Genomic DNA, 57,671 nt, shown 5'->3' on the forward strand with positions numbered 1-57,671 from the left:
CGCAAGGTGAGAGGGGAGCTGTTCACCCCACTGGTTTGACTCGCTGATGATATGTGCCTCTTTCCAGCTTTAACCCCCTGCTGCACGATGCTTTTCATGTCTCAACTCGCAATCTGCTAGAGAAACTGAAGACAACTCATCCGTTGGCTGCATAATCTTCGTAGTTAATGGGGCAGCTGTGTGTCTATATATAGAATTCAGAGTTACTGCTACTTGTTATTGTGCCTCTTTGCTGAAAAACCCTGTTTCGCCCTCCTGGGCGAGTCATTTTTTTACGCCAACAGCAAAGTCACAAAATGAAAGGACGCCCGGCCGTCACGTTCCTGCGCTTCTCGCTCGTGCCGGGACGGGGTTCAGAGGGAGTGGATTCTGAGATTTGAGCCTTTGGGTGTTTTATCCGCGAATGAGCACATGTCTTGCGGTTGATTTTAATACCTGGTCAGGCTCTACTGAAATATCGGCTTCCATTTGCGGTATGGGCATGCAGCGTAAGGTCATAACAATACACAACAACCATTTGCGTTCATTTACGGACTTAAATAAAAACATGCCTCGGTTTATACTTCCTCTGCTGGTTTGTCAGCATCCTGCTTGCGGAAAGGGCTGAGCCCGACAAACGATCTCGATAAATTGAACGATTTCCTTGTGCCTATCTGCAAGCCAGGCCTGTTAACAAGGAGTTCGTTATGATCCAGTCACTCCCGGCGTTGCGTCGCCAGTTTGATTCTGAGCAGAAGCAGTTTCACGAGTTTCCTGCGGATGACCCCCGCTGCCTGCAACCGCTCTCACTTGAGCAGTGTAAGAAGCAGGCCAAGCAACTGTTAAAAGCCCTCAATCAGGGCCAAGCCTGGTCACGAACCGCATCCCACCCCAAGGCCGACAGTCTGCAGGCGGATCAGCTCAAGCTGGCCGATGCTCAACTGATCATAGCCCGTGAGCAGGGCTTTCCATCCTGGCCCAAGCTGAAACACCATGTGGAAGCGAGTGAAATGGCCGCCCGGGCGATCGAGAGTGGCCGCCCGGATCCCTTGGATGGTCAGCTGCGGACACTGCATATCCGCTGTGGCACCGATGTGATGTACAAGCTGGCTGTGGCGGGCTTCCGTGGTGACTTTCTCTGTTTTGCCGATCCCTATATCCAGGGGCCTGTGCCGGCTGAAACGGACCGGCAAAGGTTCATCGACATTCGCAGTAGCTTCATTGCGAACAGCAACTGGCGTCTGAAACCGCAGGCGGTCAAGGATCTGACCGCCGATTATGATGCCCTGGAACAGATCAGGGATTACCAGCGGGTCTGCTTTTGGTTCGAGCACGATGCCTACGATGTCCTGGTCTTTAGCAAAATCCTGCATTTTTTACGGAATCGATCCAAGCGGCCGGAGCAGATGGCATTCATCTGCGTGGACCACTATCCCGGAGTGGCTCGTTTCAACGGGATCGGGCAGCTGCCGGTCGAAACCATGCCGCTGCTGTGGCAGCAGTTTGCTCCCCTCGAGGAGCAGCATATTGAGTTCGGCGGCCAGTGCTGGGAGGCCTATACCGCCGCAACCCCGGAGGCTCTTAGTCGGATCGTCAATCTGCACTCCCCGGCTTTTCCGCAGATCCTGCCCGCCTTGAAACGGCACATCAAGGAGCTGCCCTGGCGTGTCGACGGTCTGTCGCTCTCAGAACGGCTGACACTGCGGATTCTGCACGAGCAGGGCCCCCAGGATGGGGCAAAACTCTTCTATCATTGGTACACCTCCATCTATGAACCCCTGGCGTTCATGGGTGACAGCAGTTACTGGAAGGTGTTGTCACATCTGGTTGAGGCCAGGCGCCCGGCTATCGAGCTGGTGAGGGGCTCTTCCAAACCGATCGACTGGCAGGTCTCACTGACCGGTTTTGGGCGGAACCTGCTGGCTGGTGAGGCGCACTGGCAATCCCACAATGACTATGACGTCTGGTTCGGCGGGGTGCACAATCGTACCCCTGGAGAGCTCTGGTACTGGGATGAAGAGACCGGTCAGGTCATACAGGCGTAGCGCCGGGTGGTAATATTTCTCTGGTAACTGCCTGAAAACTGATTATGCTTCTGTGGAAGGAATAATAATCCGCAGCGCCAGGATGGAGCGCGTTCACAACAAGAGAATAACTATCGATGGAATTGCTCAATGCCACCGGAATGCAAGCTGGCTATACCATGGGGATGCGCCCGGATGGCCGGGAACTGCTTGTGGTGGCGGTAAAAGGAACCTTCAATATTCCTCCGATCCGTCAACAGGTTACTCGGGCAGAGCTACAGAAGCCTCTGGTAGATGCGGACTGCTTTACCGGCGAACCCGGTTATTCGGCGCCGTTGTATGAAGTGGACTATGCGCCGGTCAAATCCATGTGTGATGTGCTGCTTAACGGCAGCGCTTATGCTCCCGGTGGCAAACCCGCTTCACGGGTCGAAGTTACACTCAGAATTGGTCCTATGTATAAATCCTTCGCGGTTACCGGAAACCGATTCTGGGAGGCAGGGAAACTGGCAATCAGTCCAGGTTATCCGGGGCTGTTCGAGCGCATGCCGATCAGTTATGACACGGCGTTCGGCGGCGTCGATAACTTTCATGAAAACGAGCAGAAGCACAGTGCCTGGATGACCAATCCGGTTGGATGCGGCTATCACAAGCAGTTGTCGCGTGAGTTGGTGGATGGTTCACCGATGCCCAATACTGAAGAGTTGAAGCGTCCAGTTACAATGCCCAACGGCACCTATGCACCAATGGCATTCGGCCCGCTTGGACGGGGATGGGATCCGCGTCGCCAGCTCGCTGGCACCTACGATCAGGCGTGGCTCGATAACAATTTCCCTTTTCTTCCGCCCGATTTCCATGAGGCCTATTATCAGGCCGCACCGGCTGATCAGCAGATTCCTTATTTGCAGGGAGGTGAGCGGGTGTTTCTGGAAAATCTCACGCCAGAGGGACAGACCTCGTTCGATCTGCCACAGATCGAAATACCAGCGGTTTTTTTCTATAAAAACGGTGAACAGAGAGATCTTCGGGCGGTTATCGATACCCTGGTCATCGAACCGGATGAAGGGATCTTCACTATAACCTGGCGGGCTACCATTCCACTCAAGAAAAATCTGTTTGAATTAAGTCAGGTACTGCTCGGTAGAAAACCTCGTGGCTGGTGGCGCGCCCGCAAACTGGGTAAAACCTACTACCCGACACTGGCGCATGCCAAGCATGAAAAACCGATTCAGGCAGCGGGGGAAAGTTGATGGGATTGCCGTTGGCCATAACCGCAACAGGCCTGGTTACCGGTGTCGGAATGAGTGCTCCGGCAACCTGTGCCGCAATTCGCTGTGCGATCGATAATTTTCAGGAGACCGGTTTTATGGATCGCGACGGAGAGTGGATTCTCGGTTGCGAAGTGCCGATGGAAAAGCCCTGGCGGGGAAAAACCAAGTTACTGAAAATGGCAGCTGCGGCCATTGGTGAAGTCATACAGGACAATCCCGGTATCAATTTGGTGGAGACACCGCTGCTGCTCTGTCTCGCAGAGCACAGTCGACCAGGCCGGATTATCGATGATGATGCTCAGTTTTTTCTTGATCTTCAGCAGGAGCTGGGGGTTGAGTTCAGTGATCAGTCACTGGTGATTGCTGCTGGCCATGTATCTGCCGCTGTGGCATTAAAGCACGCCCGGGAAATGATCTTTCAGCAGGGGGTGAAACATGTCTTGGTTGCTTCCAGCGACACAATGTTGGTCTCTCCAACGCTTGACCACTACGAAACACAGGAGCGGTTGTTGACCAGTGAGAATTCCAATGGATTCATACCAGGCGAGGCGGGTGCTGCGATGCTGGTTGAGTCTGGAGAAAAACAGACTCAAGCTGTGCTCAACTGTGACGGTCTTGGGTTTGCCGTGGAGACGGCCCATGTTGATTCAGAAGAGCCTTTGAGGGCTGAAGGGTTAACCGCAGCGATTAAGGCTTCCCTGACTGATGCCGGATGCGAAATGGGGGATCTGGATTTTCGAATCACGGATCTTTCCGGTGAGCAGTACTATTTCAAAGAGGCGAGTTTGGCTCTCAGTCGTACTTTGCGTCAACGCAAGGAGGAGTTCGATATCTGGCATCCTGCTGATTGTGTCGGTGAGGTGGGGTCTTCCCAGGGGTTGATAATGTTGGCTGTATTGAAAGCGGCGTGCGAAAAGGACTATACAAAAGGTTATCGAATGTTTGCTCACATGGGGAATGATGATGGTAAAAGGTCTTCACTCGTTCTGACATGGCGCAACGGGAGGGGGTCCTGATGGCGAATGATGTCTACGCAAACGGGCGTGAATTATCATGTAAAAAGGCGGATGGAAAGTCTATCTGCTCATTTCCCGATGTCTGTTTTACGCCGCCGCAAACACCTGCAACACCGCCCGGAGTGCCAATTCCTTACCCGAATACCGGTATGGCTAAGGATACGACCAAAGGCAGCAAGAAGGTTAAGATCAGCGGCAAGGAGATCATTCTCAAAAACAAATCCCACTTCAAACAATCCTATGGCGATGAAGCGGGGTGCGCACCCAAGAAGGGTGTGATAACAAGCAAAAACCGTGGCAAAGTCTACTTCAACGCCTGGTCCATGGATGTGAAATTCGAGGGTAAAAATGTTGTCAGACATTTTGATTTAACAACTCATAATCATGGCTCAGTTCCAGGAAATACGGTCACTTGGCCATACTTGGACACCATGGCCATGTCGAATCCTGATCACCCTTGCGTGGAAGATCAGATGAAGGAGATGGAGGCCTGTAAGGATTACAAGCCGTATGGTGAAGAAGATGCGTGCGACGGAATAGATATGCCGCCGACCCCGCCAGCTTGTCCCGATGGAATGTCGAAAAAGGATTTCAAGAAGTCTCAGCCCTACAAGGACTATAAATCGCTGCGGCACGCTTTTTATGCAGAGGCCGCCCACGACTCTGCCAAACATGATTGTTTGAACGCGCGCCGTTGTCAGCTCGTCCCCTATAAGCCCATCGGTAATCAGCCTGGTTGTTGCGACTCAAAACGTCAGACAGGTCATCATCTGGTGGAGGCGGCGGCGTGTTTCGATACCGGAAGAGGAGGCAGCGGTTCAGATGCTTTTGTCGACTGTGGTACCTATGATCAGGGTAAAGCACCCAGTATTTGTGCTGAAGGTACGGATCATGGAACAGGCACACATGGCCTGATGCATACATTTCAAAGTGATTCAGCGATCGGTTGTGATGCCGGTGAGGTAACTTGCACCAGTGGTAAAAAAGTACAGGTAGACCACAAAACAAACTACAAGGATGCCAGGGATAGTGGCGTGGATGCAGTCGCAGAAGTTTTTCCGGAGGCCAATTGCAGTAAGGCTTGCTTGACGGCACAGATGGACGCTTATCACAAAGAAGAGTGCAAGATGAAAGATAGTACTGAACTTAAAGCTGTAGCCACGACCACATCCCCTGATGTGGAAGCGGGTCGGGCCTACGTACGTAGAAATAAAGCATAGCCGGCTTTAAGTTTTTCAAGATGGGAGAAAACATGTGAGTGAGCCACTCAAGGATACATACACCTTTCTGACAGGCGCGACGAACGACAAAGAGTTCGTTGTTGTGGCATCGGTTGTAGATGAGTTAGGTGATCGCTCGCCAGCTCAGTTATACCTCTGGCTGGGTGATGACTGGTACGATGTGGATACCTATGGCTGGTCTACAGCAGGATTGTGTGTAGTCAAACAGGAGAAACCAACTGTTGTTTGCGTGAGTAATGCTGGTGATGTGGCGACGGCTGCGACTGGTGGCATTCGGGGCGAAGAGCGTATCGGTGAGGGCGGTGAGACACCCAGACAACTTGGGAGAATTCGCAGTGTAAGAGCCATCGATGGTCTGGCCCATGCGGCGGGTATGGGGCGGCAGGTATACCGACGTGAATCAAATGGTGACTGGCGTGCGATTGACAGTGGTGTGCGACGTCAGAAGAAAGATGGCAATGTTGTGGGTTTTGAAGGTATCGATGGTTTCGATAAAAACGATATTTATGCTGCTGGGTGGAACGGTGAGATCTGGCATTATGACGGTCAGGCCTGGCGTCAGATCGATTCACCCACTGACCAGATCTTGTCCAATTTAGTCTGTGGTGGTGACGGTTATGTTTACGCTTGTGGAAGACGGGGACTGTTGCTGTGCGGACGTGGTGACGAGTGGCGCGTTATTCGTCAGGAGTCTACTATCGAGGATATTTGGGGGCTGGCTTGGTTTAACGACAGCCTTTATCTTGCCACCATGCGAGCTGTCTATCGGTTAAGTGATGAGGTTTTGGAGCTGGTTGATTTTGGAGATGATTTACCGGCCACCTGCCATCATCTCGCTACAGGTGATGGCGTGTTGTGTTCCATTGGTGAAAAGGATGTGATGCTGTTCGATGGTCAGCAGTGGGAGCGTTTGGACTAATCCTGATTGTTCATCACTCTCTCCCAAAAACTGCCCCAGAATCCTTTTTGCTCCTCGATGCGATCCAGGCGTCGCTCGATGGCATTCATTCTGTCGTGGATCTCTGTGTCAAGCTGTAACAACTGACCGGCGGTTGCTGTGTCGTGTTGCTGCAAGACCAGCTGTTCCAGATATTGGGCGATGGACAATCCTTCCCGTTCAGCGCTGGCAACGATCGCGGCTTTCACATCATCCGACATCCCTTCCAGGTGCCAGGGATTGTGCGCCTTTTTCTTTACGCTGGGTTTCGCGTTCTGCTGCGCTGTTTGCGCTTTGGGTCTCTGTTTTTTCACCGTCGGCTTCTTCTTCTGTTTGTGTTTCAGGGTGATCGGTTTCTGTGGCAGCGCCGAGTAGTCCCGTTTCGGGCGCTTAGGGGGTTTGCTGGGTATGCTGGAGGAGGAGCTGGTGTTGTCGGGTGTTGTGTCTGTCATGGTCTTGACTGCGCCGCAGAATCGGTGGTGAAAAATTCCATTCGGTTCCCATTCAATGGCGCTGGGTGAGAGAGGCCATTCCGCCGGGGTTGGCTGAAGTTTAGCGGAAACTGGAGCAGGGGGGCTAAAAAATTATCGCAGGGGTGTCAGATATCCAGGTTCAGGATTCTGCTTTGACTGACCGACTGGCACAGTCGTCACCTCCACAGCAGACCTGAGTGGAGAGAATTTGGATGGCTCAGAGGGTCACAGATGGGTGCTGCCAAATGGCTTTGTTTGGCACCGCTTCCGTGTCCGTTGACTCCTCAGGTGACCAGGTTGATCAGGACGGAAACCATCCAGATTCCGGCGATGGCCAGGATCAGTGTGTCAATGGAGAGAATGTCGCGAATTGGCGTTTTCATGGTGTTACCTCTATTACTGCTATCGGTATACCGGTACTGGGTTGTGTCAGAACCTGTGACTTATTGGGATAAAATCGACGCTGTTGGTTCCCTGTTGCAAAACACCCTGGCGAGCTGTCCTTAGGAGTCCGGGTATCGGCCGTCAATTTCAGCATGACGCTTACCCTCTGTATCGGCAAGGTATAGAACTCATTAATCTCTGGCATTGAAAAATATCAATTGAGCGCTCTTTAGAATTGGCTCAGCCTATGTGGCGCAGATTTTGTGGGGCTTGTCACAGTGGGCATAAGAATTTAAAGTGTGGCAGGGAGTTGGCCAGACAGTCGCTGATTACCGCTTGCGGTAGACAGAGGAAAGTCCGGGCTCCGGCGGGCAGGGTGCCAGGTAACGCCTGGGAGGCGAAAGCCTACGGAGAGTGCCACAGAAAATATACCGCCAGCGGCTCTGCTGCTGGTAAGGGTGAAATGGTGCGGTAAGAGCGCACCGCATCCCTGGCAACAGGGGTGGCAGGGTAAACCCCACCCGGAGCAAGACCAAATAGAGGAACAGGCCGGTCTCTGACTGAGCCAAGTGCGCCCCCACTGTTCCTGGGTAGGTTGCTTGAGGTGTGTGGTGACGCACATCCCAGATGAATGGCTGTCCTTGACAGAACCCGGCTTATCGGCCGACTCCCTCCACTTTACACCACAAGCTCCGTTCCTGGGGCCATATTTCTTAAGATTTTACTTTAGGTTTACTGGGCAGGCTTCTGTATTTCCAGCGGATAATTTTTGCTTTCAATCCGCTTTGCTTGGTGTGTGTAAACCACTGACCCTAAACGAATTTTTACACTATTCACCTTGACAGAAGGTGAGAGTGGGTCCTAATATGGAGAAAGGTGGATTAATGTGGGGAAAAAGGGAAAATAACGCCGGCAGAGGGGCAACGATTTGTTTCGAGGGATTTCATCGCTCAATTTGGATACGAAAGGGCGGCTCGCGATACCAACCCGGTATCGGGAGCAGCTCGTGGACGTGTGCGCCTCCGAATTAGTGATAACCGCCGATATGGATCACTGTCTGCTGATCTATCCCAAACCCACATGGCTTGAAATCGAAAAGAAGCTGGTGGCCATGCCGACCTTCGATGCGGCTGCGCGAAATATGCAGCGTCTCTACATCGGTAGTGCTGCCGAATTGGAGATGGATGGTCAGGGTCGGATTCTGCTGCCTCCGGCATTGCGTAAGTTCGCCGCGCTCGACAAGAAGGTCGCACTGGTCGGTCAGATGAATAAATTTGAGTTATGGGATGAAGAGACCTGGAAGTCCAAGCAGGAGGACTGGCTGAAGAGTGTGGATCTGACAGATCTCAATCTACCGCCAGAGTTCAAGTCTCTTTCAATCTGATGGCTCAGGAGCATCTTTCGGTACTGTTGCAGGCTTCTGTTGAGGCGCTGAAGGTTGAACCGATGGGCATTTATATCGATGCCACATTCGGGCGGGGTGGCCATAGCCGGCTGATCCTCGAGGGATTGGGTGAACATGGGCGATTGATCGGGATCGACAGGGATCCTCAGGCCGTGGCTCATGGTGAGCAATTGTTTGCACATGATAACCGCTTTCGAATGGTACAGGAGAACTTTGCCATGCTTGCGGAGGTCGCTGAACAACAGGGTGTCGCGGGACAGGTGAATGGGATCTTGCTCGATCTCGGGGTCTCCTCACCCCAGTTGGATCAGGCGCAGCGCGGCTTCAGTTTCATCCAGGACGGGCCTTTGGATATGCGCATGGACCCAAGCCGTGGGGTGTCGGCGGCCGAGTGGCTGGCGAAAGCTGAGAGCCGGGAGATTGCTCAGGTGCTGAAAACCTATGGTGAGGAGCGTCATGCCAAGCGCATTGCCCGTGCCATTGTCGAGGCAAGGGTGGAGCAGCCGATCGAGACCACAGCTCGGTTGGCGGAGCTGGTGAGCCAGGCCAATCCTTCTTGGGAGAAAGGTAAGCATCCGGCAACCCGGAGTTTTCAGGCGATCCGCATTTTTATTAATGGTGAACTCGACGCATTGAGGCAGACCCTCGATGGTGTCATTGATGTATTGGCCCCGGGGGGCAGGTTGGTAGTGATCAGTTTTCACTCTTTGGAGGACCGCATCGTCAAGCGGTTCATGAGGGATCAGGCCAAAGGCGACCCATTTCCACCGGGTGTGCCGGTGACTGACGATCAGCGGCAACCCAAATTGCGTCTGGTGGGTAAGGCGATAACTCCTGATGAAGCTGAGACCGGCGCCAATCCAAGGGCGCGCAGTGCGGTATTGCGCGTTGCGGAGCGGTGTCTGTGAGCGTTAGCGGAAAAGTGCTCTTTTCACTGCTGGTGCTGGCAGTGCTGATATCGGCAATCGGGGTTGTCTATAGCAAGTATCTCAGCAGAAAACATTTTGTCGCCTTGCAGGAGTTGCAGGCGGAACAGGAGCGCATTGGTGTTGAGTGGGGCAGGTTGCAGCTTGAGGAGAGCACCCTGGCAACTCACTCGGTGGTTGAACGCAAAGCGCGGGACGGTTTGAAGATGCATCTGCCCGACTTTACCGAAATCGTAGTCATTAAACATTGAATATGGCCAACCGGAAGAAAAAAAAGGCACAGCAGGCGGAGATTATCCGGCAACCGAGCTATCGGGCCCGGCGCTTCACTGTGCTTGCTGTGTTGGCCCTGGCCTATGTCTCGCTGATCTGGCAGTCGGTGGATCGGCAGGTCTTCGAGACCGCTTTTCTTCAGGAGCAGGGGGAGCGCCGTTATCTGCGTACCATGAAGGTCAGCGCCAGTCGGGGCATGATCACCGATCGCAACGGTGAGCCGCTGTCGATCAGTACACCGGTCAAGAGTGTGGTGGCCAATCCACGGGTGGTGAAGAGCGACAACCAGACCATCGGTGCGCTCGCTTCAATTCTCGATCTGAATCCGGATCGTCTGCGTCGTCAGCTCTCCAGCGATCGCAGCTTCGTCTATCTGAAGCGCCGCATCAATCCGGATCAGGCTGAAAAGGTCGCAGCGCTTGAGATCAAGGGGCTGGATCTGCAATCGGAGTATCGTCGCTTCTATCCCAGCGGTGAAGTGATGTCGCACATCGTCGGTTTCACCAACATCGACGACCAGGGCCAGGAGGGGATGGAGTTGGCCTATGACCAGTGGCTCAGTGGTACCCCGGGGGCCAAGCGGGTGATCAAGGATGGCAGTGGTCGGGTGGTCAATCAGGTGGAGAATATCCAGAGCCCCGCTCCAGGTAAGGATCTGACCCTGAGTATCGATCGCAGACTGCAGTTCCTCGCCTATCGGGAACTCAAGGCGGCGGTGGCCAAACATCGCGCCCGATCCGGTTCTGTGGTGATCCTCGATGCGCAGAATGGTGAGATTCTGGCGATGGTCAACAGCCCCGCCTACAATCCCAATGACCTGCAGGATCGACGTTCAAGCAAGCTGCGCAATCGCTCGGTGACCGATGTCTTCGAACCAGGCTCCACCATTAAGCCTTTTGCGGTGGCTGCGGCGATGGAGCAGGGCAAGTTCAGGCCGACCACACCGATCGATGTCTCGCCCGGTTATATGAAGGTGGGTCGCTATCTGGTGCGGGATCATCGTAACTACGGCATGATCGATGTGGCCACGGTGCTGCGTAAATCAAGTAACGTGGGCGCCAGCAAGATTGCCCTGTCGATGCCGCCGGAAAACCTCTGGCAGCTCTATACCAAGCTGGGATTCGGTTCCAGTCCGGAGTCGCTTTTTCCGGGAGAGTCGAGTGGTCGTTTGCCCCATTTTTCCGATTGGTCTTCGTTTGAGCAGGCCACCCTCTCATTTGGTTATGGTCTCTCGGTCACCCCGTTGCAGCTGGCCCGGGCCTATTCGGTGCTGGCCAATGATGGGGAGCGCTTGCCGGTCTCTCTGCTGAAGCAGGATCAGCAACCTGTCGGTGAGCGGGTATTGCGCCAGAGCACCGCAAGAAGTGTGGTTGCGATGCTTGAATCGGTTGTCAGTCGTGACGGATCGGCCCCCCTGGCGGCGGTGCCCGGCTACCGGGTTGCCGGTAAAACCGGGACCGCCAAGAAATCGGTCGCCGGTGGTTATGCTGAAGATAAGTATCTCTCCCTGTTCGTCGGTATGGCTCCGGCCACCCGGCCACGCCTGGTGATGGCGGTGTTCATCGACGAACCCGGCGGCGAGGAGTATTACGGAGGTGCGGTTGCCGGTCCGGTCTTCTCCAAGGTAATGAGCGGTGCTCTGCGGTTGATGAATATCCCGCCGGACAAGCCCTGGCATGACGATAAGCTGATGGCCCGACTCGGAGAGCAGGAATGATGACGGCCAGAGAGATTACTGAGACGCACTGGCTCACCACATTGCTGGCTGGTCTGGCGGATCTGCCGTCGGAGCAGGATCGGCAGATCGGCGGTCTCTGTCTGGACAGTCGCCAACTGGTCGAGGGGGATCTGTTCCTGGCTTGCGCCGGAACCCGCCAGCATGGTCTGGCGTATGCCGAGCAGGCGATCGCCCAGGGTGCTGAAGCGATTGTTTGGGAGCCGGATGGTGGTGAGGGTGATCGGCTGGCCGGAGCGCTGCAAAAGTGCGCTCTGCCCTTGATCAAGGTTGCCAATCTTTCCCGCTCTCTCAGTGAGATCGCCGGTCGTTTCTATGACAACCCCAGCCGGGCAATGACCCTCTACGGAATAACCGGTACCAACGGCAAGACCAGCATCTGTCAGCTGCTGGCGCAGGCGCTGGAAAGCGAACACCCCTGTGGCATGGTGGGTACCCTGGGTGCCGGCCTGCCCGGACAGCTGGAAACCACCGGTATGACAACTCCGGATGCGGTGAGTGTGCAGCAGATCCTCTCCCGGCTGTTGGGGCAGGGCGCCAAATCGGTGGCGATGGAGGTCTCCTCTCACGCATTGGACCAGTACCGGGTGGATGGGGTGGCCTTCGATTGCGCCATCTTCACCAACCTCAGTCGCGACCATTTTGACTATCACGGCAGCCTGGAAAACTACAGCAATGCCAAGCGCCGGCTGTTTCAGCTGCCTGAGCTCGGTCGTGCGGTAATCAATCTGGATGACCCCTTTGGTCGCCAGCTGGCTGAATCTCTCTGCCAGAAGATACCTGTGTATGGATACAGCATCGAACCCGACAGCATGTTGCCGGACGGAGTGCAGGGCTGGGTTCGGGCAACCAGTCTACAGGCCACCGGTGAAGGCTTGAGTCTCTCGGTTTCAACCCCGGCGGAAGAGAGCCGCTTGGAGAGTGGCCTGCTGGGGCGTTTCAATGGCGCCAATCTGCTGGCTGTGTTGAGTGTGTTGCTGATCACTGGCTGGCCACTTGAACGGGCGGTTGCGGTTCTGGCGAAGCTCTCCACCGTGCCGGGCCGAATGGAACGCTTTGGTGATTCCGGCAAACCGACCGTGGTGGTCGATTATGCGCATACTCCGGATGCCCTGGAGAAGGCCCTGCAGGCGCTGCGGCTGCACTGCGCAGGTCAATTGATTGTTGTCTTCGGTTGTGGTGGAGACCGGGATCCCGGCAAGCGTCCGATGATGGGTGAGGTGGCGGCAAGCGAAGCTGACCTCTGCTATCTGACCGATGACAATCCACGCAGTGAATCGAGTGCCGAGATCATCAAGCAGATTCTTGCCGGTATGCCCAATGTGGATCAAGTTGAGGTGGAAGCCGACCGGGGTAAGGCGATCCGCCAGGCGGTCTCCGCCGCCAAACCCGGTGACCTGGTGCTGGTGGCAGGCAAGGGGCATGAGGATTATCAGTTGGTGGCTGACCAGGTTTTGCACTTCGATGATCGGGAAGTGGTTCAGGCGGCCCTGGCCGGGTGGCAGGAGGGGGCGGTATGAACAGTCTCAGTCTTGCCGAAGTGGCGCTGGAGCTGGAAGTCGTGCATCAGGGAGCCGATCTGCGCTTTCATTCGGTCAGCACCGATACCCGGACGATTCAGCCCGGAGATCTGTTTGTCGCCTTGAGCGGCCCCAATTTCGATGGCCACCGGTTTATCGGTCAGGCGATGGAGAAGGGGGCGGTGGCGGCCATGGTCAGCGAGCTGCAGGCTGGTGAGCTTCCCCAGCTGCAGGTGACCGATACCCGCATCGGCCTGGGACGTCTGGCTGCTTTCTGGCGGGACCGATTTGAGGTGCCGATTGTTGCCGTCACCGGCAGTAACGGTAAAACCACCGTCAAAGAGCTGCTCGCTTCCATTCTTGGAATCCGGGGTAGTGTGCTGGCCACCCAAGGCAACCTGAACAATGAGATCGGACTGCCTTTGACTCTGTTACGGCTGCAGGATGAGCCGTGTGCGGTGATCGAGATGGGCGCCAATCATCCCGGCGAGATCGGATATTTAAGTCAGATCACCCGTCCCGATGTGGCGCTGATCAACAACGCGGGGGCAGCCCACCTTGAAGGCTTTGGGGATCTGACCGGTGTGGCCCATGCCAAGGGTGAGATCCTGAGTGGCTTGAAAGCCACCGGAGTCGGGGTGCTGAATGCGGATGATCGCTTTTTTCCGCTCTGGCGGGAGCTGTGCGGTGAACGTCATATGATCTCCTTCGGTAGCTCGCCCAAGGCGGATGTGCAGAGCGATCTGAGTCAGGCCGGAATGCGCTGGTCGGAACAGGGATTTCAGAATCATATGCAGGTCAGTTATCGGGGTGAGCAGTTTGCGGTGCAGCTCTCACTGGCCGGTCGGCATAACCTGATGAATGCCCTGGCGGCGATCGCTGCAGCATTGGCAATGGAGTGTGACATTGAACAGATCCAGATGGGATTGGCCGGGGTGCAGGCCGTGGCAGGGCGTCTGCGCTTGCACCATACCTCCGCCGGTTATCGGTTGATCGATGACAGCTACAACGCCAATCCGGATTCCGTGGATGCGGCAATCGAGGTGCTGCGCGGCGCCACGGGTACCCGCTATCTGGTACTCGGGGATCTGGCGGAGCTGGGAGATGAAGCCGCCGCCTTGCACGCCGGTATCGGTGAGCGGGCCAGACAGGCTGGGCTGGAGCACCTCTACTCCTTGGGCGAGTTGAGTCGCGGGGCCGTGCAGAGTTTTGGTGATGGAGGGAAAGCCTTTAGCGAACTGGATCAATTGGTGGATGCGTTGCATGCAGCAGCCCGAACCGGTGATGCGGTGCTGGTCAAGGGGTCTCGTAGCGCGGGCATGGACCGGGTGGTTGAGCGTTTGATGTCCGAGGGGAGGGGCTGATTGTGTTGTTATATCTGACTGAGTGGCTGGTGCAATTCGATGGGGGATTCCGGGTATTTCAGTATCTGACCCTGAGAACCATCCTCGGTGTGCTGACCGCTCTGCTGATCTCCCTGGCGCTGGGGCCGATGATGATCCGTCGTTTGAGTTTTCATCAGATCGGCCAGACGGTGCGGGACGATGGTCCGGAGACCCATTTTTCCAAAGCCGGCACACCCACCATGGGTGGCGCTCTGATTCTGGTGGCGATTGCCATTGCCACCCTGCTGTGGGCCGACCTGGACAATCGCTATGTCTGGATCGTACTGATTGTGACCCTGATCTTCGGCCTGATTGGCCTGGTGGATGATTACAAAAAGCTGGTGCTGAATGATCCCAAAGGCCTGGCGGCGCGCTGGAAATACTTCTGGCAGTCGGTGGCCGGTCTGGGTGCTTCGGTGGTCTTCTTTGCCACCGCAACCTCACCGACAGAAACGGCGCTGCTGATCCCCTACCTGAAGGATGTCTCGCTGGACCTGGGGCCAGTGTTCATTCTGTTCAGCTATCTGGTGATCGTCGGTTCATCGAATGCGGTCAATCTGACCGACGGTCTGGATGGCCTGGCGATCCTGCCCACCGTGATGGTCGGGGGAGCGCTGGGGGTTATCGCCTATGCCACCGGCCATGCGGATTTTGCCACCTATCTGAAGATTCCCTATCTCCCCGGGGTGGGGGAGTTGATTGTGTTTTGCGCCGCCCTGGTCGGCGCCGGCCTGGGATTTCTCTGGTTCAACACCTATCCCGCCCAGGTCTTCATGGGGGATGTGGGTGCGCTGGCGCTGGGTGCCGCTCTGGGTGTGGTTGCGGTGGCTGTGCGTCAGGAGATCGTGCTGTTCATCATGGGTGGGGTGTTTGTGATCGAGACTGTCTCGGTGGTGCTGCAGGTGGCCTCATTCAAGTTGACCGGCAAACGCATATTCCGAATGGCGCCACTGCATCACCATTTTGAATTGAAGGGCTGGCCCGAGCCTCGGGTAATCGTTCGTTTCTGGATCATCACCGTCATTCTGGTGCTGGTCGGTTTGGCGAGTTTGAAGATACGTTAATGTCAGAGCAATCGAAACTGCAGGGTAAGACGCTGATTGTGGGTCTGGGTAAGACCGGGCTCTCCTGTGCCCGTTACCTGGCGGCGCAGGGGGTTTCGCTGGCGATGACCGACAGCCGAGAGAACCCCCCGGGGCTGGAGTTACTGAGTCAGGAGTTGCCGGACATGGCGCTGTTTCTGGGCGGTTTCCAGGAAGAGGTGTTTGCGGCGGCCAGTCGATTGGTGGTGAGTCCCGGTGTGGCTCTGGATCAGCCGTTGATTCAGGCGGCCAAGCAGCGTGGTGTTGAAGTGCTGGGGGATGTGGAGCTGTTCGCCAGAGCGGCTAAGGCTCCGGTGATCGCGATTACCGGATCAAACGGTAAGAGTACCGTTACCACCCTGCTTGGTGAGATGGCCCGCATGGCGGGTGTGAAGGTTGCGGTGGGCGGCAACCTCGGTGAGCCGGCGCTCGATCTGCTGGATGATGAGGTGGATCTCTATATTCTTGAACTCTCGAGTTTTCAGCTGGAGAGTACCTGGTCGTTGCAGCCCAGGGCGGCGGTGGTGCTGAATGTTTCGGCGGACCATATGGATCGCTATCGGGATCTGCAGGACTACGCAGATACCAAAGCCAAGGTCTACCATCAGGCCGAGGTCTCAGTGGTCAATCGGGACGATCCGGTGGTGGCGGCGATGGTGGATGCGGCTTCGGAGTCGCTGGGTTTTACCCTGCAGGCGCCCCAAGCCATTGACTTCGGTCTGCATGAGCAGGATGGGGTGAGCTGGCTGAGTGAAGGGCATGTGCCGCTGATGCCGGTGAGCGAATTGAGAATTCCCGGTCGCCATAACCAGGCCAATGCCCTCGCGGCTTTGGCTCTGGGCTGTGCCGCCGGTTTCCCTCAGAACGACATGCTGGCTGCCCTGCGCAGCTATACCGGTCTGCCCCATCGCACCCAGTGGGTCGCGGATAAGGCCGGACTTCGCTGGTACAACGACTCAAAAGGCACCAATGTGGGGGCAACCATCTCCGCATTGAATGGATTGCATCCGGATCGGGGAGAGAGCCGCACGGTGCTGATCGCCGGTGGTGACTGCAAGGGTGCGGATTTCAGTGAATTGGTCGATGTGGTGATGAAGACGACCAGAGGTGTGGTGCTGATCGGTCGTGATGCACCGGCCATTCGGTCTGTGTTGGAAGGACGGGTTGAACTGGTCAATGCACAGAGCATGGATGAGGCGGTTGCTTCAGCCTATCACCTGGCGCAACCCGGGGATCGGGTCGTTCTTTCACCGGCTTGTGCCAGTTTCGATATGTTCCGCAATTTTGAACAGCGGGGTGAGGCCTTCATGGCAGCGGTGGAGGCGTTCGAAGCATGAGCAACAGACGACCTCAGGCGATGGATGCCCGTGCTGCCAAACCCCAGGAGCCAACCGTTGACTGGTGGCTGCTGGGGGCCTCGGTGCTGCTGCTCGGTTTTGGTCTGGTGATGGTGGCTTCATCCTCGATGACGGTGGGTGACCGGCTGGCTGGCTCACCCTTCTTCTATGTCTATCGCCACCTGTTTGCCATGTTTCTCGGTTTGATCGGTGCCGCCCTGTTCTTCGGTATCCCCATGGAACAGTGGCGCAAGGCTGGGCCGATGCTGGTCTTTCTCGGCATGTTCCTGCTGCTCATCGTGCTGATTCCCGGGGTCGGCAAGACGGTCAACGGCGCAACCCGGTGGGTACCCCTGGGCATCTTCAATCTGCAGAGCTCCGAGTTCATGAAGCTCTTCATGGTGCTCTATATCGCAGGCTATCTGGTGCGTCGTCAGGATGAGGTCGCCCGCTCGTTCTGGGGCTTTGCCAAACCGATGCTGCTGCTGGTCATCACCAGCGCGATGATTCTGCTGCAGCCCGATTTCGGCACCACGGTGGTGCTGTTTGCCACTGCACTGGGAATGCTGTTTCTAGGCGGCGTGGTGCTCTATCAGTTTGTCACCCTGATTCTGTTCTCCATGGTGGCCGGTTTTGCGCTGATCTTTTTCACCCCCTATCGCTGGCAGCGCTTTACTACCTTTCTCAATCCCTGGGATGATCCTTTCAATACCGACTTTCAGCTCTCCCAGGCGCTGATCGCCTTCGGCCGGGGCGAGTTCACCGGGGTGGGGCTGGGTAACGGCATCCAGAAACAGTTCTATCTGCCGGAGGCGCATACCGATTTCATTATGGCCGTGGTGGGCGAGGAGTTCGGTCTGCTCGGTACCCTAGGGATCATTCTGCTGTTTGCCTTTATCACCTGGCGCGCGTTTCAGATCGGTGTCAGGGCGGAAGCGGCGGGGCAGCGATTCTCTACCTATACCGCCTATGGGCTGGGGCTGTGGCTCGGTATGCAGGCGTTTATCAATATCGGCGTCAATGTCGGCATGTTGCCGACCAAGGGTCTGACCCTGCCGTTCATGAGCTACGGGGGTAACAGCATCATCGTCGCCTGCCTGATGATCGCCCTGTTGCTGCGCATCGACTACGAGTCCCGCAAATCGCCAGACCGCGAAAGGCAAGGGAGGCGATCATGGAGCCTCATGTGATGGTCATGGCCGGTGGCACCGGCGGGCACCTGTTTCCCGCACTGGCGGTTGCCCAGTGGCTGCAGAATCATAACTGCCGGATCACCTGGCTCGGCAGCAGTGGCGGCATGGAGAATCGCCTGATACCGGAGTATGGCTTTCCGATCCGCACCCTGGAGGTGAAGGGGTTGCGCGGTAGCGGACTGAAGCGTCGCATCATGGCGCCCTGGGTGGTCAGTCGCTCACTGCTGCAGGCCTATCGCCTGCTGCGTCAGGTGCAACCCAATCTGGTACTGGGCATGGGTGGCTTCGTCACCGGGCCTGGCGGGGTTGCTGCCAGGCTGATGAAGATTCCGCTGGTGATTCAGGAGCAGAATGCCATCCCCGGTTTAACCAACCGGATTCTGGCCCGCTTCGCCAATAAAGTGTTCGAGGCCTTTCCCGGCAGTTTCGGTGCCGAGGCCCAGGCTGAGACAGTGGGTAATCCTGTGCGTCAGGAGATCGTCGATCTACTCCCACCGGAAGTCCGTTTCAGCCAGCGCAGCGGAGCGATTCGATTGCTTGTGCTGGGTGGATCTCTGGGTGCCCGGGCGCTCAATCAGACCCTGCCCGAGGCATTGGCTCTGCTCAGCCGGGAGGAGCGTCCTCTGGTCCGGCATCAGGCCGGTGAGAAGCTGCTGCAGGAGACCATCGAGTCCTATCGTCAGCAGGGTGTGGAGGCGGAGATCAAGGCGTTTGAGAAGGATATGGCGGAAGCCTATGGCTGGGCCGATCTGGTGCTCTGCCGGGCGGGCGCCCTGACCGTCACCGAATTGGCCACGGCCGGCCTGGGATCGATTCTTGTGCCCTATCCTCATGCGGTGGATGACCATCAGACCCATAACGCACAGTTTCTGGTTGAGGCCGGTAGTGCACAGCTGGTACAGCAGACCGATCTCAATCCCACCGATCTGGCCGGCCGTTTGAAGGCCCTGTGTGCCAGTCGGGAGTCATTGTTGCAGATGGCCAAGGCGGCCCGTGAACAGTCCCGCGCCGATGCTGCGGCCAACCTGGGGCGCTTTTGCCTGGAGACCATTGGATCATGAATGAGCAACTGCGAAGCCGCCACAATCCGAACAGCATGGGCCGCATGCGACGGATCCATTTTGTCGGCATCGGCGGTGCGGGCATGAGTGGTATCGCCGAGGTGATGATCAATCTGGGGTATCAGGTATCGGGTTCGGATCAGCGCGAGAGCCGGGTCACCGCGCGACTTGTGGCGCTGGGCGCCAAGGTCTATCTGGGGCATCAGGCTGAGCATGTCGAAGGTGTGGATGCGGTGGTCATCTCAAGTGCCGTGAAAGAGCAGAATCCGGAAGTGGTGGCCGCCCGCCAGGATCGGATTCCGGTGGTTCCAAGGGCCGAGATGCTGGCCGAGATCATGCGTTTCCAATATGGCATCGCGGTTGCGGGTACCCATGGGAAAACCACCACCACCAGTCTGGTGGCCAGTGTGTTGGCCGAGGCCGGGCTCGATCCGACTTTTGTGATCGGCGGACTGTTGAACAGTGCCGGCGCCAATGCCCGATTGGGTGAAGGTGAGTATCTGGTGGCTGAGGCGGATGAGAGTGATGCCTCGTTCCTCTATCTGCAGCCGATGCTGGCGGTTGTGACCAACATCGATGCGGACCACATGTCCACCTACGGGGGTGATTTCAACCGCCTGCGGGGCACCTTCCTGGAGTTTCTCCACCATCTGCCTTTCTATGGTCAGGCGGTGATGTGCATCGATGATCCGGTGGTCATGGAAATGCTGCCGGAGGTGACCCGTCCGATCACGACTTACGGCTTCAGCTCTGATGCGGATGTGCAGGCAACTGATGTCCACAGCGAAGGGCTGCAGACCCATTTCAGACTGCACGTCAAAGCCCAGCAGCTGAGCTTTGAAGTAACCCTGAATCTGCCGGGTCGACACAATGTGCTGAATGCCCTGGCCGCTGCCTGTGTGGCGCTTGAGCTCCACACAGATCCCCGTCACATCCAGTCTGCGCTGAAGAAGTTTGCCGGTATCGGCCGACGTTTTCAGACCCGTGGCGACTGCCAGATGGATGGTATGCATGTGATGTTGGTGGATGACTACGCCCACCACCCACGGGAGATACAAGCGACCCTGGAAGCGGTACGTGACGGATGGCCGGAGCGGCGGCTGGTGGTCGCCTTTCAACCCCATCGCTATACCCGGACCCAGGAGCAGTTCGAGGATTTTGTTCAGGTACTTTCCAGATCGGATCTGTTGATCCTGACCGAGGTCTATGCGGCGGGAGAGGAGACAATTCAGGGTGCCACCGGACGTGATCTGAGTCGGGCGATCCGGGTGCGCGGCCAGGTCGATCCGATCTTCATGGAGCCCGTGACTGAGTTGCCTGAGCTGTTGCGCGGGCTGCTTCAGGATGGGGATATCGTGCTGACAATCGGGGCAGGCAGTATCGGCGCAATTGCGGCGGAATTGCCCACACAACTATGTGAGGAGGCCCAGTGATGGCGCAGATCTTTGATATGAGACGGTTGCATCAAGGGTGCGGAGAGTCGTTGCAGAGCGAGTTGCTTGTCATGGCAAAAGCGGGCAGGCAACAGAGCTCAATCAACCGGGAAGCGCAGAAGCAGCGCTTGAAGAGTGCTCATCAGATGCAGAAACGGGAGAGGTTCTGGGGATGATGCCGGTGATGAAGTCACAACCACTACGCGGTGAGATGCGATTGGACGAACCTCTGTCCAAGCATACCACCTGGCGTGTGGGTGGACCGGCGAAACACTTTTATCGGCCGGCTGACCGGGATGATCTGGTGAATTTTCTGAGTCAGCTGGATGAAGAGGAACCACTCTTCTGGCTCGGGCTGGGGAGCAATCTGCTGGTCAGGGATGGCGGTTTCGACGGTACCGTGATCGCCACTCAGGGCTCCTTGAAGGATTGTACTCTGGTGGATGAACAGCGGATCTATGCCGAGGCCGGTGTCTCCTGTGCGAAGGTTGCCAGAGTCGCTGCCAGAGCCGGACGCTGCGGAGTTGAATTTCTGGCCGGTATTCCCGGCACCCTGGGGGGTGCCCTGGCGATGAATGCGGGTGCTTTCGGTGGCGAAACCTGGCAGCGGGTGAAGCAGGTCGAAACCATCGATCGTTACGGTGTGGTTCGGCAAAGAGAGACCACCGACTTCCAGGTTGGTTATCGCCATGTGAGCAGACCCGAAGGTGAGTGGTTTCTCTCCGCGCAACTCTCCCTCTTGGCAGGGGATGCGGAGGCGGCCCAGCAGAAGATCAAAGCACTGCTGGCAAAACGTTCGGCCACCCAGCCCACTACCCAGCCCAGCTGTGGTTCGGTGTTCCGTAATCCGCCTGGAGACCATGCAGCGAGGTTGATCGAGTCTATTGGATTGAAAGGCCGTCAGTTGGGTGGTGCCCAGGTGTCGGAAAAGCATGCCAATTTCATCGTCAATACGGGAGACGCCACCGCCGCGGATATCGAAACTTTGATCGAGACGGTGCAGCGCGAAGTGAAAGCGGCGACCGGGATCGATCTGATCACTGAAGTCCACCGCTTAGGAGGGCCGAAGTAGATGTCTGTTTCAGCTGACAGCTTTGGCAAGGTGGCGGTGTTGATGGGAGGCCGTTCCGCGGAGCGTGAGATCTCGCTGAAGAGTGGTAACGCGGTTCTCTCAGCACTGCTGCGCCGCGATGTCGATGCGGTGGGCATCGATACTGGTGACGGGGTGCTCAATCAGCTCGACGGGGCAGGCTTTGATCGGGCCTTCATCATCCTCCACGGACGAGGCGGCGAGGACGGCACCGTACAGGGTGCCCTGCAGACTCTGGGTCTGCCCTATACCGGCAGTGGTGTGCTTGGATCGTCGTTGGCGATGGAGAAGCACCGCACCAAGACGTTGTGGCGGGGATTGTCACTGCCCACACCTGAAGCGGTGTTACTCGAGACGGCGGAGGACCTAAACCAGGCCGATGCGCTGGGTTATCCGTTGATCATCAAACCCAGCGCCGAGGGTTCGAGTATCGGTATGAGCAAAGTCGAAAACCGTGAGCAGCTGCAGCAGGCCTGGCAGACCGCCCGGGAGTATGACAGCCGGGTTCTGGCGGAACGCTGGGTGGTTGGCGAGGAGTATACCGCGGGGTTTGTGCAGGGGCAGATGCTGCCGCTGATCCGCCTTGAGACACCCCACCAGTTTTACGACTATCAGGCCAAGTACAGTGTGGACACCACCCGTTACCACTGTCCCTGTGGTCTGCCCGAGACGGAGGAAGCGCTACTTCTAACACTCTGCCGGAAGGCCTACGAAGCGGTGGGGGTCAGTGGTTGGGGGCGAGTCGACCTGATGCTCGATGAGGAGCGGCAGCCCTGGTTGATCGAAGTCAACACGGTACCGGGAATGACCGACCACAGTCTGGTGCCGATGGCGGCGAAGGTGGCCGGGATCGATTTTGACGAGCTGGTGATGCGGATTCTGCAAACCAGTCTTGATCAGCAGGTGGGGTCATGAGTAACCGACGTCGTACTGCAAAACAGCAGCAGAAACCGCTGCTCCCTGAGAACAGTCTGCTGTGGCTGAAGCTGGCGCTAATGAGCCTGGTATTGATCTCCGCCCTTTATTGGATGGGCCATATGCTGGCTGATCCCGCCGTAATGCCGGTTCGTACCGTGGGTGTTGATGGTGAGATGCGTTTTGTTAAGCGGGAGCGCCTGGAGCAGGTTGTTGCCGAAGCGGTCAACGGCAGCTTTTTCAGTGTTGACCTGAAACGGATGCGGCAACAGATCGAAGCCATGCCCTGGGTAAAGCAGGCCAGCATACGGCGGGTCTGGCCCGACAAGCTGAGGGTGCATGTAAAGGAACATCAGCCACTCGCCTACTGGGGTGAAGAGGCGATAGTCAGTCAGTTGGCCGAGGTGTTTGAGCCGGAAAAGCTGCCGCAGCTGCCGGGGCTGGTGACCCTGGTTGGCGATGCTCAACAGGCGAAGACCATTACCCGGGAGTATCAGCGCATGCAGACCCTGCTCGATACCGCGGGTTTGAGTCTGACCCGGATCTGGGTGGATGCGCGACAGGCGTGGCGGATCGAAACCGAGCGTGGCCTGTTACTTCAGCTGGGGCGGCGGGATGTGATGCAGAGACTGACCCGCTTTGTGCGTCTCTATCCCGATCTGATGGCGCAACCTGATCGTCAGCTGGTGAGTGTTGATTTGAGATATACCAATGGCTTTTCCGTGCAGTGGCGGACGAGTGAGGAAGCGACTGCCGAGGCTGGCCAGGCGTTGGGTTTTTATAGGGATGGCGCTCGGATGAGCCGCGCAGATTCCGAAAATAATTTGAGGAAAACGGGCAAAAGTCCCGGGTAGATGCATGACTAAACGAAGTGAGAAAAACCTGATCATCGGGCTCGATATCGGTACCTCGAAGGTGGTGGCCATTGTTGGCGAGATCAAAGCGGATAATGGCATTGAGATTATCGGTATCGGTTCCCACCCTTCACGCGGATTGAAGAAAGGGGTGGTGGTGAATATCGAGTCCACCGTGCAGTCGATTCAGCGTGCGGTTGAAGAGGCGGAGCTGATGGCGGGTTGTGAGATCCATTCGGTCTATGCCGGGATTGCCGGCAGCCACATCCGCAGTCTCAACTCCCACGGCATTGTCGCCATCAAGGACAAAGAGGTGAGTCAGAGCGATGTCGAACGGGTGATCGATGCCGCCCGGGCAGTTGCCATCCCGGCTGACCAGAAGATTCTGCACATCCTGCCCCAGGAGTTCATCATCGATGAGCAGGAAGGCATTCGCGATCCGGTGGGTATGTCAGGGGTTCGTCTCGAAGCACGGGTTCATATGGTCACCGGCGCGGTGAGTGCGGCTCAGAACATTGTTAAGTGCGTGCGTCGCTGCGGGCTGGATGTGGATGACCTGATTCTGGAGCAGCTGGCCTCCAGCTATTCTGTGTTGAGCGATGACGAAAAAGAGCTGGGTGTCTGCCTGGTGGACATCGGCGGCGGTACTACCGATATCGCGGTTTTTACCGGTGGTTCGATCCGCCATACCGCGGTGATTCCCATCGCCGGGGATCAGGTGACCAACGATATCGCGGTCGCCCTGCGTACCCCGACCCAGCATGCGGAAGAGATCAAGATCAAATATGCCTGCGCATTGACCCAACTGGCGACCAGCGATGAGACCATCGAGGTGCCCAGTATCGGCGAGCGGCCGCCGCGCAGGCTCTCCCGTCAGACCCTGGCGGAGGTGGTCGAGCCACGTTACGAAGAGCTGATGACGCTGATTCAGGCGGAGTTGAGACGAAGTGGTTTTGAAGATGTGATTGCCGGTGGCGTGGTGCTTACCGGTGGCAGTTCGAAGATCGAGGGAGTTATCGATCTGGCGGAAGAGGTATTTCACATGCCGGTGCGATTAGGTGTGCCCCAGTATGTCAGCGGTCTGGCTGACGTGGTGCGCAATCCGATCTATTCCACTGGAGTGGGATTGTTACTGTTCGGTCAACGTAATCGCGCCCAGGGTGGGCGGGAGTTGGCCAATGATGGTGGCCTGAAAGCGATATGGGATCGAATGAAGCATTGGTTTCAGGGCAATTTTTAAATTTTTTTGACATCTGTTAGGCGCGACAGACGCGGAGGTAGATCATGTTCGAATTAATGGATACACACAGTCAGAATGCTGTGATCAAAGTAATCGGTGTCGGCGGAGGCGGCGGCAACGCGGTCAATCATATGCTGACCGGCGAGATTGAAGGAGTCGACTTCATCTGTGCCAACACCGATGCCCAGGCGTTACGTCACAGTGAGGTACGGACCCTGTTGCAGCTCGGTTCCGATATCACCAAGGGGTTGGGCGCGGGCGCCAATCCTGAGATCGGCCGTCAGGCCGCACTTGAGGATCGTGACCGTATCGAAGAGGCGCTCGACGGGGCGGATATGATCTTCATCACTGCCGGTATGGGTGGTGGAACCGGTACCGGCGCCGCTCCTGTGGTGGCGCAGGTCGCCAAGGATCTGGGTATTCTGACCGTGGCGGTGGTCACCAAACCGTTTGGTTTTGAGGGGGGCAAACGGATGAGGATTGCCGAACAGGGCATGGAAGACCTGGGAAAACATGTGGATTCCCTGATCACCATCCCCAATGAGAAGCTGTTGGCGGTGCTCGGCAAGGAGATGAGTCTGCTGAATGCCTTCAAATCGGCCAATGATGTGCTGCTGCATGCGGTTCAGGGCATCGCCGAGCTGATTACCCGACCCGGTCTGATCAATGTGGACTTTGCCGACGTCAAAACCGTGATGTCGGAAATGGGTGCTGCAATGATGGGCTCCGGTGAGGCAAACGGTGATAATCGGGCCCGTGAAGCGGCTGAGCGGGCGATCCGCAGTCCGCTGCTGGAGGATGTCAATCTGGCCGGCGCCAAGGGTATTCTGGTGAACATCACGGCCGGACTCAATCTGGCAATCGGTGAGTTTGACGAAGTCGGCACCACCGTGCGTGAATTTGCCGATGACGATGCCACCGTGGTGGTTGGTACCGTCATCGATCCCGATATGCAGAACGATATGCGGGTCACCGTGGTGGCTACCGGACTGGGTGAACGGCCCAAGGCGGAGCTGCCGAAACCGACCAAAGTCGAGGATCTGCCGCCGGTGAAACTGGTCGATAGCCAGGAACCACAGCAGGTTCCGGAGGATTATCGGGAACTGGATCGCCCCACAGTGTTGCGAAATAGCAACAGTGACCGCAGTGCTGCAGTGACGACAGCGGATGGCAACCTGGATTACCTGGATATACCAGCTTTTTTACGTCGCCAGGCAGATTAATGTAGAATTCCCAGTTACAATGTGATTACAAGTTTTGTATGCTTGTTACAACAATGCTGGGAATATAACTGTTTTTACAGATGGACCAGCTGTGATAGCATGCGCGCCTTTTGTGGTGCCAATGGCCATTATCAGTATGGGAGCTGCGAGTCGATGATTTGGCAACGTACGTTGAAGAACGTGATACGCGCTACCGGTGTGGGACTTCACACCGGTGAGAAGGTCTACCTGACCCTGCGGCCGGCCGCTCCGGATACGGGAATCATTTTCAGACGGGTCGATCTCGATCCGCCGGTTGAGATTCGCGCCTGTGCGGAAAATGTCGGGGATACTCGGCTTTCCAGTACTCTGGTACAGGATGGGGTGCGGGTCTCTACTGTCGAGCATCTGCTCTCTGCGCTGGCAGGGCTGGGTATCGACAACGCCTATGTGGATGTGAGTGCTGCGGAAGTACCGATCATGGACGGCAGTGCCGGTCCCTTCGTGTTTCTGTTGCAGTCCGCTGGGGTTGAAGAGCAGAACAAGGCCAAGCGGTTTATTCGTATCAAGCGTAAAGTTGAAGTGGTTGAGGGTGACAAACGCGCCAGTTTCGAGCCCTTTGATGGTTTCAAGGTCTCTTTTTCCATAGATTTTGACCACCCTGCCTTCAAGGAACGTTCTCAATTCGCCACGATTGATTTCTCATCTACCTCTTTTGTCAGAGAGGTCAGTCGGGCGAGAACCTTCGGCTTTTTGCGTGATATCGAGATGTTACGGCAGAAAGAGCTGGCACTCGGCGGCAGTCTCGACAATGCGGTGGTGGTCGATGACTACCGGGTCATGAATGTGGACGGGCTGCGCTACGAAGATGAGTTCGTCAAGCACAAAATCCTCGATGCCATCGGTGACCTCTATCTGCTGGGCCACAGTCTGGTTGGCGCCTTCAGTGGGCACAAATCGGGACATGCCTTGAACAACCGGCTGCTGCTTGAGCTGATCAGTCAGGAGGATGCCTGGGAGGAGATTACCTTCGATGAACCGGAGGATGCGCCGATCTCTTACATGCAGCCTGCTCACCTGACGGTCACTTAAGGCCTGTTACTACACGCTTCGAATCGCCCCCCGGCTTCAGCCAGGGGGGTATCTTTCACTTACCTGTCTCGCCATGCCGGCTTAATTTCAGCAGCGCCTCACTGAGGTCCGGATCACGGATTGTGGCAGCGGTTTGACGTAATATTTCGCCGTTATGTTTGCTCAAGGACAGGGTTTTATGCTTCAGGGAAGAGGATTTTTTTCCAGCTTCTAGCAGGATACGGGTGCGTATCCGCTCAACCCCCAAACCGTGCTGCTGCAGTTGCTGAAGCAACTGGGGAACGGCGTAGCGCAGCCGGCTGGCCCACACCGGGGAAGAGACGAACAGACTGAGCACACCCGCCTGCAGAACCGTGGCCTTCAATTGCTGATCCAGGGGTGCCGGCAGGTTGGACCTGACTATCGTGCAGAGTGCTTCATAGTCTGCCAGTTTTTTGCCCAGTTTTGCCGGGGTCGAGTTGTTGCCAACAATGTTCCTGACCGATTTCATAGCGCGAGCTTAGAGCAGATTTAAAGAAAAAACATCACATTTTGCCCGGAAAGTGGTAAAGTTCGAGAGTTTTTGACCGAAGAAATGTAGTAACAAGGTCAGTTCTTTAAGTATTATTTGTTATGAAAATCATATACTTACGCGGTGCTGTACAAGATTACGATCTCGCCTCCAGATGGCTGATGCCGGGGGTTTTCCTGCTATTGGGGCTGTTGTTTGGTGTGGCCATGCTCTGGACCGGCTACCAAATGGGGGTCAGTGATACTGAGTTCCCTGAGCATCAGCTGGTCACCAGTCTGGAGAACAGTTTTGCCAACGAGCGGCAGACTCTGGAGGACATGAAAATTGATACTCAGAGCGGTATCGATGCCCTGGCAATTCGGGTTGGTCAGATTCAGTCCCAGTTGTTGCGCCTCGATGCATTGGGTGAGCGGCTGGTCACCATTGGCGGACTCGATAAAGGGGAGTTCAGTTTCGAAGCTGTACCGGCCCTTGGTGGTCCGAATGGGATCTCATCCCTGAGTGAAGCCTCCGCGCTGCCGGACCTGTTGCACGAGATGGAGCAGCTTGAGGCGATGATCGAGCATCGTCATCAGCAACTCAATCTGGTGGAAGACCTGATCATGAACTCAAATCTGGAAAATTCGGTTCATCCGGCCGGTCGTCCAGTGAAAAAGGGTTGGATCTCATCCTACTTCGGTATGCGCAACGATCCGTTTACCGGGAAACGCACCATGCATAAAGGCATGGATTTCGCCGGCAAGTCGGGCTCCGATGTGGTCGCTGTAGCCGCCGGTGTGGTGACCTGGGCTGATGAGCGCTACGGTTATGGTAATCTGGTTGAGATCAACCATGGCAAAGGCTACATCACCCGCTACGGGCATAATGCCGAGATCCTGGTTGAGATTGGAGACCGGGTAAAACAGGGAGAGGTGGTTGCCAAAATGGGTTCTACTGGCCGCTCCACAGGACCTCATGTCCATTTCGAGGTGGTACGTAACGGTAAGATCGTCGACCCCACGAAATATATCCTGTCGAAACGCGATAAGGGCTGAAGATCCGTTTGCTCGATTTCCGCTGTCGACATCCACTGATGTCACATTCTGCTCCTGCTTAAGACTTTTGCTGGCTGCAATCCTCATTATCGCTGGGTTGTTAGTCGGCGGTGGTTGAATTTGTGAGCGCCAATCCCCACATAGGGTGCGCAGGCTGAACGCGATCCAGCCTGGGATGATCAGCTTATCCTTCTGCATCGCTACGGCATGCTGTATGATCGCAAACATTTCGCATTCTCACGGAAACCAGGATTCATGGTTAGTAAAATCTTCACAAAGATCTTTGGCAGCCGTAATGACCGGCTGGTAAAACGAATGACAAAAACGGTCGCCCAGATCACCAATCTGGAGTCCGAAATCGAACAACTCTCAGATGATGCCTTGAAGCAGAAGACGGTGGATTTCCGTGCACGGTTGGATGCGGGTGAGGGCCTGGACAGTCTGATGCAGGAAGCCTTCGCCGTAGTTCGCGAAGCCGGGCGGCGGACCATGCAGATGCGCCATTTCGATGTGCAGATGATCGGCGGTATGGTGCTCCACCAGGGCAAGATTGCCGAGATGCGCACCGGAGAGGGTAAAACCCTGGTAGCGACCCTGGCCGCCTATCTCAACGCCCTGCCGGCAAAAGGGGTTCACGTGGTTACGGTGAACGACTATCTGGCTCGTCGAGATGCGGCCTGGATGGGACGCATCTACCACTTTCTGGGTCTCAGCACCGGGGTGATCAACTCATCCGGCGGTGCCGGACCGGATAGCTCCTCCTATCTCTACGAACCTGAATACGACGGCGCCAAGGGTGGTTTTCCGCATCTGCGCGCGGTCTCCCGTAAGGAGGCCTATGCTGCCGACATCACCTATGGCACCAACAATGAATATGGCTTTGACTATCTGCGCGATAACATGGCCTTCAGCAGTGACCAGCGGGTACAGCGTCCGCCATTTTTCGCCATCGTCGACGAGGTCGATTCGATCCTCATCGATGAGGCCCGTACGCCACTGATCATCTCCGGGCCGACAGACGACTCCTCCGAACTCTACATGGCTGTGAATAAGATCATTCCAAGTCTGACCCGCCAGGATCCGATCACCAATGAAGAGGGTAAGCCCGATTTTGGTCCGGGTGACTACTCGGTGGATGAAAAGGCCAAGCAGGTCTACTTCAGTGAAGAGGGCCACCAGCATGTGGAGGAGATGCTGACCGAGGCCGGGTTGCTGGAGGAGGGCGCCAGTCTCTACGACAGCGCCAACATCATCCTCATGCATCATGCCAACGCGGCATTGCGTGCCCACGCCCTGTTTCAGCGCAATGTGGACTACATCGTCAAGGATGGCGAGATCGTCATCGTTGACGAATTCACCGGTCGTACCATGCCTGGACGTCGCTGGTCGGATGGACAGCATCAGGCAGTGGAAGCCAAAGAGGGGGTGGAGATTCAGAAAGAGAATCAGACCCTGGCTTCGATCACCTTCCAGAACTACTTCCGGCTGTATGACAAACTCTCCGGCATGACCGGTACAGCGGATACCGAGGCGTTTGAATTTCAACAGATCTACGGTCTCGAAGTGGTGGTTATACCGACCAATCAGCCGATGGTGCGGGATGATATGGGGGATCTTGTCTACCTTACCCCGGAAGAGAAATACGATGCGATCCTGGAAGATGTCCAGGATTGTGTGAAGCGGGGCCAGCCGGTGTTGGTCGGTACCGCTTCCATCGAGACCTCCGAACTGGTCTCCGGGTTGCTGGATAAGGCCAAGGTGCCGCACAAGGTGCTGAACGCCAAACACCATGAGCAGGAGGCGATGATCGTAGCCCAGGCGGGACGCCCGGGGGCTGTTACCATTGCCACCAACATGGCGGGTCGTGGAACCGATATCGTACTCGGCGGTAACCTGGAAACCGAGCTGGAAACCCTGGGTGAGAATCCCGGATCCACCAGCGTGGATGACTATACGGAGCAGTGGAAAAAGATCCACAAACAGGTACTGGAAGCGGGTGGGCTGCATGTGATCGGTACCGAACGTCATGAGTCACGCCGTATCGACAACCAGTTGCGTGGACGCTCCGGCCGTCAGGGCGATCCGGGCTCGAGCCGTTTCTACCTCTCATTGCAGGATAACCTGATGCGGATCTTCGCCTCCGACAAAGTGGGCGGACTGATGCAGAAGATGGGGATGGAGAAAGGCGAGGCGATCGAACATCCCTGGGTCTCCCGCGCGATCGAGAATGCCCAGCGTAAGGTGGAGGGACGCAACTTCGATATCCGTAAACAGCTGCTTGAATACGATGACGTGGCCAACGATCAACGTAAGGTGGTGTATGAGCAGCGTAACGATCTGATGGATACCTCTGACGTCTCCAACTCCATTAATGCACTACGTGGAGATGTCCTGGATGAAGTCTTTCATGCCCATATTCCCCGTGACTCCATTGAAGAACAGTGGGATGTTCCGGGGTTGAGTGAAGCCTTGGCGGAAACATTCAGTGGTGAATGGCCGATCCAGCAGTGGCTTGACGATGACAGCGATCTGCATGAAGAGACCCTGAAGGCGAAGATTCACGAGATGCTCACCGCTGGCTACCAGGAGAAACAGACCCTGGTCGGTGATGAGAACATGCGTCAGTTTGAAAAGGCGATGATGCTGCAGACTCTGGACAGTCACTGGAAGGAGCATCTGGCCGCTATGGACTATCTGCGACAGGGTATTCACCTGCGCGGTTATGCGCAGAAAAACCCCAAGCAGGAGTATAAACGGGAGGCCTTCTCCATGTTCTCCGGCATGCTGGAGAGCATCAAACAGGAGGTGGTCAGCCTGCTGTCGAAGGTTCAGGTGCAGATGCCGGAAGAGCTGGCGCTGCAGGAGCAGCAGTCCCAGGTCAATGAGTTTGAGTTCAAACATGAGACCTTCGAAGGGCTGGCCGGTGAAGCGGAAGCTGAACAGCCGCCGCCTGCTCAGGAGGAGGCGCATCAGCCATTTGTCCGGGATGGACGCAAGATCGGGCGTAATGAACCCTGCCCCTGCGGTTCCGGGAAAAAATATAAGCAGTGTCACGGCCGCTTGAATTGAGATGAGCGATTCTGCACACACGGTTGCTGGAGTAAAGCTGGGTGTTGCGGCGGCAGGGATCTCCTATGCCGACCGGGATGACCTGCTGGTGATGCAGCTGGCGGAAGGGGCGCAATGTGCTGCGGTGTTCACCCGCAATGCCTTTTGTGCCGCACCGGTGCAACTGGCCAAGGATCATTTAAACAAGGGCAGCCCCAGACTGCTGCTGATCAACTCAGGCAATGCCAATGCGGGCACTGGACAAGCGGGGATGGAGGATGCCATCAGCTGTTGTCGGGAGCTGGCCGATTTGGCCGCATGCGAACCCCATCAGGTGCTGCCTTTCTCCACCGGCGTGATCGGTGAGCGATTGCCGGTCGAGCAGATGAAACAGGCTTTTCCCAAGGCCCTTGAGGCTTTGGCAGAGGATGGATGGGAGTCTGCATCGCGGGCGATCATGACCACCGACACTCGTCCGAAGCTGGCCTCGCGCCGTTTTCAGGTGGATGGTGTGACTGTTCAGGTGACCGGTATGGCCAAGGGCTCGGGTATGATCCGCCCTGATATGGCCACCATGCTGGCCTATCTGGCAACCGATCTGGCGGTATCCGGGGAGCTGCTGCAGAGCTGTCTCGATCGAGCCGTCAAGCCCTCCTTCAACAGCATAACGGTGGATGGAGACACCTCGACCAATGATGCCTGCGTCTTGGTTGCCACCGGCGCTTCACCTCTGCCGCCGCTGCGTGACGCCGAGTCTCCTATCTATCGGCAGCTGGCGGATGCGGTGCTCGATCTCTGTATGGAGCTCTCCAGAGCGATCATTGCCGACGGAGAGGGGGCGACCAAACTGGTGGATGTTGAGGTCAACGGCGCGGCCAGCGAATCGGAGGCCCGGCAAGTGGCCTACACCATCGCTCATTCGCCGCTGGTGAAGACCGCGCTGTTTGCTTCTGATCCAAACTGGGGCAGGATTCTGGCTGCTGTGGGTCGTGCCGGCATCGAGGATCTGGTGATCGATCAGCTGGAGATCTGGCTGGATGATGTCTGCATCGTACGTCAGGGAGGTCGGGCATCCGACTACACGGAAGCTGCCGGTCAGGCGGTGATGCAGAAAAGTGAACTGACCATTCGGGTAGAGCTGGGTCGGGGCAGTGCCACGACCAAAGTGGTGACCTGCGATCTCTCCTACGACTATGTGAAGATCAACGCCGAATACCGCACTTAGTGTTAACAGTGCGCTAGCTAACCTTTCACGGGTTATTTCTCATGAAGATCCACGTCGCAGCCGCTGCAATCCTCGATGAGTCTGGCAGGGTACTGATCAGCCAGCGGGCTAAAAATACCCACCAGGGCGGTTTGTGGGAGTTTCCCGGTGGTAAGCTCGAGGCTGGGGAGACGGCAGAGGCGGCGCTCTCCCGTGAGCTTGAAGAGGAACTGGGGATTCTGCCGCTGGCGACTGAACCACTGATCAGGATCCGGCATGACTACGTGGATCGCCATGTGGTGCTCGATTTCTATCGGGTTACCGCCTATCGGGGTGAGCCCAAGGGGCTTGAAGGACAGCCTCTGCAATGGCTTTCGCCCGCTGACATGCAGCCTGAAGACTTACCCGCAGCGGATCGACCGGTAATCAGCGCCCTGAAACTGCCGCAACAATACATGATCACCGGGCGCGATGCGGAGCAACCCGGGCAGTTTCTGAGCCGTCTTTCACTGGCTATCGAGCGGGGGATTCAACTGGTTCAGCTTAGAGCTCATCAATTGTCGGACAGCGCCTATCGGCAACTGCTGGCTGACGTGCTTCCCTTGTGCCGCGCCAGTGGGGTAAATCTGCTTATCAATCGTCCTCAGGGGGTGTTGGCGTGGCATTCTGAGGCGGACGGGCTACATCTCACCGCAACTCAGCTGGTATCACTCACCCAACGGCCTGCCGGCGCGAAGCTGATCGGTGCCTCCTGTCATCAGCTTGAAGAGGTGAAACTGGCCGAGCGTGCCGGCCTCGATTATGTGCTGCTTTCTCCGGTTCAGAGGACGACAACGCATCCACAAGCAGTCAGTCTGGGCTGGCCCCGCTTTGCCGAATTGGTCGACCAGGTCAATCTACCGGTCTATGCCCTCGGCGGTCTCTCCGCAGACGATCTGCCAAAGGCAATTTTAAGCGGTGCACAGGGGATAGCGGCAATCTCGGCATTCTGGCCGGATTGATCAGTCGCTGAATCCATACTCCTCAATCAGCTTCTGCAACTGCTCGATCTTGTCGTCGGACTGGTCCACGAATTCGCAGCCGGAGTCATAGAATGCGGTATTGATATCTTTTGAGCTCCATCTGCAAATGGCTTTGAAATTCAGGAAGTTAATCTCTTCATTTCCATCAGGTAGATGAATTTTCAAATCCAATTCCTCACCGGTCGGAATGGGTTTTTCACCAATCAGCATCAGCCCCTGTGAATTGATATCAACCACCTGTCCCAGTGGCGTGTTATCTTCTGTTCGCCAGACTCTGAGGTAGTAGATCAGATGGCGGCGTTTCACGGATCTTCGGTCTTCAGGTTTGAGGCTGTTCTCGTGGATGTGTTCTGCGGGGCTTTTGATGTACATCTTGGAAACCTAAATTATTATGTGAGTTAAAGGGTTAATGTTGACTGGAAGCTGATTTGAGGACAAAGTCCATACTTTTCTCAGGGCAGGCTTGGTGGATAACTCCCAGTAAGATCATAGTTGCTGACTGTGAATGCGCAATTCCCGCTGCCATGCGTCTGCCGGGCATGGGGCTGGAAACTCACTGATATTTAGCATCGGGATCTGAAAACACATAAAATTGATCTTCAGCAAAAAACGGGAATATCCTATAACAGGGGATAGACTGATGGATTTGTGAGTATTTATCCACAAAGTGGGTAAATAAAGTGCATTTAATTCTTGTCCGGATTGAAAAATGTGCGACATATGTAGAATGGAGTTGTTAAGGGATGGGTGTGATCTCCAAAGTGGATCCGGGGTTTCTGAAGCTGGATTGGCGCAGCAGTGCGTGCCGCTTAGGAATCTATCCAGGGAAACTATGTGATGCTTAAGAGATTCTTCGAGTCGAGGCTGCTCGCCAATTCGGAGTACCAGCAAGCGCTCGTACGGCTGGGGATATGGATTTTCTGTTTCCTTTCGATGTGGTTCGCCATCCAAACCCACTACTACTCTGTCGACCTGCCCCTGTTCATTGCCCTCTACACCTCCTACTTCACCTATTTCGTTCTGCTTCTGGTCAGTATCGTCATCTGGCCGAAGGTGCCCTACCGGGTTGAGATCGATCTGATTGTTGATATCAGCGCCACCAGCCTGGCGATTTTCTTGACCTCGGATGCTTTCAGTCCGTTCTATCTGATCTATCACTGGATCTACATCTCCTATGGAATCCGATATGGCGCCAGGCCGTTGATGATCGCATCGATATTGAGTTTCCTCTCCTACGGTGCGGTTTTGACCTATCTGCAGCAGTGGCAGGTGCATATCTTCGAAGCCTTCGTGTTTGTCCTGCTGCTGTTGGTCATTCCCGCTTATCAGTACATCCTGCTGAGGCAGTTGCACCAGGCACGACAGGAGGCGATGCTGGCGAAACAGGCCAGAGGTAACTTTCTCGCCACCATGACCCACGAATTGCGCACCCCGCTGGTCGGCGTGATGGGCATGGCCAGGTTGCTGCAGAACACCCCACTGGATGCAGAGCAGAAAGAGTATGTGCAATCGATCAATGATTCCGTCCGCTTGCTCAGATCGATGATCAGTGATGTGCTGGATCTTTCCAAGATTGACGCCAACAAACTGGAGTTGACCAGCGACTGGTTTGATCTGTATGAGCTGGTGAAAAACATCTCCTCGAGCCTGGCCTCAGAGGCCCAGGCTAAAAAGTTGGAGATGTATTGCTGGGTTGATCCGGGTATACCGCAGAAGCTCTATGGTGATCGTCTCAGAGTCACCCAGATTCTGTTCAATATGGTGGGTAATGCGATCAAGTTCACCGACCGGGGCTATGTCTGCCTGCGGGTAACGCTGGCAGAGGCGGATGCCAATGTACCGACCAGACACATTCTGTTTGAGGTCGAGGACAGTGGAATCGGTATTCCGGAGGAAAAACTCGCCGAGATATTCAATGCCTACTGGCAGTCAGAGAATGCGAGTCAGCAGCGGCGCTATGAGGGCTCGGGGCTCGGGACATCGGTGATCCGTGATCTGACGGGATTGATGAAAGGGCGGGTGAATGTGATCAGTAGGCTTGGGGAGGGAACAAAATTCAGTGTCCAGCTACCCTTGCTCGGAGAGGAGATCGATCGCTCACAGCAGCAGGTCGTACCGATGGCCCAGAGATACCCATTGCTGAAGGGTAAGAAAGTGCTGATTTATGATCAGGACCCGAATGCACTGCAGTTGCATCTGCAGTTTGCCGATGAGCTTGAAATGGAGGCTCTGGCGGCAACGGAATTGAACGCTTTCTGTCGGCAATTGAGCGGTGATGTGAATCTGGTCCTGGTGTGTGACTCCTTCAGTGACAGTTCGATCAAACAGGTGATCCGTTGCGTCAACACGATTGAACCTTCGATACCAATGGTGTTGGCAGTCTATCGCACCCAGAACCTGAGTTACACCTCGATCAACACGCCGCTGTTGATCAAGCCATTTCTCTGTACTGATTTTGCCAAGGTTGTGATGGAGTTACTGGTGCCACATCAGGAGCGGAATCAGGAGGCTGAAGCACCACCGGAAAAAGCCAACAATAACCGTCCCATCAATGTACTGCTTGCGGATGACAATGCGATTGCTTCAAAGGTCATGGCCACGTTACTGAAGCAGCGAGGGCACAGTGTCAAAGTGACCAAAAGCGGCAAAGAGGCTTTGCAGGCATTAAATGAGAAAGAGTATGAGTTGGCCTTTGTCGATCTGTGTATGCCCGATGTGGATGGTATCGAATTCACCCGCCTTTATCGGGAGAGAGAGTCTCAGAGTCGCTATATGCCGATCTATGCGCTGACGGCGAACAGTGTTGAGGATATGATGGAACACTGTATCCGGGTCGGTATGGATGGATTTCTGACCAAACCGGTGGAGCCTGAAGAGCTTGACGGTATCATCGAACGGCATCTCAGCGGACGACTCAATAGCAAACATTGGTTGCCAGTTCCGAGCTGAGGATTGGTTCAGCTGTCGTTGTCAATCTGTGGAGAGTGGCTGAGCTGTCCAGTTTCACGACTACCCGGTTGAAACCCCGAATGTTGTATCAGCCGGATAGTCGTATGGTCAGGTCGATGCCAGTGTCAGCTGTTTATAATCCCAGCGACTGCCAAATCTGCTGACACTGAGCGGATCGATTCATGGTATAGAAGTGGAGTCCCGGTGCCCCACCGGCGAGCAGCCGTTCGCTCAGGTTGCTCACCACCTCGATGCCGTAACTGCGGATCGACTCCAGATCATCGCCGTAGCTCTCCAATCGTTTTCTCAACCAGCGGGGGATCTCGGTACCGCAACTGTCAGAGAATCTTGCCAGTTGTGCAAAATTAGTGATCGGCATGATCCCCGGCACGATGGGAATCTCGATCGCTAGACGCTGGCACTCCTCGAGAAACCTGAAATAGGCATCCGCATTGTAGAAATACTGGGTGATGGCACTGCTGGCCCCGGCATCCACCTTGCGTTTGAAGTTTTGCAGATCCTGTTGCGGTGTGGCCGCCTGGGGATGGAACTCGGGATAGGCGGCCACTTCGATGTGGAAATAGTCGCCGTAGTGTTGGCGAATCAGTTCAACCAGCTGATTGGCGTGGTTGAGCTCACCCAGACCGCCCAGCCCGGTGCCGGAGGGCAGGTCGCCACGCAATGCCACCAGCCGCTTGATGCCTTGGGCTTTGTAACGCTCCAGTATCTCCAGGATTTCATCCTGATCCGCACCAATGCAGGAGAGGTGAGGGGCGGTGTCGATCTGTTGTTCAATCAGCCAGTCGACCGTGTCAAAGGTACGCTGTTGGGTTGAACCACCTGCACCATAGGTGACCGAAAAGAAAGCGGGGTCCAGGCCTTGCAGCTGTTGTACATTGGTTTTCAGGTTCTCCATACCCTTCTCCGTCTTCGGCGGAAAGAGTTCGAAGCTGAAAATCTGTTGTTTTGTTTGATCATTCATGACAAGCAATTACCGTATAAAGGTTATACGCATGAGCAATGGACCGGCTGAGCGGATTACTCCTCACAACCGGTTAATCTCCATTTTTGGCAGACCTTAAAGGCCTGGGTGCTCAATAGCGATAGTGGTCGGGCTTATAGGGGCCTTCAACGGGCACACCGATATAGTCAGCCTGATCCTGGGAGAGGGTCGTCAGTTTGGCACCGATCTTGGTGAGATGGAGCCGGGCAACCTCTTCGTCGAGCTTCTTGGGCAACACATAGACCTTGTTCTCATACTCGCCTGAGCGGGTGAAGAACTCGATCTGCGCCAAAACCTGATTGGAGAAGGAGTTGGACATCACAAAGCTGGGGTGGCCGGTGGCGCAGCCCAGGTTGACCAGGCGTCCTTCCGCCAGCAGGATGATCCGCTTGCCATCGGGAAAGATGACATGATGTACCTGAGGTTTGATCTCCTCCCACTGGTAGTCACGAATACCGGCAATATCGATCTCATTGTCGAAATGGCCGATATTACAGACGATCGACTGGTTCTTCATGGCAGCCATGTGATCATGGGTGATGATATTGAAGTTGCCGGTGGTGGTAACGAAGATATCCGCCTGCGGTGCGGCCTCTTCCATGGTGATCACCCGATAACCTTCCATCGCCGCCTGCAGGGCGCATATCGGGTCGATCTCGGTGACCCATACCGTTGCCCCCAGACCACGTAGAGACTGGGCGCAGCCCTTGCCGACATCCCCATAGCCTGCAACCAGCGCGATCTTGCCGGCAATCATCACATCGGTTGCCCGTTTGATACCGTCCACCAGGGACTCACGGCAGCCGTAGAGATTGTCGAATTTGGACTTGGTCACCGAATCGTTGACGTTCATGGCGGGAAAAAGCAGGGTACCCTGTTCCATCATCTGGTAAAGACGATGCACACCGGTGGTGGTCTCTTCGGTCACCCCTTTGATCGATTCAGCCATCCGGTGATAGCGTTTGGGATCCTCCTCCAGGCTGCGTTTCAGTACGCCGAGGATCACCTGCCACTCTTCCGCATCGTCCGCCTTGGGCTCGGGCACCGCGCCTGCGTCGGCGAATTCGACCCCTTTGTGCACCAGCAGGGTGGCGTCGCCACCATCATCGAGGATCATGTTCGGCGATTCGCCGTCCGGCCAGTTGAGTACCTGTTCGGTACACCACCAGTACTCTTCCAAGGATTCGCCTTTCCAGGCATAGACCGGAATCCCCTGGGCTGCGATTGCCGCCGCCGCATGGTCCTGGGTGGAGAAGATGTTGCAGGAACACCAGCGTACCTCGGCGCCCAGCTCCACCAGGGTTTCGATCAGCACAGCGGTCTGTATGGTCATGTGCAGGGAGCCGGTAATGCGTGCGCCTTTGAGGGGTTGCTCGGCGGCATACTTTTCGCGGATCGCCATCAGGCCGGGCATCTCGGTCTCGGCAATGGCAATCTCACGGCGGCCGAAATCGGCCAGTGAAATATCAGCTACTTTATAGTCGGTGAACTCACTCATGGTAGTCATCTCCTGAATATCGTGAGTGAGCGCGGTTTGTCATGTTGTTTCAACCTCCCTGCCGAGCCTGGCGGAATTGAATCCGTTGCAGCGCTCCTCGGCATGGAAGCTCTAAAAATGGTCTCGGTCCTTTTAGAGTTTTGCGTCCGCCCGCAGGGCCTCCGCCTTATCTGTGTTCTCCCAGGTAAAGCCTTCATCCTCACGGCCGAAGTGGCCATAGGCGGCGGTTTTACGGTATTTGATCTTGTCGCTGTTCAACAGATCGAGCATTTTCAGAATGCCATAGGGCCTGAGGTCGAAATGCTCGCGCACCAGGGCGGAGATCGCTTCATCTGCGATCTTACCCGTACCGAAGGTCTCAACCATGATCGAGGTCGGTTCCGCCACGCCGATGGCGTAGGAGATCTGGATTTCACAGCGCTCGGCCAGGCCAGCCGCGACAATGTTCTTTGCCACATAGCGGCCCGCATAGGCGGCAGAGCGATCGACTTTCGATGGATCCTTGCCGGAGAAGGCGCCGCCACCGTGTCTCGCCGCACCACCATAGGTATCGACGATGATCTTGCGCCCGGTGAGGCCGCAGTCACCCACAGGGCCACCGATGACAAAGCTGCCGGTCGGATTGATGTGGATCTTCTCCTGAGGGCACTTGTCCAGCCACTCCTTGGGAAGCACAGGCTGGATGATGTTCTCCATCACTGCTTCCTGGAGCTGCTTATAGTCGATATCCGGATCGTGCTGGGTGGAGAGTACCACCGCGCCGATACCGCTGACCTTGCCATCCTCATACTGCAGGGTTACCTGGCTTTTTGCATCCGGACGCAGCCAGGGCAGTATGCCCGACTTACGGATCTCCGACTGCCGTTTCACCAGCCGCTGGGCATAGGTGATGGGGGCGGGCATCAAGACGTCGGTCTCATTGGTTGCATAGCCGAACATCATGCCCTGGTCACCGGCGCCCTGTTCTTCCGGGGCGGAGCGGTCGACACCCTGGGCAATGTTGGCCGATTGTTTGCCGATCAGCGACATCACCGCGCAGGTCGAGCCGTCGAAACCCACATCGGAACTGGTGTAGCCGATATCACAAACCACCTCTCTGACCAGATCGTCCAGGTCGATCCACGCCTCGGTGGTAATCTCTCCGGCAACGATGACCGCACCAGTTTTAATCAGAGTTTCACAGGCCACACGAGCTCGATCCGGATGGGGATCCTGGGCCAGGATCGCATCCAACATGGCGTCCGATATCTGATCCGCAACCTTGTCCGGATGTCCTTCAGAGACAGATTCCGAGGTGAAAATAAACTCTTTACTCATGTTATTCCTGATAATTTGTATGTCATCGGTAGCACCGACTTGGTGATACATCTATGGCTTGACGGCCAACGCTCAGCGAAACGGGATTTTACACACCAGCTCGCTTTTTGCATAATGCCCCACCCCGATTCAATTCAATGTATTGAGCGAAATAATAATGGTATCCCTACAGACACCGATTTGTGACTTTGATGCTGAGGCCCTGGATTTCCAGCTCCCTGGAGTTGATGGCAAGACCTGGTCCCTGCAACAATGTGCCGGAGAGAATGGACTGCTGGTGATGTTTATCTGTAACCACTGCCCCTATGTGAAGGCGGTAATTGACAGAATTATCAGGGATACCAAGGAGTTGGCGGCGTTGGGTGTGAATGCAGTGGCAATCATGTCGAACGACCCCACCGATTATGCGGAAGACTCCTTCGAGAACATGCGTCTGGTCTCGGAGCGGTTGGGCTTTCCTTTCCCCTACCTGATTGATGAGACTCAGCAGGTTGCCAAGGCCTATGGTGCAGTTTGTACCCCCGATTTCTTTGGCTACAACGGCGATCTGAAACTGCAATATCGGGGCAGACTGGATGAAAGTAAGAAGGAAGCGGCCGACCCAAATGTGCGTCGTGACCTCTTTGAAGCGATGAAGCAGGTTGCCCAGACGGGTCGAGGACCTCAGGATCAGATACCCAGTATGGGCTGTTCCATTAAGTGGCGTGAAGAACCAACTTCTTGAATTTGCTTGAAAAATGAAGCTGTAGCCCATTCCATCAAGCCAGCTTATCGGCCATTAAAGCAAGCTGCTTTGCTCTGTGCTTGCTGCTTGGGTCAGAATAGCGAACCTTTGCCCGAGCGGGTTAACCATTGCCGTATGCGAAAAGGGGACGGCATAACCAGGTACGCAAGGGTTGATTAACAAAGAATTTAGCGGATTTCCGCCTCGTTAAGTCGTTAAGGACTTAGAAACAGATTAACAAATCATTAATAAATCAGGAGGGGTCAATGTCCTCACGCAGAGAACTCGCCAATGCCATTCGTGCCCTGAGTATGGATGCTGTGCAACAAGCCAATTCAGGTCATCCAGGGGCACCCATGGGGATGGCAGATATTGCCGAAGTACTGTGGAACAGCCACCTGAAACACAATCCGGCCAATCCGGATTGGGCTGATCGCGACCGTTTTATTCTGTCAAACGGCCATGGTTCAATGCTGATCTATTCGCTGCTTCACCTCACAGGTTACGAGCTGAGCATCGATGATCTTAAGAATTTCCGTCAGTTACACTCGAAAACACCGGGTCATCCGGAATATGGCTACGCACCAGGTGTAGAGACCACCACCGGTCCGCTGGGGCAGGGTATCACCAACGGTGTGGGTATGGCCCTGGCCGAGAAGACCCTGGCGGCACAATTCAACAAGCCGGGTCATGAGATCGTCGACCACTTCACCTACGTGTTCCTGGGTGACGGTTGTATGATGGAAGGCATCTCTCATGAAGCCTGCTCTCTGGCTGGAACCCTCGGTCTGGGCAAGCTGGTCGCTTTCTGGGATGACAACGGCATCAGTATCGACGGTGAGACTGAAGGTTGGTTCACTGATGATACCCCCGCCCGGTTCGAATCTTACGGCTGGCAGGTGATCCGTGATGTTGACGGCCATGATGCCGACGCCATCAATCAGGCTATCGAGGCTGCCAAGGCTGATGCTGACAAACCCTGCCTGATCTGCTGCAAGACCACCATCGGTTTCGGTTCACCCAACCTGGCCGGCAGCCACGACTGTCATGGCGCCCCATTGGGTGCTGACGAGATTGTCGCCACCCGTGAGAAACTCGGATGGGCACACGATGCATTCGTGATTCCTGAGGAGATCTACGAAGGTTGGAGCGCAAAGGCTTCCGGTGCAGAGTCTGAGTCCGGTTGGAACGATAAGTTTGCCGCCTATCAGTCTGCTTTTCCTGAGCTGGCCGCTGAGTTCAACCGCCGTATGAGTGGTGATCTGCCGGACAACTGGGAAGCCGAGGCTGCCAAGTTTATTGCTGAGGTGAATAGTAAGGCGGAATCTCCGGCAACCCGTAAAGCCTCGCAGAATGCGCTCAATGGTTATGGTCCACTGCTGCCGGAATTCCTCGGTGGCTCAGCTGACCTGACCCCTTCAAACCTCACCGCCTGGTCCGGCTCCAAGTCGATCACCGACGGCAATGCGGATGGTAACTACATATCTTACGGTGTGCGTGAGTTCGGTATGTCTGCAATCATGAACGGTGTGGCACTGCATGGTGGTTTCATCCCTTACGGCGGCACCTTCCTGATGTTCTCCGAGTATGCCCGTAACGCTCTGCGTATGTCGGCACTGATGAAGATCCAGTCGATCTTTGTCTATACTCACGACTCCATCGGTCTGGGTGAGGATGGACCTACCCATCAGCCGGTCGAACAGATCCCAACCCTGCGTATGGTGCCGAACATGGACCTCTGGCGTCCCTGTGACGCAGTGGAAACCGCCGTTGCCTGGAAAGCGGCGGTAGAGAAGCGTAACGGTCCTTCCTGTCTGGTCTTCTCCCGTCAGGGTCTGGCCCATCAGGAGCGTACCGATGCGCAGATTGCAGATATCGCCAAGGGCGGCTATGTGATTGTCGATTGTGACGGTACACCGGACGCAATCGTTATTGCCACCGGCTCTGAGGTGGACCTGGCAGTCAAGGCAGCAGCCGAATCCAACAAGCAGGTACGGGTTGTTTCCATGCCCAACACCAGCGCCTTCGATGCACAGGATGCAGCCTACAAAGAGTCTGTACTGCCTGCTGCTGTAACTGCCCGTGTGGCAGTGGAAGCCGCTGTGACTGATGGCTGGTACAAATACGTTGGTATCAATGGCAAGGTTATTGGTATCAATCACTTCGGTGAGTCGGCGCCTGCCGGTGAACTGTTCAAAGAGTTCGGCTTCACAGCAGAGAACGTACTCGCTGCGATCAACGAAGTGACCGCTTAAGATGGTTGAGAGGCGCGTTATTCGCGCCTCCCGCCAATACTGACTAATGACAATTCTATATATGTATAACGGAGAATCGCTATGACTATCAAAGTAGGTATCAACGGTTTTGGCCGCATCGGCCGTATGGCATTCCGTGCTATCGCAAAAGACTTCCCTGGTATTGAAGTCGTCGGCATCAACGATCTGCTGGAGCCCGATTATCTGGCCTACATGCTGAAGTACGATTCAGTCCATGGCAATTTCGATGGTGATATTTCTGTCGATGGCAGCAACATGGTTGTGAACGGCAAAAAGATCCGCCTCACCGCTGAGCGCGATCCAGCTGACCTGAAATGGGATGCGATCGGTGCTGATCTGGTCATCGAATGTACCGGTTTCTTCCTCACCGAAGAGACCTGTCAGAAGCACATTGACGCGGGTGCCAAAAAGGTCGTACAGAGTGCGCCTTCCAAGGATGCTACCCCAATGTTCGTTTATGGTGTAAACCACAACGAATACAACGGTCAGGCGATTGTTTCCGCCGCCTCCTGTACCACCAACTGTCTGGCGCCTGTGGCTAAAGTGCTGAACGACAAGTGGGGCATCAAGCGTGGCCTGATGTCTACCGTGCATGCGGCAACGGCGACCCAGAAGACTGTTGATGGACCTTCCATGAAAGATTGGCGTGGTGGTCGCGGTATCCTGGAAAACATCATTCCTTCCTCTACCGGTGCTGCCAAAGCTGTAGGTAAAGTACTGCCTGAGCTGAACGGCAAACTGACCGGTATGGCTTTCCGTGTACCGACCTCTGACGTCTCTGTTGTCGATCTGACTGTTGAACTCAACAGCGGCGCCAGCTACGACGACGTCTGTGCTGCCATGAAAGCGGCTTCCGAGTCTGGCGATCTGGCTGGTGTACTGGCCTATACCGAAGACAAAGTGGTTTCCACCGATTTCCGTGGTTGCTCCAATCCTTCCATCTTCGATTCCGGCGCCGGTATCGCACTGGACGACACTTTTGTCAAAGTTGTCTCCTGGTACGACAACGAGTATGGCTACACCTGCAACATGCTGCGCATGGTTGAGCACGTCTCCAAGTAAGTGCTGATCTTTACGGGGCAGGATTAATCCTGCCCCGTAACTCCACAGCGAGAGTCATGAGTTATGTATTTTTTGACAGCTTTGTAATCTGTAACAACAAAATCCATAACTCAGAATTCATATTTTAAAATTACAATCGAAGCAGGAGTCTGTTATGTCATTTATCAAGCTGACCGATCTTGATCTTGCCGGCAAGCGCGTATTGATCCGCGCTGATCTCAATGTGCCGGTTAAAGACGGCAAGGTAACTTCGGATGCGCGTATCACAGCTTCCATGCCAACCATCGAGCACTGTGCCAAGGCCGGTGCGAAAGTGATGGTGATGTCACATCGTGGCAGGCCGGAAGAGGGTGTCTATTCAGAAGAGAACTCGATGGCGCCAATTGCCGATGACATGTCTGCCAAACTGGGTGGCGCAGTTCGTCTGATCAAAGAGTATCTGGATGGTGGTTTCGATGTGGCGGAAGGTGAAGTTGTGCTGCTCGAGAACGTCCGTTTCAATGCCGGTGAGAAGAAGGACAACGAAGCGCTGTCAAAGAAATATGCCGCTCTGTGTGATGTCTATGTCATGGATGCGTTCGGTACCGCTCATCGTGCCCAGGCCTCTACCCATGGCGCCGGCAAGTTTGCTCCGGTTGCCTGTGCCGGACTGTTGCTCGCCGATGAGTTGGATAACCTGGCGAAGGCGCTGGCCAATCCGGCCCGTCCGATGGTGGCAATTGTCGGTGGTTCCAAGGTTTCAACCAAGCTGACCGTTCTCGAAGCGTTGTCAGAAAAGGTCGACCAGCTGGTTGTTGGTGGCGGTATCGCCAATACCTTCCTCAAGGCCACCGGACACAATGTGGGTAAGTCCCTGTGTGAAGATGATCTGGTACCCACCGCTCAGGCTCTGATCGAAAAGATGAAAGACCGTGGCGCCAATATACCTATCGCAACCGATGTGGTGGTCGGCAAGAACTTTGCCGAAGAGGAGCCTGCGGTACTCAAGCCTGCCGGTGAGGTTGCTGATGAAGAGATGATTTTCGATATCGGTCCAGACAGTGCCAATGAACTGGCTGAGATCATCAAAAAGGCTGGCACCATCGTCTGGAATGGTCCGGTCGGGGTATTCGAATTCGATCAGTTTGGTGAAGGCACCAAGACCGTCTCCATGGCGATCGCCGATTCCGATGGTTTCTCCCTGGCAGGCGGCGGTGACACCATCGCGGCCATTCAGAAGTACGACATCTATAACAAAGTCTCCTACATCTCAACGGCTGGCGGTGCTTTCCTGGAGTATCTGGAAGGTAAAACCCTGCCTGCGGTGGCGATGTTGGAGGCTTGTGCAGCTAAATAGGATGTCCACTGATCAGAGGCCGGACAGGGGTCCGGCCCAAGACAACGTGCAGCAAGCAAGTAATTGGATAGGTATGCCAAGAAGAACCAAAATTGTAGCAACCCTGGGTCCGGCAACAGATGACCCTAAGGTTCTCGACAAGCTGATACACGCCGGGGTGGATATCGTTCGCCTCAACCTTTCACACGATGCTCACGACTCGCAAAGACAACGTGCGGAACGGATTCGTAATCGGGCTCGTGCCTGTGGTCGACAAATCGGTGTATTGGCGGATCTTCAGGGGCCGAAGATCCGTATCGGCAAATTCAAGAACGGCTATACCGAACTGGAAGAGAACGGCCAGTTCATCCTCGATGCAGCGCTGGCGCTGGATGCGGGTGATGATGAGCGGGTGGGTCTGACCTATCCGGAACTGATTGATGATGTCTCCCGCGGTGACACGCTGTTGCTCGATGACGGTGCTGTTGAGCTCTGGGTCTCTGAGGTTACCGACAAAGAGGTCCATTGCAAAGTGGTGGTGGGTGGCAAGCTCTCCAACAACAAAGGGATCAACAAACAGGGCGGTGGACTTTCAGCGCCCGCACTGACGGACAAGGATCGTGCGGATATCCTGTTTGCCGCTGAAATCGACGTGGATTATCTTGCTGTCTCTTTCGTTCGCAATGCGGATGATGTAATCGAGGCGCGTCGCCTTCTGGAGGAGGCGGGTGGCAATGGCGGTATCGTAGCCAAGGTTGAGCGCGCCGAGGCGCTGGACTGCATCGAAGAGATTATCCAGGCTTCAGATGTCATCATGGTTGCCCGTGGTGACCTGGGTGTTGAGATCGGTGATGCTGAATTGCCTGCCGTGCAGAAAGAGATGATCAAAAAGGCCCGGGAGATGAACTCGGTGGTGATCACAGCGACGCAGATGATGCAGTCGATGATCGAGAGTCCGATCCCCACCCGTGCTGAAGTGTTTGATGTGGCCAATGCGGTGATCGATGGCACAGATGCGGTCATGCTTTCTGCCGAAACCTCGGTCGGCAAGTATCCGCATAAAGTGATCAAGGCAATGGACCGGGTCTGTGTCGAAGCTGAGAAGCACCAGCTTGCACGGCGCTCAAGTCACAGACTCGACAGCGTCTTCGGTCGGGTGGATGAGGCCATCGCCATGTCCACCATGTATACCGCCAATCACCTAGGGGTGAAAGCGATCGCCGCTCTGACCGAATCCGGCTCGACAGTAAAATGGATGTCCAGAATCAGTTCCGACATTCCGATCTATGCGTTGACCCGGCATGTGCGCACCCGACGTAAAGTGACACTCTATCGTGGTGTCTATCCGGTCAGCTTCGATGTGGCCAGCACCGACATTGCCCAGGTCAATGAAGAGGTGATCGATGAGTTGCTGCGCCGCGGAGAGGTCCGAGAGAATGATCTGGTGATCATTACCAAGGGCGACCGCTCCGGTGTGGAAGGCCAAACCAATATCATGAAAGTAATGCGTGTCGGCGAGCATGTGCTGGCTGACTGATAAAGATTGAAGTCACCACCAGTGGGTGGTGATTAAGTTGTAACGAGACTATAAACACAAACCAAGGAGGCTATCATGGCTCTGATTTCCCTGCGCCAACTACTCGACCATGCCGCGGAGCACGGCTATGGTCTGCCTGCGTTCAATGTTAACAACATGGAGCAGGTGCATGCCATCATGCAGGCAGCGGATGCCGTCAACAGTCCGGTCATTCTGCAAGGATCTGCAGGCGCCCGGTCTTACGCAGGTGAACCCTTTCTGCGTCATCTGATCATTGCTGCAACCGAAATGTATCCCCATATTCCGGTCTGTATGCATCAGGATCACGGTACGTCACCATCCGTCTGTCTGCGTTCGATTCAGTCAGGCTTCTCATCGGTGATGATGGACGGCTCCCTGATGACTGACGGTAAGACCCCATCCAGTTACGAATACAATGTGGATACTACAGCCAAGGTGGTCGATATTGCCCACGCCGGCGGTGTTTCCGTTGAGGGTGAGCTGGGTTGTCTGGGTTCCCTGGAAACCGGTCAAGCCGGTGAAGAGGATGGTATCGGTGCTGAAGGTACCCTGGACCACAGCCAGCTGCTGACCGACCCTGATGAAGCGGCGGATTTCGTCAAGAAGACCGGTGTGGATGCCCTGGCAATCGCGATCGGTACTTCCCACGGCGCCTATAAGTTCACCCGTCCGCCTACAGGCGACATCCTGGCAATCGATCGTGTCAAAGAGATCCACGCACGGATTCCGGATACCCATCTGGTAATGCATGGCTCCTCATCCGTACCTCAGGATTGGCTGGCCATCATCAATGAGTATGGTGGTGATATGGGTGAGACCTATGGTGTGCCGGTTGAAGAGATCGTTGAAGGCATCAAGCATGGTGTGCGTAAGGTCAACATCGACACCGACCTGCGTATGGCCTCTACCGGCTCCATTCGCAAGCACCTCAATGACAACAAGTCCAACTTCGATCCACGCAAGTTCCTGAAAGAGGCCACCAAGGCCATGTCGGACATCTGTAAGGATCGTTATGAAGCCTTCGGTTCTGCCGGTATGGCGGAGAAGATCAATCCGATCTCTCTCGAGAACATGCAGGTTCGCTACGAAAGCGGTGAACTCGATCCGAAAATCAATTGATTTGAGTATCGGTTAGCCGTTAATTCGGTGCACGATAAAGGGGCCATTTGGCCCCTTTATTTTTTCTGTCGGAATCGTAACCAGGGGATAGCCTGGCCATGCGGCCTACATCAGCCCTTCAAGTTCCAGTGCCTTTTTCAGTCGGTTGGGATTGAATCCTTCGAATTTTTGATCGCCAACCAGGATCAGCGGGACGCTTTTACCCCCGATCTCAAAAAACTTTTTCTGGATCTTGCCGGGTTTGGCAACATTGAAGTCGAGGAAGGGCACGTTGTTTCGTTTAAGCCAACGCTTTAAGTGCTGACAATGGGGGCACCTCAAGGTAGTGTAGATCACTACCCGGGCTGCTTTGTTATTCTGTTTTGTCATATCCTCAGAAGTGTATAAGCTCAAACTGGTCTTGCCCAATATTTTTTCTCTTGAAATTTAAAGTCTACCCTGGTCGATCATTCATAGACCGGAATCAGCGGCGCAGGGTGTGCGACTGAACTGATATGAGATGGTGTGAGATTGATCAATGAATCACCATGATCAATACAATAGGGCATGTCAAAACTGAGTCGCTTCATATACTGCGGCAATCCGCTCCAAACCTGTCAGAGTGCTCATGGTTAAAGCTCATATCTTAGCTTAAATTATAGATCTAAAATGCGAATTGGATTCTTGAAGCGTAGCGTTTGATTGATGAGTCTCAACTGTTTGCCTGGATAACCGATCTGCCGCGTCTTGTCCTGATCAGGTGTAGTTCGTAAAACGGGCACGGTTTGATATCAGCCGCGATCAAAGCCCAGCGACTGTCGGATGAACCCCGATCTACTTACCGGTCAGACGTCGTTCCGCTTCACGGTATTTTTCGGCGGTTTTATCTATTACCTCCTGGGGTAGCTCAGGGCCTGGGGGGGTTTTATCCCAATCCAGAGTCTCCAGGTAATCTCTGACAAACTGTTTATCGAAGCTGACCGGACTGGTGCCGGGACGATAGCTGTCCGCCGGCCAGAATCTCGATGAATCCGGTGTCAGTGCCTCATCGATCAAATGCAGCTGTCCATCATCATCCAGACCGAACTCAAATTTGGTATCGGCAATGATGATGCCTTTGCTCAACGCATAGTCGGCGGCCTGGGAATAGATGGTCAGACTGATCTTCTTCACCTGTGCCGCCAGTTCACGCCCAAGCAGATTTTCAGTCTGGCTGAAATCGATGTTTTCATCGTGACCCCCCACATCCGCTTTTGTGGATGGGGTGAAGATGGCTTCGGGTAGTCGGTCCGCCTGCTGCAGACCGGCGGGCAGTGGGATGCCGCAGACCGATTGATTGTGCTGGTAATCCTTCCAACCGGAGCCGATCAGGTAGCCCCGTACGATCGCTTCGATCGGCAGTGGCTTGAGCTTGCGCACGATCATGTATCTGTCACCCAGACTGTTGCGCTGATCCGGGTCTGCCAGGATCTCAGAAAGCTGCAGTTTCGCCAGATGGTTTGGAATCAATGACTCGGTTCGCTGAAACCAGAAATTCGCCACCCGGGTGAGGACTTCGCCTTTGCCGGGGATGGGTTGTGGCAGGACCACATCGAATGCTGATAGACGGTCACTGGTTACGATCAGTAGATGCTGATCATCCACCTCATAGATATCACGTACTTTGCCACGATTGAGCAGTTTCAGGTCCAGGTTTGATTCGAAAAGGGTATGGCTATCAGTCATCATGGGTTGTAACCGGCAGAGGCAAAGGGTCATTATACCCATGATCGGACAGGAAACTCATGCTTGTGTCGTGTCTGATACTGGTGCGGGCCGGCCCATGGTCCGCGTTGATGCGGAGTTTCCATTCTCTTTGTGGTGTGGTGATGAACGAACAGGATAATTTTTTAAAGGCCTTCAAAGGCAGCTTCACTTCCGCGTTGCGCTGGCACCAACTGGATGCCCTGTGGCAGGTGTTGAGAGCTGATGCCGCCGGGGGTTGGTATGTTTATGCGGTTGGCGAACCGCCACCCGAGTTTCCCTCTGATGAATCGAGGCTGCTGACGTTCGTCGAAAGCATCGACGAGTTGTTGCGACGTGAGCATGATGAGGAGTACTGCGGGATCGTCTATGCGGATGATCTGCAACAACCGTCATTCATCAAGATCTATGATCCGAACAATCTAGGCGTCTCATGCGGCTACAGTGACAATCCACCGCTGCCTGGGTGGGTGTTGAGCAAGATCCGGCCGGTCGATCTGCCGGCGGTGGCGATGCCCAACAACCGCAAACGCTGGTGGCATTCGTTATGGAAGAGCGAGGCTTGAATGGAACTCTGAATTACCTTGGTTTTCCTTGGGTTTTAAGCGGGTCAATCGTGTTAGACTGACAAAAACCAAGTTAAATAGTAGGTAATAGCCGAGATGAATGAAACCACCCAACAGAGTAGCGCTGTTTCAATCGATGACCGTCTAGCAATTACCCGGGGGGTCATGAATCTGTTCGACAACTGGGGGCTGCACAGTGAAGAGATGATGTCGCTCCTGGATATCAACGGCAAGGCGCGCCAGATGGCGCAATATCGACATAACAAGGCCTTTCCCGAGAGCCCGGAAATGATGAAACGGATCGACTATCTGGTCAGAATCAATGACGCATTGCGTACCACCTATCCGACTAATCCGAGTATGGGTAAGCGCTGGTTGCGTCAGCGTAATCATCTGTTCAATCAGCGGACACCTCTGTCGATGATGATGGGGGATGGAGAGCAGGGGATGGTCTATGTACTGTCGAGACTGGATTGTACATTTGCCTGGGATCAGAGTGGATCTACGCCCAGTTGATGTTGTTTCAGTCCGCAAATGAACGCAAATAAGAGTCGAAATTGTAATAGTGATTGGTGTTGGCCCACACATCAACATGCCCTGTGATTATTTTTTGGCTATTGGCGGACTAAATTCTTAGAAACCTCTGCCACTCGCGACTGTTCTCTTGCCTGAAATTCCCTGTTTCGCCCTCCTGGGCGAGTCACTTTTCTTTTGCGCCAAAAGAAAAGTAACCAAAAGAAAGGGCGCCCGGCCGTCACGCCCCTTCGGGTCCGCTGCGATGCTCGGTAAAAGCCGGCAGGCCTGAAACTCGCTACGCTCAAACAGTCAGGCCCGCTGATCGGCTTTTACCTGCGCTTCTCGCTCGTGTCGGGACGGGATTAAGCGGGGTGATGGATTCTGGCTTGGGAGCCTGTAGGTTTTTATTGTATTAGTCCGCAAATAATCGCAAATAAGAGTCGTAAATCGTATTTGTGCTTGGGGTGCCCCTCACATCAACATGCCTGTGATTATTTTGCGGCCTTTGGCGGTGATTCGCGTCCATTTGCGGCTTGATTCAACGCCGCCAAGATATCAGCATCAGCAAAACCATTAGCGTTTATTGGCATTCAATTGTGGACCTAAAAACTATCCCGCTGCCGCCTCTTCCCGGCGTGCCAGCCAGACCTCTATGCCCTGGGCGTCCAGGTCCAGATCCATGGCCGTCAGTTCAAGGCTTTTCTCAGCTGCGAGGGTGTTGCCATTCTGCTCTAGCTTTTGCAGCAACCACTTCTGTAGCGCGCGTTCTATCTCACTTTTCCTTTGCTCTCCCGGTTGCTCTACTGCGGCCAGCGCGATGGCGGTGAACTCCTGCAGATGCTGACGCAGTTGTCCGACCAGTTTCTCTGGTTCACTGACTTCACCGAAGTGGGTGAGGTAGAGTTTTTCTGGCTTCAGCTCCATCAGTCGGTCCAGGGTCTCATACCAGGCGTCCGGGTCGAGTTGGATTGGTGTGGTGGTGGGTACGATAAAGGGACCCTGTGTGCCGCTGAGTTCGGGATAGGAGAGGCCGAAAGTATCGCCTGTGAACAGGCCACGGCTCTGTTGATCAAAAATGCAGATGTGGTGACGTGCATGTCCCGGGGTGTCGAGACAAAGCAGTTCCCGATTGCCGAAGTGGCAACGAAAGCCATCCGGCGCTAGGATGACCCGCTCTTCCGGGATCGGGATCAATTGCCCGAACTGCTTTTCGAACGCCTCCTCGCCGTAGACGGCAGTTGCGCCAGCGATCAACTTCGAGGGATCGATCAGATGCTTGGCCCCGTAAGGGTGAATCACCAGAGAGGCATTTGGCAGTTGGCTCATCAGATTGCCAGCTCCCCCGGCATGGTCCAGATGAACATGGGTGGGGATTACATATCTGACCTGTGAAGGGGATATCCCTTTCTGTTCCAGCACCGCCATCAGTTGGGGCACACTGTTACTGGTGCCGGTATCGATGAACGCCGCTTCCCCTTCGGACTCGAGCAGATAGCAGGCAGCCAGACCCTGGCGTTGATAGAGGGTATCGATGCAGGTGATCTGCTGGGCGTATTCCAGGGTACGCGGATTCGGCATTAGTTGTCACTCTCGCTGATCTTACCTTCGGCACCGGAGATAAGATTGGTTATGTTGGAACGGTGGCGCCAAAACAGGATGGCGCTGATGACGATTTGCATCACTATCAGCTCTGGGGCAGGCCAGATCAACCATATGAAAAATGGTGCCAATGCCATCGAGATCAGGGCGGAAAGGGAGGAGATGTTGACCACCTTGGCGGTAAACAGCCAGACCAGAGCAACCGCCAGGCCCACTCCCCAGTGGAGTCCAAATTGGACACCGAGAGCGGTGGCGACCCCCTTACCCCCCTTGAAGCTGAAAAACACGGGGTAGAGGTGGCCGAGAAATGCGGCCAGTCCGGTGAGTGCGATGAACAGGGGAGGGGCATCGAACAGATGGGCGATCAGCATCGGGATCAATCCCTTGACCATATCCCCGAAGAGGGTGATGGCTGCGGCCTTTTTGCCACCGATTCGCAGCACATTGGTGGCCCCTGGATTATTTGAACCCTGGCTGCGGGGATCGGGCAGCCCCATCAGGCGACAAACGATGATGGCACTGGAGATCGAGCCGAGCAGATAGGCGAAAACAACGATAGTAGAGTGGATAATCATGGGTGCATTGGAACCTCTGGCAGCGGGTCAGGTCAAGCCGGGGGTTTGCTCTTGATCAATACTCATCTACTATGACGCTTTTCAAAATAGTGGTTGTTGAGTTATGGATATCGTCTTCATTCGTGATCTTCGCATTGAAACCGTCATCGGTATCTACGATTGGGAGCGGGAGATCACCCAAACGGTGGTATTTGACCTGGAGATGGGGGCCGATATCAAAAAGGCGGCGGAGTCGGACGCCATCGAGGATGCGTTGGATTACAAAGCGGTCAGCAAGCGTCTGGTCTCCTTCGTGCGGGAGAGCAAGTTCCAGCTGGTCGAGACCCTGGCGGAACGCTGTGCCGACATCGTACTCCACGAGTTCAACGTCCCCTGGGTGAGGTTGACCCTGAACAAGATCGGTGCCGTGAGTATGGCCCGGGATGTGGGTGTGATCATCGAGAGAAGTCGGAGTGACTGACACCGCTCGGGTCAGGGCCTGGCTAAGCCTTGGCAGCAATCAGTCGCCACGCAGATATCTTCCCAGCGCAATAGATGATTTACGGGAGAGTTTTGGCAATCTGACCATTTCACCGGTGTATGAAAGTGAAGCGGTGGGATTTGTCGGAGAGAACTTCCTCAATCTTGTGGTTGGTATCTGCACCAGCTTATCGGCAGTAGCTGTGAATCGCCGCTTGAAAGAGATTGAGAAGCGCCACGGTCGGGTGCGCAATGAGAACCGGTTTACGGCCAGAACCCTGGATATCGACCTGCTGACCTATGGCGATCAGGTTATTGAGCATGATGGCATCCGCTTGCCGAGAGATGAGATATTGCACTATGCCTTTGTCTTGCGGCCCCTCTCGGAAGTGGCCGGAGCGGAGATTCATCCTGAGGAGGGCAAGAGCTATCAGCAGTTGTGGCAGGGGTTTGATCATTCCACACAGGCGTTGTGGCCGGTATCGCTGGAACTGCAGAAGGTGGATCAGTCCCCCAGGGGATAGCTGGCTCGGCCTATCCGGACAGGACTGAAGGTTATGCAGAAGCGGATAATTTTCGGTCGCCCAAAAAAAATCCCGGCACCCGCTCCTTGGGCACCAGGATCTTGTGTCGCACTGATTGGTTGGCAAATGGTATCAGTCCTATACTTCCATGTTCATGTGCACCTTATCCGTGGCATCCTTCTCTGCGACGGTTAAAGTCTAAGTGAATAACCCCTGATAAGATGCAGGTTTGTTCTCATTTTTAGGTAGGATTTTTCTGACATCGATTGAGCCCATCGCTTGATTCCTCCTTATCTCTTTTGAAACAATCCCCCCTCGCATACCACTTGGGCCAGAGCGTGCCCTACAGACCATGAGGAAACACCCATGCCGCTGATCAGAGCTTTTCCCGGACTTCGTCCTGCCGAGGGTCGTGCTGCCGATGTCGCCGCACCGCCATATGATGTCATGAATGAGGCGGAAGCTCGGCAGATGGCAGAAGGTCGGGCGTGGAGCTTTCTGCATATCTCCAGGCCTGAGATCGACCTGCCGCAGGGGACAGATCCTTATGCGCCTGAGGTCTATCAAAAAGCGGCCGAGAATCTTGCCAGGATGCAGCAGGATGGGGTTCTGATCCGTGATACCAAGCCCTGTTACTATGTCTATCGCCTGACCATGGGGGATCATGTTCAGACCGGACTCGCAGCGGCGGCCTCGGTCGCTGCCTATGACCAGAACCGGATCAAGAAGCATGAGTTCACCCGTCCGGCGAAAGAGGATGACCGGGTGCGTCAGGTGGATGCACTGAATGCCCAGACCGGGCCGGTGTTTCTTGTCTACCCAAGTGCCCCTGAGGTCGACCGGATTCTGAGTCAGGTCTCCCAGGCCAAGCCGGCCATGGATGTCACCGCTGCGGATCAGGTTCGGCACGAGATCTGGGTGCTGGATGATGATGCTACCGTGGCCCGTTTGACGGAGCTGTTCGATGCCATGGGTGCCCTCTATGTGGCGGATGGACACCACCGTTCAGCCGCAGGCTCGAGGGTTGGCGCATCACGCAAAGAGGCCAATCCAAACCACAGTGGTGATGAGTCATACAACTATTTTCTGAGTGTCATCTTTCCTCACAACCAGATGCAGATTCTGGACTACAATCGGGTGGTCAAGGATCTCAATGGACTGGATAAAGAGGCCTTTCTCGCCAGACTTGAGAGCGATTTTCAAGTTGAACCAAGCGAGCAGCCGGTGAAGCCGGCGCAACCGGCCGAGTTCGGTATGTACCTGGACAAGCAGTGGTACCGGCTGACGCTCAATCCGGACAAGGTGCCGACGGATGACCCGGTGGCCCGGCTCGATGTCAGCCTGCTGGCCAACCACCTGATCGAGCCGGTGCTGGGTATCAGCGATCCCCGGCGCGATGCGCGAATCGATTTTGTCGGCGGTATCCGCGGTTTGGCCGGGTTGGAGAAACGGGTCGATTCCGGAGAGATGGCCGTCGCATTCTCTCTCTATCCCACTCGCATGGAGGATCTGATGGCTGTGGCCGATGCGGATGAAGTGATGCCGCCTAAGTCGACCTGGTTCGAACCCAAGCTGGCGGATGGCCTGGTCAGTCACATGCTTGACTGAAATCCACTAGGCCCTAGCGACAGAGATGGTCACCACCAACAGCAGCTTGCCTGAAGGCGAGTTAATCGATAGCCCAGCCATTGATCGCTGGCTGGAGATGCTGCCCGATGAGTTCGACACAGATGACCGGGACTACTTCCGGGGTGCTGCCGAGATTGCTCTGCAGGTTCAATCGAACCGACAGGCGGTCGATGGCGAGCGCCAGCTGCGTCATGCCCTGAGTGTGGCGGAGATTCTCGCTCAACTGCACATGGACCGGGAGACGGTTGCCGCGGCCATGCTGCTGGGGGTGTTGAATGATCCGCAGCTCAGTCTTGAAAAGCTGCAGCGCAAAGTCGGCATCAGCACGGCCAAGATGGTTGACGATCTGGGGCGGATCGGCACGCTGACCGACACCTCCCGTGAAATTACCGAGGAAGAGGCGCAGCAGCATGCGGAAAATCTGCGTCGTCTGCTGCTGGGTATCGCTGAGGATGTGCGGGTCATTCTGGTGGTGGTTGCTGAGCAGCTGCAACTGATGCGCACCGCCCGCAGCCTCGCGCCTGAACAGCGCCGGCGAGTGGCCAAAGAGACCCAGGATATCTACGCCCCGTTAGCCAACCGGCTGGGTATCTGGCAGGTCAAATGGGAGTTGGAGGATCTGGCGCTGCGCTTTCTCCACCCCGAGGATTACAAACGTATCGCCAGTCAGCTGGACGGGCGCCGCAGCGACCGTGAACTGTTCATCAAAGAGGTCATGGAGCTGCTCAAGGAAAAGTTTCTTGCCGCCGGTGTGCACGCGGAAATCAGCGGTCGTCCCAAACATATCTTCAGTATCTGGAAAAAGATGCAGCGCAAGGCGGTCGATATCGAACAGATTTTCGATCTGCGGGCGGTGCGCGTACTGGTGGATGACATAGCCCAATGCTATGCAGCACTGGGTGTGGTGCATGGCTTGTGGAAACATATTCCCGGTGAGTTCGATGACTACATCGCCACACCGAAGGCTAACCTCTATCGTTCAATTCACACCGCCGTGATTGGTCCGGAAGAGAAGACCCTGGAAGTTCAGATCCGAACCCGGGACATGCACCACCATGCGGAGTTGGGGGTGGCGGCCCACTGGCGCTACAAAGAGGCTGCCAAGCAGGATAAGGACTTTGAGCGGCGCATCGTCTGGATGCGGCAGTGGCTGGAGAAAAAGGATTTTGGCGAGGAGACCGACGGACTGCAGGACGCCTTCGATCAGGAGATGGAGTCGACCCGCATCTATGTATTGACGCCGATGGGCAAGGTGGTCGAGCTGCCGAAGAACTCGACACCGCTCGATTTTGCCTATTCGATCCACACCGACATCGGCCATACCTGTCGTGGCGCCCGGGTTGATGGCCATATCGTACAACTGAACCGTGCAC

The 57,671-nt window shown here is 55.5% G+C and carries 50 protein-coding genes, 1 other RNA gene and 1 riboswitch (1 of these 52 running past the window's edge); of the genes, 41 read left to right on the plus strand and 10 right to left on the minus strand.

The genetic code is table 11. The features are described 5' to 3' along the window. The first annotated feature begins 686 nt into the window (after positions 1-686). From AC4IE8_RS13345 to AC4IE8_RS13365, 5 genes are all read left to right on the plus strand, one after another. Positions 687-2,024 carry a DUF1835 domain-containing protein gene (locus tag AC4IE8_RS13345; RefSeq protein WP_490791224.1) on the plus strand — a complete coding sequence of 446 codons (1,338 nt, stop codon included), beginning with the start codon at positions 687-689 and terminating at the stop codon, positions 2,022-2,024. A 116-nt stretch (positions 2,025-2,140) separates the two neighbouring features. After that, positions 2,141-3,253 carry a DUF2169 family type VI secretion system accessory protein gene (locus tag AC4IE8_RS13350; protein ID WP_068990675.1) on the plus strand — a complete coding sequence of 371 codons (1,113 nt, stop codon included), beginning with the start codon at positions 2,141-2,143 and terminating at the stop codon, positions 3,251-3,253. Further along, entirely contained in the window at positions 3,253-4,290 is a 1,038-nt protein-coding gene (locus AC4IE8_RS13355; protein ID WP_068990680.1) for a 3-oxoacyl-ACP synthase, read from the plus strand. Before AC4IE8_RS13350 ends, AC4IE8_RS13355 begins: the two co-directional genes overlap by 1 nt. Continuing rightward, on the plus strand, positions 4,290-5,510 hold the full coding sequence (locus AC4IE8_RS13360; RefSeq protein ID WP_068990685.1) for a PAAR-like domain-containing protein: 1,221 nt from the start codon (positions 4,290-4,292) through the stop codon (positions 5,508-5,510). The genes AC4IE8_RS13355 and AC4IE8_RS13360 overlap by 1 nt, the downstream gene beginning before the upstream one ends. 34 nt (positions 5,511-5,544) lie before the next feature. Then, positions 5,545-6,450 carry a beta propeller repeat protein gene (locus tag AC4IE8_RS13365; protein WP_068990688.1) on the plus strand — a complete coding sequence of 302 codons (906 nt, stop codon included), beginning with the start codon at positions 5,545-5,547 and terminating at the stop codon, positions 6,448-6,450. Here the strand turns inward: AC4IE8_RS13365 and AC4IE8_RS13370 are convergent. Beyond that, positions 6,447-6,920, minus strand: coding sequence for a hypothetical protein (locus AC4IE8_RS13370; protein WP_068990692.1), 474 nt, complete (start codon positions 6,918-6,920; stop codon positions 6,447-6,449). The genes AC4IE8_RS13365 and AC4IE8_RS13370 overlap by 4 nt on opposite strands. A gap of 711 nt (positions 6,921-7,631) precedes the next feature. On the opposite strand from AC4IE8_RS13370, the gene rnpB reads away from it, so the two are divergent. The 19 genes from rnpB to lpxC all read left to right on the plus strand — a co-directional run bounded on the left by rnpB (position 7,632) and on the right by lpxC (position 27,068). Next, positions 7,632-8,000, plus strand: an RNA gene (rnpB, locus tag AC4IE8_RS13375) — RNase P RNA component class A. A 253-nt stretch (positions 8,001-8,253) separates the two neighbouring features. Next, entirely contained in the window at positions 8,254-8,709 is a 456-nt protein-coding gene (mraZ, locus tag AC4IE8_RS13380) for a division/cell wall cluster transcriptional repressor MraZ (RefSeq protein ID WP_068990694.1), read from the plus strand. Continuing rightward, positions 8,709-9,638: a 16S rRNA (cytosine(1402)-N(4))-methyltransferase RsmH gene (gene rsmH / locus AC4IE8_RS13385; RefSeq protein ID WP_490791225.1), complete on the plus strand. Its 930-nt coding sequence runs from the start codon at positions 8,709-8,711 to the stop codon at positions 9,636-9,638. The genes mraZ and rsmH overlap by 1 nt, the downstream gene beginning before the upstream one ends. Further along, a complete protein-coding gene (ftsL, locus tag AC4IE8_RS13390; protein ID WP_068990701.1) occupies positions 9,635-9,907 on the plus strand; it encodes a cell division protein FtsL in 273 nt (90 codons plus the stop codon). The genes rsmH and ftsL overlap by 4 nt, the downstream gene beginning before the upstream one ends. A 2-nt stretch (positions 9,908-9,909) precedes the next feature. After that, positions 9,910-11,646: a peptidoglycan D,D-transpeptidase FtsI family protein gene (locus AC4IE8_RS13395; protein ID WP_068990703.1), complete on the plus strand. Its 1,737-nt coding sequence runs from the start codon at positions 9,910-9,912 to the stop codon at positions 11,644-11,646. Continuing rightward, on the plus strand, positions 11,643-13,184 hold the full coding sequence (locus AC4IE8_RS13400; RefSeq protein ID WP_490791226.1) for a UDP-N-acetylmuramoyl-L-alanyl-D-glutamate--2,6-diaminopimelate ligase: 1,542 nt from the start codon (positions 11,643-11,645) through the stop codon (positions 13,182-13,184). The genes AC4IE8_RS13395 and AC4IE8_RS13400 overlap by 4 nt, the downstream gene beginning before the upstream one ends. Further along, complete coding sequence (locus AC4IE8_RS13405) at positions 13,181-14,548, plus strand: UDP-N-acetylmuramoyl-tripeptide--D-alanyl-D-alanine ligase (protein WP_490791227.1); 1,368 nt, start codon at positions 13,181-13,183, stop codon at positions 14,546-14,548. The genes AC4IE8_RS13400 and AC4IE8_RS13405 overlap by 4 nt, the downstream gene beginning before the upstream one ends. 2 nt (positions 14,549-14,550) lie before the next feature. Next, the gene (gene mraY / locus AC4IE8_RS13410) at positions 14,551-15,633 is read left to right on the plus strand and encodes a phospho-N-acetylmuramoyl-pentapeptide-transferase (RefSeq protein WP_068990712.1); all 1,083 of its coding nucleotides are present in this window, start codon (positions 14,551-14,553) and stop codon (positions 15,631-15,633) included. Next, positions 15,633-16,988: a UDP-N-acetylmuramoyl-L-alanine--D-glutamate ligase gene (murD, locus tag AC4IE8_RS13415; protein ID WP_490791228.1), complete on the plus strand. Its 1,356-nt coding sequence runs from the start codon at positions 15,633-15,635 to the stop codon at positions 16,986-16,988. Before mraY ends, murD begins: the two co-directional genes overlap by 1 nt. After that, complete coding sequence (gene ftsW / locus AC4IE8_RS13420) at positions 16,985-18,178, plus strand: putative lipid II flippase FtsW (protein WP_068990718.1); 1,194 nt, start codon at positions 16,985-16,987, stop codon at positions 18,176-18,178. Before murD ends, ftsW begins: the two co-directional genes overlap by 4 nt. Continuing rightward, on the plus strand, positions 18,163-19,242 hold the full coding sequence (gene murG, locus AC4IE8_RS13425) for an undecaprenyldiphospho-muramoylpentapeptide beta-N-acetylglucosaminyltransferase (protein WP_068990722.1): 1,080 nt from the start codon (positions 18,163-18,165) through the stop codon (positions 19,240-19,242). Before ftsW ends, murG begins: the two co-directional genes overlap by 16 nt. After that, on the plus strand, positions 19,239-20,675 hold the full coding sequence (murC, locus tag AC4IE8_RS13430) for a UDP-N-acetylmuramate--L-alanine ligase (RefSeq protein ID WP_068990724.1): 1,437 nt from the start codon (positions 19,239-19,241) through the stop codon (positions 20,673-20,675). The genes murG and murC overlap by 4 nt, the downstream gene beginning before the upstream one ends. Then, positions 20,675-20,851, plus strand: a complete 177-nt coding sequence (locus AC4IE8_RS13435) for a hypothetical protein (RefSeq protein ID WP_490791229.1) — start codon at positions 20,675-20,677, stop codon at positions 20,849-20,851. The genes murC and AC4IE8_RS13435 overlap by 1 nt, the downstream gene beginning before the upstream one ends. Next, positions 20,851-21,747, plus strand: coding sequence for a UDP-N-acetylmuramate dehydrogenase (gene murB, locus AC4IE8_RS13440; RefSeq protein WP_490791271.1), 897 nt, complete (start codon positions 20,851-20,853; stop codon positions 21,745-21,747). Before AC4IE8_RS13435 ends, murB begins: the two co-directional genes overlap by 1 nt. Beyond that, entirely contained in the window at positions 21,748-22,680 is a 933-nt protein-coding gene (locus AC4IE8_RS13445) for a D-alanine--D-alanine ligase (RefSeq protein ID WP_490791230.1), read from the plus strand. It begins immediately after the preceding gene. Beyond that, complete coding sequence (locus AC4IE8_RS13450) at positions 22,677-23,534, plus strand: cell division protein FtsQ/DivIB (RefSeq protein ID WP_068990734.1); 858 nt, start codon at positions 22,677-22,679, stop codon at positions 23,532-23,534. Before AC4IE8_RS13445 ends, AC4IE8_RS13450 begins: the two co-directional genes overlap by 4 nt. A 4-nt stretch (positions 23,535-23,538) precedes the next feature. Next, positions 23,539-24,774, plus strand: a complete 1,236-nt coding sequence (gene ftsA, locus AC4IE8_RS13455) for a cell division protein FtsA (protein WP_068990738.1) — start codon at positions 23,539-23,541, stop codon at positions 24,772-24,774. Between the two features lie 44 nt (positions 24,775-24,818). Continuing rightward, positions 24,819-25,997, plus strand: a complete 1,179-nt coding sequence (gene ftsZ, locus AC4IE8_RS13460; RefSeq protein WP_068990740.1) for a cell division protein FtsZ — start codon at positions 24,819-24,821, stop codon at positions 25,995-25,997. A 153-nt stretch (positions 25,998-26,150) separates the two neighbouring features. After that, positions 26,151-27,068 (plus strand): UDP-3-O-acyl-N-acetylglucosamine deacetylase, encoded by a 918-nt coding sequence (lpxC, locus tag AC4IE8_RS13465; RefSeq protein ID WP_068991740.1) that lies wholly within the window; start codon positions 26,151-26,153, stop codon positions 27,066-27,068. 55 nt (positions 27,069-27,123) lie between these two features. Here the strand turns inward: lpxC and AC4IE8_RS13470 are convergent, their stop codons facing one another. After that, a complete protein-coding gene (locus AC4IE8_RS13470; protein WP_490791231.1) occupies positions 27,124-27,558 on the minus strand; it encodes a DciA family protein in 435 nt (144 codons plus the stop codon). A 122-nt stretch (positions 27,559-27,680) separates the two neighbouring features. On the opposite strand from AC4IE8_RS13470, the gene AC4IE8_RS13475 reads away from it, so the two are divergent. From AC4IE8_RS13475 to AC4IE8_RS13490, 4 genes are all read left to right on the plus strand, one after another. After that, positions 27,681-28,613 carry a M23 family metallopeptidase gene (locus AC4IE8_RS13475; RefSeq protein ID WP_068990744.1) on the plus strand — a complete coding sequence of 311 codons (933 nt, stop codon included), beginning with the start codon at positions 27,681-27,683 and terminating at the stop codon, positions 28,611-28,613. Positions 28,614-28,868: 255 nt separating this feature from the next. Further along, on the plus strand, positions 28,869-31,682 hold the full coding sequence (gene secA / locus AC4IE8_RS13480) for a preprotein translocase subunit SecA (RefSeq protein ID WP_068991743.1): 2,814 nt from the start codon (positions 28,869-28,871) through the stop codon (positions 31,680-31,682). A 1-nt stretch (position 31,683) separates the two neighbouring features. Next, a complete protein-coding gene (gene argJ, locus AC4IE8_RS13485) occupies positions 31,684-32,886 on the plus strand; it encodes a bifunctional glutamate N-acetyltransferase/amino-acid acetyltransferase ArgJ (RefSeq protein ID WP_490791232.1) in 1,203 nt (400 codons plus the stop codon). A gap of 41 nt (positions 32,887-32,927) precedes the next feature. Then, positions 32,928-33,866 (plus strand): Nudix family hydrolase, encoded by a 939-nt coding sequence (locus AC4IE8_RS13490; protein WP_490791233.1) that lies wholly within the window; start codon positions 32,928-32,930, stop codon positions 33,864-33,866. Here the strand turns inward: AC4IE8_RS13490 and AC4IE8_RS13495 are convergent, their stop codons facing one another. Continuing rightward, a complete protein-coding gene (locus tag AC4IE8_RS13495) occupies positions 33,867-34,259 on the minus strand; it encodes a PilZ domain-containing protein (protein WP_068990753.1) in 393 nt (130 codons plus the stop codon). Positions 34,260-34,724: 465 nt separating this feature from the next. On the opposite strand from AC4IE8_RS13495, the gene AC4IE8_RS13500 reads away from it, so the two are divergent. Next, positions 34,725-36,836 (plus strand): response regulator, encoded by a 2,112-nt coding sequence (locus AC4IE8_RS13500; RefSeq protein ID WP_068990757.1) that lies wholly within the window; start codon positions 34,725-34,727, stop codon positions 36,834-36,836. Between the two features lie 133 nt (positions 36,837-36,969). Here AC4IE8_RS13500 and metF read toward each other — a convergent pair whose 3' ends face one another. From metF to metK, 3 genes are all read right to left on the minus strand, one after another. Then, entirely contained in the window at positions 36,970-37,818 is an 849-nt protein-coding gene (gene metF / locus AC4IE8_RS13505) for a methylenetetrahydrofolate reductase [NAD(P)H] (protein ID WP_068990760.1), read from the minus strand. 112 nt (positions 37,819-37,930) lie between these two features. Then, positions 37,931-39,337 (minus strand): adenosylhomocysteinase, encoded by a 1,407-nt coding sequence (gene ahcY, locus AC4IE8_RS13510; protein WP_068990762.1) that lies wholly within the window; start codon positions 39,335-39,337, stop codon positions 37,931-37,933. Positions 39,338-39,357: 20 nt separating this feature from the next. After that, positions 39,358-39,442, minus strand: a riboswitch (S-adenosyl-L-homocysteine riboswitch). Between the two features lie 27 nt (positions 39,443-39,469). Continuing rightward, positions 39,470-40,654, minus strand: coding sequence for a methionine adenosyltransferase (metK, locus tag AC4IE8_RS13515; protein ID WP_068990765.1), 1,185 nt, complete (start codon positions 40,652-40,654; stop codon positions 39,470-39,472). Positions 40,655-40,811: 157 nt separating this feature from the next. On the opposite strand from metK, the gene AC4IE8_RS13520 reads away from it, so the two are divergent. From AC4IE8_RS13520 to fba, 6 genes are all read left to right on the plus strand, one after another. Then, positions 40,812-41,378, plus strand: a complete 567-nt coding sequence (locus AC4IE8_RS13520; protein WP_068990768.1) for a thioredoxin family protein — start codon at positions 40,812-40,814, stop codon at positions 41,376-41,378. A gap of 266 nt (positions 41,379-41,644) precedes the next feature. After that, the gene (tkt, locus tag AC4IE8_RS13525) at positions 41,645-43,633 is read left to right on the plus strand and encodes a transketolase (protein ID WP_068990771.1); all 1,989 of its coding nucleotides are present in this window, start codon (positions 41,645-41,647) and stop codon (positions 43,631-43,633) included. Positions 43,634-43,714: 81 nt separating this feature from the next. Continuing rightward, on the plus strand, positions 43,715-44,716 hold the full coding sequence (gene gap / locus AC4IE8_RS13530) for a type I glyceraldehyde-3-phosphate dehydrogenase (RefSeq protein WP_068990774.1): 1,002 nt from the start codon (positions 43,715-43,717) through the stop codon (positions 44,714-44,716). A gap of 154 nt (positions 44,717-44,870) precedes the next feature. Beyond that, the gene (locus tag AC4IE8_RS13535) at positions 44,871-46,052 is read left to right on the plus strand and encodes a phosphoglycerate kinase (protein WP_068990776.1); all 1,182 of its coding nucleotides are present in this window, start codon (positions 44,871-44,873) and stop codon (positions 46,050-46,052) included. Positions 46,053-46,125: 73 nt separating this feature from the next. Next, positions 46,126-47,568 carry a pyruvate kinase gene (gene pyk, locus AC4IE8_RS13540; RefSeq protein ID WP_068991747.1) on the plus strand — a complete coding sequence of 481 codons (1,443 nt, stop codon included), beginning with the start codon at positions 46,126-46,128 and terminating at the stop codon, positions 47,566-47,568. Positions 47,569-47,643: 75 nt separating this feature from the next. After that, positions 47,644-48,708, plus strand: a complete 1,065-nt coding sequence (gene fba / locus AC4IE8_RS13545) for a class II fructose-bisphosphate aldolase (protein WP_068990779.1) — start codon at positions 47,644-47,646, stop codon at positions 48,706-48,708. Between the two features lie 105 nt (positions 48,709-48,813). Here the strand turns inward: fba and AC4IE8_RS13550 are convergent, their stop codons facing one another. Both AC4IE8_RS13550 and AC4IE8_RS13555 read right to left on the minus strand, forming a co-directional pair. Then, on the minus strand, positions 48,814-49,077 hold the full coding sequence (locus AC4IE8_RS13550) for a glutaredoxin family protein (protein ID WP_068991751.1): 264 nt from the start codon (positions 49,075-49,077) through the stop codon (positions 48,814-48,816). A gap of 444 nt (positions 49,078-49,521) precedes the next feature. After that, positions 49,522-50,412, minus strand: a complete 891-nt coding sequence (locus AC4IE8_RS13555) for a phosphoribosylaminoimidazolesuccinocarboxamide synthase (protein ID WP_068991752.1) — start codon at positions 50,410-50,412, stop codon at positions 49,522-49,524. A 143-nt stretch (positions 50,413-50,555) separates the two neighbouring features. On the opposite strand from AC4IE8_RS13555, the gene AC4IE8_RS13560 reads away from it, so the two are divergent. Next, positions 50,556-50,996: a hypothetical protein gene (locus AC4IE8_RS13560; protein ID WP_490791272.1), complete on the plus strand. Its 441-nt coding sequence runs from the start codon at positions 50,556-50,558 to the stop codon at positions 50,994-50,996. Between the two features lie 96 nt (positions 50,997-51,092). After that, positions 51,093-51,512 carry an MbcA/ParS/Xre antitoxin family protein gene (locus tag AC4IE8_RS13565; RefSeq protein WP_068990787.1) on the plus strand — a complete coding sequence of 140 codons (420 nt, stop codon included), beginning with the start codon at positions 51,093-51,095 and terminating at the stop codon, positions 51,510-51,512. Positions 51,513-52,121: 609 nt separating this feature from the next. Here AC4IE8_RS13565 and AC4IE8_RS13570 read toward each other — a convergent pair. Both AC4IE8_RS13570 and plsY read right to left on the minus strand, forming a co-directional pair. After that, the gene (locus tag AC4IE8_RS13570) at positions 52,122-53,090 is read right to left on the minus strand and encodes an MBL fold metallo-hydrolase (protein ID WP_490791234.1); all 969 of its coding nucleotides are present in this window, start codon (positions 53,088-53,090) and stop codon (positions 52,122-52,124) included. Continuing rightward, the gene (plsY, locus tag AC4IE8_RS13575) at positions 53,090-53,686 is read right to left on the minus strand and encodes a glycerol-3-phosphate 1-O-acyltransferase PlsY (protein ID WP_068990791.1); all 597 of its coding nucleotides are present in this window, start codon (positions 53,684-53,686) and stop codon (positions 53,090-53,092) included. The genes AC4IE8_RS13570 and plsY overlap by 1 nt, the downstream gene beginning before the upstream one ends. A gap of 103 nt (positions 53,687-53,789) precedes the next feature. Here plsY and folB point away from each other — a divergent pair, with 103 nt between their 5' ends. The 4 genes from folB to AC4IE8_RS13595 form a co-directional block, all read left to right on the plus strand. Continuing rightward, a complete protein-coding gene (gene folB, locus AC4IE8_RS13580) occupies positions 53,790-54,146 on the plus strand; it encodes a dihydroneopterin aldolase (RefSeq protein ID WP_068990793.1) in 357 nt (118 codons plus the stop codon). Next, a complete protein-coding gene (gene folK, locus AC4IE8_RS13585) occupies positions 54,139-54,669 on the plus strand; it encodes a 2-amino-4-hydroxy-6-hydroxymethyldihydropteridine diphosphokinase (RefSeq protein WP_068990798.1) in 531 nt (176 codons plus the stop codon). Before folB ends, folK begins: the two co-directional genes overlap by 8 nt. A gap of 366 nt (positions 54,670-55,035) precedes the next feature. Then, positions 55,036-56,277 carry a DUF1015 domain-containing protein gene (locus AC4IE8_RS13590; protein WP_490791235.1) on the plus strand — a complete coding sequence of 414 codons (1,242 nt, stop codon included), beginning with the start codon at positions 55,036-55,038 and terminating at the stop codon, positions 56,275-56,277. 25 nt (positions 56,278-56,302) lie between these two features. Further along, positions 56,303-57,671, plus strand: the 5' portion of a protein-coding gene (locus tag AC4IE8_RS13595) for a RelA/SpoT family protein (protein WP_068990810.1). Its footprint extends 836 nt past the window's final position; 1,369 of the gene's 2,205 nt are visible here — the first part of the coding sequence; it begins with the start codon at positions 56,303-56,305; its stop codon lies beyond the right edge, outside the window.

The organism is Candidatus Thiodiazotropha sp. AKAK2 (genome assembly GCF_058244685.1).

What these genes read in the sequence shown, in the direction of transcription:
- AC4IE8_RS13470 (WP_490791231.1), bottom strand. Translation starts at nt 27,558, where the DNA reads ATGAAATCGGTCAGGAACATTGTTGGCAACAACTCGACCCCGGCAAAA.
- AC4IE8_RS13405 (WP_490791227.1), top strand. Translation starts at nt 13,181, where the DNA reads ATGAACAGTCTCAGTCTTGCCGAAGTGGCGCTGGAGCTGGAAGTCGTG.
- AC4IE8_RS13590 (WP_490791235.1), top strand. Translation starts at nt 55,036, where the DNA reads ATGCCGCTGATCAGAGCTTTTCCCGGACTTCGTCCTGCCGAGGGTCGT.
- AC4IE8_RS13560 (WP_490791272.1), top strand. Translation starts at nt 50,556, where the DNA reads ATGAACGAACAGGATAATTTTTTAAAGGCCTTCAAAGGCAGCTTCACT.
- AC4IE8_RS13495 (WP_068990753.1), bottom strand. Translation starts at nt 34,259, where the DNA reads ATGTACATCAAAAGCCCCGCAGAACACATCCACGAGAACAGCCTCAAA.
- AC4IE8_RS13360 (WP_068990685.1), top strand. Translation starts at nt 4,290, where the DNA reads ATGGCGAATGATGTCTACGCAAACGGGCGTGAATTATCATGTAAAAAG.
- AC4IE8_RS13535 (WP_068990776.1), top strand. Translation starts at nt 44,871, where the DNA reads ATGTCATTTATCAAGCTGACCGATCTTGATCTTGCCGGCAAGCGCGTA.
- AC4IE8_RS13555 (WP_068991752.1), bottom strand. Translation starts at nt 50,412, where the DNA reads ATGACTGATAGCCATACCCTTTTCGAATCAAACCTGGACCTGAAACTG.
- ftsA (WP_068990738.1), top strand. Translation starts at nt 23,539, where the DNA reads ATGACTAAACGAAGTGAGAAAAACCTGATCATCGGGCTCGATATCGGT.
- AC4IE8_RS13350 (WP_068990675.1), top strand. Translation starts at nt 2,141, where the DNA reads ATGGAATTGCTCAATGCCACCGGAATGCAAGCTGGCTATACCATGGGG.
- gap (WP_068990774.1), top strand. Translation starts at nt 43,715, where the DNA reads ATGACTATCAAAGTAGGTATCAACGGTTTTGGCCGCATCGGCCGTATG.
- secA (WP_068991743.1), top strand. Translation starts at nt 28,869, where the DNA reads ATGGTTAGTAAAATCTTCACAAAGATCTTTGGCAGCCGTAATGACCGG.
- metK (WP_068990765.1), bottom strand. Translation starts at nt 40,654, where the DNA reads ATGAGTAAAGAGTTTATTTTCACCTCGGAATCTGTCTCTGAAGGACAT.
- metF (WP_068990760.1), bottom strand. Translation starts at nt 37,818, where the DNA reads ATGAATGATCAAACAAAACAACAGATTTTCAGCTTCGAACTCTTTCCG.
- AC4IE8_RS13445 (WP_490791230.1), top strand. Translation starts at nt 21,748, where the DNA reads ATGTCTGTTTCAGCTGACAGCTTTGGCAAGGTGGCGGTGTTGATGGGA.
- AC4IE8_RS13355 (WP_068990680.1), top strand. Translation starts at nt 3,253, where the DNA reads ATGGGATTGCCGTTGGCCATAACCGCAACAGGCCTGGTTACCGGTGTC.
- AC4IE8_RS13490 (WP_490791233.1), top strand. Translation starts at nt 32,928, where the DNA reads ATGAAGATCCACGTCGCAGCCGCTGCAATCCTCGATGAGTCTGGCAGG.
- AC4IE8_RS13520 (WP_068990768.1), top strand. Translation starts at nt 40,812, where the DNA reads ATGGTATCCCTACAGACACCGATTTGTGACTTTGATGCTGAGGCCCTG.
- ftsZ (WP_068990740.1), top strand. Translation starts at nt 24,819, where the DNA reads ATGTTCGAATTAATGGATACACACAGTCAGAATGCTGTGATCAAAGTA.
- ftsW (WP_068990718.1), top strand. Translation starts at nt 16,985, where the DNA reads ATGAGCAACAGACGACCTCAGGCGATGGATGCCCGTGCTGCCAAACCC.
- murC (WP_068990724.1), top strand. Translation starts at nt 19,239, where the DNA reads ATGAATGAGCAACTGCGAAGCCGCCACAATCCGAACAGCATGGGCCGC.
- AC4IE8_RS13475 (WP_068990744.1), top strand. Translation starts at nt 27,681, where the DNA reads ATGAAAATCATATACTTACGCGGTGCTGTACAAGATTACGATCTCGCC.
- rsmH (WP_490791225.1), top strand. Translation starts at nt 8,709, where the DNA reads ATGGCTCAGGAGCATCTTTCGGTACTGTTGCAGGCTTCTGTTGAGGCG.
- folB (WP_068990793.1), top strand. Translation starts at nt 53,790, where the DNA reads ATGGATATCGTCTTCATTCGTGATCTTCGCATTGAAACCGTCATCGGT.
- plsY (WP_068990791.1), bottom strand. Translation starts at nt 53,686, where the DNA reads ATGATTATCCACTCTACTATCGTTGTTTTCGCCTATCTGCTCGGCTCG.
- murB (WP_490791271.1), top strand. Translation starts at nt 20,851, where the DNA reads ATGCCGGTGATGAAGTCACAACCACTACGCGGTGAGATGCGATTGGAC.
- AC4IE8_RS13450 (WP_068990734.1), top strand. Translation starts at nt 22,677, where the DNA reads ATGAGTAACCGACGTCGTACTGCAAAACAGCAGCAGAAACCGCTGCTC.
- AC4IE8_RS13550 (WP_068991751.1), bottom strand. Translation starts at nt 49,077, where the DNA reads ATGACAAAACAGAATAACAAAGCAGCCCGGGTAGTGATCTACACTACC.
- AC4IE8_RS13395 (WP_068990703.1), top strand. Translation starts at nt 9,910, where the DNA reads ATGGCCAACCGGAAGAAAAAAAAGGCACAGCAGGCGGAGATTATCCGG.
- tkt (WP_068990771.1), top strand. Translation starts at nt 41,645, where the DNA reads ATGTCCTCACGCAGAGAACTCGCCAATGCCATTCGTGCCCTGAGTATG.
- ahcY (WP_068990762.1), bottom strand. Translation starts at nt 39,337, where the DNA reads ATGAGTGAGTTCACCGACTATAAAGTAGCTGATATTTCACTGGCCGAT.
- pyk (WP_068991747.1), top strand. Translation starts at nt 46,126, where the DNA reads ATGCCAAGAAGAACCAAAATTGTAGCAACCCTGGGTCCGGCAACAGAT.
- fba (WP_068990779.1), top strand. Translation starts at nt 47,644, where the DNA reads ATGGCTCTGATTTCCCTGCGCCAACTACTCGACCATGCCGCGGAGCAC.
- AC4IE8_RS13570 (WP_490791234.1), bottom strand. Translation starts at nt 53,090, where the DNA reads ATGCCGAATCCGCGTACCCTGGAATACGCCCAGCAGATCACCTGCATC.
- lpxC (WP_068991740.1), top strand. Translation starts at nt 26,151, where the DNA reads ATGATTTGGCAACGTACGTTGAAGAACGTGATACGCGCTACCGGTGTG.
- AC4IE8_RS13400 (WP_490791226.1), top strand. Translation starts at nt 11,643, where the DNA reads ATGATGACGGCCAGAGAGATTACTGAGACGCACTGGCTCACCACATTG.
- AC4IE8_RS13345 (WP_490791224.1), top strand. Translation starts at nt 687, where the DNA reads ATGATCCAGTCACTCCCGGCGTTGCGTCGCCAGTTTGATTCTGAGCAG.
- AC4IE8_RS13435 (WP_490791229.1), top strand. Translation starts at nt 20,675, where the DNA reads ATGGCGCAGATCTTTGATATGAGACGGTTGCATCAAGGGTGCGGAGAG.
- AC4IE8_RS13500 (WP_068990757.1), top strand. Translation starts at nt 34,725, where the DNA reads ATGCTTAAGAGATTCTTCGAGTCGAGGCTGCTCGCCAATTCGGAGTAC.
- AC4IE8_RS13370 (WP_068990692.1), bottom strand. Translation starts at nt 6,920, where the DNA reads ATGACAGACACAACACCCGACAACACCAGCTCCTCCTCCAGCATACCC.
- murD (WP_490791228.1), top strand. Translation starts at nt 15,633, where the DNA reads ATGTCAGAGCAATCGAAACTGCAGGGTAAGACGCTGATTGTGGGTCTG.
- argJ (WP_490791232.1), top strand. Translation starts at nt 31,684, where the DNA reads ATGAGCGATTCTGCACACACGGTTGCTGGAGTAAAGCTGGGTGTTGCG.
- AC4IE8_RS13565 (WP_068990787.1), top strand. Translation starts at nt 51,093, where the DNA reads ATGAATGAAACCACCCAACAGAGTAGCGCTGTTTCAATCGATGACCGT.
- murG (WP_068990722.1), top strand. Translation starts at nt 18,163, where the DNA reads ATGGAGCCTCATGTGATGGTCATGGCCGGTGGCACCGGCGGGCACCTG.